Below are 57266 nucleotides of genomic sequence, written 5' to 3' on the forward strand. Positions count from 1 at the left end.
GCGTTGCGGACGCGAAAGCCCATGCCGCACGCCGACGGACCATGCTCGGCGGCGAAATAGGCCGCAGGGCTGGCAGGCTCATAATTGGCGATCAGGTTGATATCGCCCTGGCGCCACAGATGGACGTCCTTGGACCGGTGCTGGGCAATGCGCGTGAAGCCCATCGCGGTAAACACCGGTTCGAGCAGACCCTTTTCGGGCGCGCAGAATTCGATGAATTCAAATCCGTCCAGACCCAAAGGGTTCTCGAATAGATCGGCCATGACATCATTCTCCTGCGCTGTTGCTGTGCGCACAGGAATACCCCGATGGCAAACTGGTGTCAATTGAAACCATATTGGCACGTGAGACCAGCACGAGACTGAAACAGAAAAAGGCGGGCAATCTGCCCGCCTTTTCAGTCCAATTTCCCGCTGGAGGGGAATGGTGCGCCCGGAACGATTCGAACGTCCGACCCTCAGATTCGTAGTCTGATGCTCTATCCAGCTGAGCTACGGGCGCGTTGGAAGTGGCCACATAGTCAGAGGCCTCAGGTATGGCAACACCTTTTTCCGCCAGCCCACGCTTTATTCTGCGTCGCAGCGATAGTGCGGGGATTGCGCGATGCTGGCAAGCAGCGGCAGATCGGCTGGCGGCATCGGCAAGGTGTACAGCTCGGCGACCGTCGTCCATCGAATCGCACTGGCATGCAGAGGCTGTGGCTCGCCCTGCCAGTGCACGCAACGATACAGCAGGAGGATCAGATGACGCTTGCCCAGCGGATCACTTGCAAAGCTCATCGGAAGCAGGTCCGCCGGGTTCACGGCAATCCCCAATTCCTCGCGCAGTTCTCGCGCCAAGGCCGCCTCGGGCGTTTCACCCGGCTCGATCTTGCCCCCGGGAAATTCCCAGAGCCCGGCCATTGATGTTCCAGGTGGCCGCTGCTGGACCAGGATACGACCATCGGCGTCTGCCAGCAGTGCCGCCACAACGGGGAAGAGTGTCGGATAAATTTCCATGTCGAGTGCCGGATTTAACCTTTTGGAAACGCGATTTTGCAAAATTGCAGCCGGGGCAAGGGGGTCCCGGCCAGTTTGGGATCCAGTATGCGCCAGATTTTCCAAGTGTTGGCCAGATCAAAACGGGGCGCAACCGCAATTGAATACGGGTTGATCGCGGCTCTCATCGCGGTCGCCTGCATGACTGCAATCACCTCGGTGGCTGACAATACGATCGGGATGTGGGGCTATGTCAAAACCAACATCGTCCCCAAGGAAGAATGATGTGTCGGGATTTCAGACACCCGGCAAAATTTAGGAATATCGTAAGCATTTAGATTTACTCCCGGTCCTGTCCAATCGGAACTGTGAAGATGGGACGGGGAAGTGAAGACCTCGAACAGGAGACCTGACATGAAGACCATTCGCAACATTCTCGGCAACAAGAAGGGCGCAACTGCCATCGAGTACGGCCTGATCGCCGCTCTGATCGCCGTCGCCGCCATCACCGCCATGAGCTCGCTCGGCACCAACCTGGGCAGCACCTTCAACGCAGTCAGCACCAAGCTGACCACTCAGGCACCGGCACCCTGAGCTAGTCCGCGTTAACAGGCTGAAAAGGGCGGCAGCGATGCCGCCCTTTTTTTGTGCCTCGCACCCTCAATACGTGACGATCTTGACCTTCTGGCCAGGCGCCAGCGCCGCATTGGCCGTCAACCCGTTGAGCGCGACAAACCGCTCCACCTTCAGATCGTCATACGCCATGCGTGCTGCCAGCGATTGAACGCTGTCCCCGCGCGCAACCGTCACAACGCGGACACGCCGGGGCCGGATGCCTGCAGCCTCGGTCCCCGATAGCCGCCGCACGCTCTGGTACATCGGCGTGAACACGCCGCTCTGGCCGGCAGGGGTGACCGCGGTAAAATGATAGGCCCGGTTGTTGGCAAAGCTGTACGCAAAGATCGTGACGTCAACTGTCTGGCGGTTGGATGTGACCCGGGCGGTCGCAAACGCAGCGGGCAGCCCGTTGACGGTCGTCCGCTGGATCTGGCCATAATTCAGCTGCTGGTTGCCGCCCACCGCGCGAAACGCCTGGTCGACATAGCGCGTGAGATCGCCCGAATACGCGGCCATGCTGAACTGGGCCTGCGATGACTGCCCGGTAATCGAAACCGAACTGGTGCCGTTCTGCATCGCATAACCCTGCGGCACCGCGAACTTCAGCCCCAGATCGGGGTGCAGGAACTCCCTGCCCTGCACCATCCCCTGCTTGGGATCGTCACCATACAGCAACCCGTCGAGCCGCGAGAGAAACACGTCGCGATTGCGCTGGGTACCGCTGAACCTGGCTGCCAGCGTGGCCGCGCGCGATACACGTCTGGCCGGATCGGGATGGGTGCTGGCCCATTCAGGCACCGATCGCGCGTCGGAACCTTGGGCCCGGCTATCGATCGCCTGCTGCCCGGCAAGCGAGGCCAGCATCGAGGACAGCGCGCGGGGATCGTACCCTGCGCTGCTGAGATAGCGCACACCCAGATCGTCGGCCTCTTCCTCCTGCCTGCGCGAGTATTTGAGCGTGAGAAGCTGCGTGCCGGTGCCGAACACCTGCTGGCCAAGCGCCCCTGCCGCACCATCACCCAGCAGGACCGCAGCACCGATCTGGCCAAGCAGGCCAATGATGCTGTTGCGCTGTGATGCCCTTTGCCGCTTTTCGGAATGCCGTGCCGCGACATGGCCGACCTCGTGCCCCAGGACGCCTGCCAGCTCGGCCTCGTCATTCATCAGCGCCATGAGCTGGCGGGTGACATAGACATAGCCTCCAGGGATGGCAAAGGCGTTGTTCACTGGCGAATTGAGCAGGGTGACGGTGAAATCGTCGCGCGCATTGCCAAGACCCGATTGAACCGCAATGCCCTTGCCCACCTGGACCACATAGGGTGTCTGCGCGACCTGATATGCGCCGCCGAACTCCTCGAGCAGCTTGGGATGGACTTCAGCGCCTTGGCGCTTTTCCGAAGCGGTGATCGATTGCGCCTGTGCGACAAGTGCCTGGGCTTGCGGAGTGGCCTGCCCACTGACAAGCGCCACCGCGCCGACACCCGACACGATCATCAAGGTCAAAATCTTGATCCGACGCGCCATTCGCATCCTCCATATGGTTTAATCCTACCGGTCTTTTGACCGCATGATGCCTTCAGCAGGCGACACGATCAAATGGCGTTTTCGTCCAAACGATGCAGGCACGCGCAGGTTGCGCAAAATGATAAAGCCGCTCAGAGCGCTCCGATCGCGAGGAACCGCGCCTCGCGCGCCGCACGAAGCTCGGCGGGGCTGAGCACCTTGAGCGTTTCGAGCTCTTCACGGACTGCCTTGGCCAGTTCCTGGATCGCCAGCGCGGAATCGCGATGCGCACCGCCGACGGGTTCCTTGACGATTCGGTCGATGACATTGAGCCGTTTGAGGTCCGCTGCCGTCACCTGCATCGCCTCGGCAGCATCTGCTGCGCGATCCGCCGTACGCCACAGGATCGAGGCGCAGCCTTCGGGTGAGATCACCGAATAGACCGCATGTTCGAACATCAGCACGCGTTCGGCAGACGCCAGCGCAACGGCCCCGCCCGAACCGCCTTCGCCAACGATCGCAGAGACCATCGGCACGCCCAAGGTCAGGCAGCGTTCGGTCGAACGCGCGATCGCTTCAGCCTGGCCACGTTCCTCGGCCTGTACGCCGGGAAAAGCGCCGGAGGTATCGACCAGGGTCACCACGGGCAGCCCGAACCGGTCGGCCAGGTCCATCAGGCGGATCGCCTTGCGATAACCTTCGGGCTTGCCCATGCCAAAATTATGGCGGATGCGGCTTTCGGTGGTGTCGCCCTTTTCATGGCCGATCACGACCATGCGCTGTTCGCCCATCCGTGCAAAACCGCCCATGATCGCCTTATCGTCGCCAAACGCACGATCTCCGGCGAGCGGCAGGAAATCATCGAACATGCCTGCGACATAATGCTTGAAGTGCGGGCGGGCCGGGTGGCGCGCGACCTGAGTCTTCTGCCACGGGGTCAGCCCGGCATAGGTCGAGGCGAGCAGCTTGCGGGACTTGGCAGCGAGCCGTTCGATCTCGCTCTCGATATCGATCTCGCCGGTGTCGGCGGTTTCACGAAGTTCGGCGATGCGCGCATCGAGCGCTGCAATCGGCTTTTCGAATTCCAGATAGCTTGTCATGGTCATAGTTCTGCTTTGCTAGCCATGGCGTTGCCTGTCGGCAAGGTTCATCTGCGCCAGCGGGTGCCGGCGATTGACCAGCTCCACCAGTCGCTTGCTGTCGACATGCGTATAGATCTGCGTGGTGGCGATGTCGGCATGGCCCAGGAACGTCTGCAGCGTGCGCAGATCGGCGCCCCCCTCGAGCAGGTGCGTGGCAAAGGCATGGCGCAGCACATGCGGGCTGACCCGCGCCGGATCGATCCCGGCGCTTGCGGCGAATGCCTTGATCAGCTGATACAACCGGATGCGGCTGATATGCCCCGTGCGTGACGGAAAGAGCCAGCGCGTTTCCTGCGTGCTGACCGCAAGCCAGCGGGCCAGGGCATCGCGTGCACGCCCGGAAATCGGTACCAGCCGCTGCTTGTCGCCCTTGCCGGTGATCGCCAACAGCGGGCGGCCAACGCTGGCCGCAGCACGCGGCAGGCTGACGAGCTCGGTCGCCCGCAGGCCCGATCCGTACAGCAATTCGATCAGCGCGAGCAGCCGCAGGTCGGCAGGCCGCGCTTCAGGCGACGATGCGCGCTCCTCGGCCAGAGTGAACAACCGCGCGATGTCGTCGTGCGAAAGGATCTTGGGCAAGGGCCGCTGCAGCCGGGGCCGTGGCAGCGTTTTGGGGGCATTGCTGGTCGATCCGGCGGCAAGGCCTTCGTCTTCGAGAAATACGAAAAACCCACGCAATGCCGATGATTTGCGCGCCACGGTGCTCGAAGCAAGAGTACGCCAATCATGATCCAGCAAAGCAAGGCCCGCCTCGCCTGCCTGCGTTAATCCCCCAGCCAAAGCTTCGGATGCCTGCTCGAGGTCGCGGCGATAGGCCGCAATCGTATTGGCCGCCGCGCCGCGCTCTGCCGCCATCATTTCCAGAAACCGATCGATCAGACGGGCATCGTCGCCGGCCATCGGTCAGGCGCGGCTGACGGCTTCTGCAGCGATCATCCGCGCTTCGGCCTGCCGCCCGACTGTCCGCAAGGCCGAGACGACATGGAACAGCTGGCGCGGAGTCATCGCAGACCAGTCGTTGCCCTGCATGCCCATCGCCACCAGCAGCGTGACCAGCCCGTCATTGCCTTGCGAAGCGGCGGTGCGGATCGCGCTGATCCAGCGGGATTGCCCACCAAATCTGATGCCGAGTTCGTCGGCCAGCGAATCGCGATCGCCATCACTGATCCGGCCCAGACCGGCGAGGCCCGCAACCAGAAACGCACTCTTGCGCGCATCGGCGCTGTCGTCGTTGTCGAAGAACTGGCTCACCTGAGACGACGATAGCTGCGAGCGTCCGGGGGCCGCAAGCGCGAGCACCGCCCACCCAAGGCTACCTTCGGGCACCAAATTGGACCAGCGCGCGGCGCTGGTATCGAAGCCAGCAGAAACCATCGAGATGATCAGGTCGTCGCTCGATGCAACCAGATCTTTCGACGGAGCGACCCGTGCAGCGGCGTGTGCTGTCAAAATATGTGAAGAATAGCGAACAAACGCGTTGTCCGAGCGCGTCCACAATGCTTCCATCGCGCTCACCCGGTCATCGGCATCGGCCGCGACATATGCGCTGCGCAACTGGCCCATGCGATCGCGCAAGGTTTCGTCGCTACCGATATCGTCAAAGGCGGCACCATACAGGTCGACCATATCGCTGCTGGAAAGGATGCCCATTGCTGCCGCCATATCAGCCGCCTGCACGCGCGAGGCCAGCGAGGCCATCGGAGCACGTGCGCGCCAGGCCTGATAGTTGCGGTCGGCGCTGGCGTAGAGCGTCTCGGGTGGTTCAACACCAGCGGTCAGGGCCAGCCCGAACCGCCAGCGGGTCAATTGACCAACGTCATCCCACTGGACAGTCACCGCACGCCTGCCGTTCAGGCTTGCGCCAACGATCTTTTCCGCCAGCACGACGTCGATCCGGTCCATTCCACCTTGGCGCCGTGCCCGGTCGATCTGTTCCCGCGCCGAACTGCCCTCACCCGAAAAACCCGCACACATCGCGCGGATCAACTGCCATTCCTTGCCCTTGGCGGTATCGCCCGCAAACGGCAGCAGCGGGCACATGCCAAGCGGATCGGCAGCCGAAACATAGCTGGTCAGCGCGACATCGAGCAGCCGCGGCGTCGCTGCGGGCGGGTCGATTGCCTGCACCATCCGCACCGCGCCATCGGCCGAACCGATCCGCAACAGCAAGGCCGCGCGTTCCGCGGCGAAGTTCGCTCCGTTGATCCCCTGCGGCGTGTTCAGCTCGCTCAGCAACAGCCTTTGCAGACCCAGCGAGGCCCAACGCGAAATGAGCCGTCCGCCGGTGCGCCGCACCAGGGTTTGTGCGTAACGTCCGCCGATGTTGCCCAGCGACGATGCGGCATAGCCACCGTTTGCTTCGGTCAGCGGGCCGATCAGGTCGAGCGAGCGCCGTGCGCCGGGGGGCAGCGCCTGCGCGAGCGCCATCTGCGCCTCGAGCTGCTCCTGCAGCGCTGCGAGCTCCTCGCTCAGCGCTGCGTCGCTCTCTTCCTGTCCGGCCAGAGATGGCAGAGGATCAAGCGGTTGAACGGTCGCTGGCGAAGATGGCGGTGGGATTGTGCGGCCCGGTTCGGGCAGCGGAGGCGGTTCTGCTTGCGACGGTGCAGGTGCAGGATCGTTGAAGCCGGGAGGAAGCAGCGATTCGGGAGCGTCATTCTGACCGATCACCGGTGCAGAAACAAACGCCACCGCCAACAGGCTGGCACAGCCAAGGAATAAGCCCCGCCGCATCAAACTCAGCCTTCCGGCAGCGCAGTATCTGGGCCCGCACCCGAGGCGGTAGCGGTTGGAAGCGGAATCTGCTTTTCCACCCGGGCAGTCGACACTTCACCACCACGCGAATAGGCAAACACCAGAAACGCAACGATCAGAACAGCCAGAACGATCAAAATCAACGGGCCCATCGGGCGCCTGCGCTGCCGGTAGTTCTGTCCCAAAATGGCCATGGCCGAGATATGCTCCTTGTAGCCTCTAGAAAACTTGCGCCACCGCCTAGCCTATTTATAGGCTGCGCGGCAATGCTGCAGAACCGAAAATCAGACCCCGCAAAGCTGGCGAGCGACATAGCGCAGTGGCTGGACCGCCCCTTGGTGCTGGTCGGGCTGATGGGTGTCGGCAAGTCGACGGTCGGCAGAAGGCTCGCAACGGATCTGGCGATCGACTTCATCGACGCCGACGAGGAAATCGAAGCCGCCGCGCAGATGAGCATATCCGAGATTTTCGAGCGCTTCGGCGAGTCTTACTTCCGCGATGGTGAGCGCCGGGTGATCTCGCGGCTGATAGATGGCGTACCGCGTGTGATCGCGACAGGCGGCGGAGCGTTCATGAACGACGAGACCCGCGCGCTGATCTTGCAGGGCGCAATCGCGATCTGGCTCGATGCCGACATCGCGACATTGGTCGAGCGCGTCAGCCGTCGCAACACCCGACCCCTTCTGCGCGGCGGAAATCCCGGCGAAGTGCTGACCCAGCTCGCGAAGGTACGCAACCCTGTCTACGCGCAGGCGCAGATCCACGTGCGCAGCAAGGACGGACCGCACAATCGAACCGTATTGACGATATTGGAGGCACTCGCACGATGGCACGGCTGAACATCGCGCTGGGCCAGCGCAGTTACGAGATCGCAGTGGAAGCCGGCGCGCTGGACGCGGTGGTGGAGCATATCGCACCATGGGCCAAGCGCGGGCGCACGTTGTGGGTCAGCGACAGCAACGTCGCCACACGGCACTGGGCCATGATCGCCGCCCAACTCGAAGCGGCAGGCATCGCAGCGATTTTGCATATTGTCCCTGCCGGTGAAGCGAGCAAGAGCTGGGCAGAACTTGCACGCCTGACCGATTGGCTGTTGAGCGAAGGCATCGAGCGAAGCGACACCATTTTCGCGCTGGGCGGCGGCATGATCGGCGATCTGACCGGTTTTGCCGCATCAATCGTCAAGCGCGGGTGCGATTTCGTGCAGGTTCCAACGACCCTGCTGGCGCAAGTCGACAGTTCAGTCGGTGGCAAGACCGCGATCAACACGGCTGCGGGCAAGAACCTGGTCGGCGCGTTTCACCAGCCACGCTTCGTGCTGATCGATCCGCAAGTTCTCTCCACCCTAGCCCCGCGCGAAATGCGGGCGGGCTATGCCGAAGTGGTCAAGTACGGATTGATCGACGACGCGCCCTTCTTCGCCTGGTGCGAGGCGAATGGTGTCGCCGTTTTGGCGGGCGACCCGGAAGCGCTCGATCATGCGATCGTCACCAGCGTCGCAGCCAAGGCGCGGATCGTGGGCGAAGACGAACGCGAAACCAGGGATCGCCGGGCATTGCTCAATCTGGGCCATACCTTTGGCCATGCGCTCGAGGCGGACACCGGGTTTGGTGAGCGGCTGCTGCATGGAGAAGCCGTCGGTGTCGGCATGGTGCTGGCGCTGCAGTATTCGGCGCGGCGCGGGCTGTGCGACACGCAAGATGCCGACCGGGTCGCGGCGCACTTCAGGGCATGCGCGATGCCCGTGACCTTGCAGGATGCAGGCGTCACCGCCGATGGCACCGCGCTGGTCGATCATATGCGCCACGACAAGAAGATGACCGGAGGCACGCTTCCGTTCCTGCTTACGCGAGGGATCGGGCAGACCTTTGTCTGTCACGATGTCGATCTGGCCGATGTTGCCGACTTCCTCAACGAAATGCACGCCCGCGGAGCATAAACATGCGGCTGCGTAAACTTTCTCTTTAGGACGATGCGTTAGCTTGATCGCATGGAAGTGTGCCGGACCGGACATGCCGCCACGAGATTGCGCCGGCAGCGGCGCAGATAAGGGAACCAGCGAATTGTCGTTCATCCAGCCCGGAGCCTTTGATCGCGCCCAGCCGGACGCAGCGCCTCCGCGTTCGCTGAATGCGGCGCTGGCTCAGGGTACGAGCGGTGAGCATGCGTTTGTCAGCAGGTTGCTCGACAAGGACAACGTTGCCCGCGCGATCGACCTCGCCGATGCCGCGCACTATCTGTGCCTGATCCATGGTCGCTATCCGGGCTTGATCGATTACGCCGCGACCCGCAGCGCCGACCCGTATGTCGGAAAATGGTTGTCGCGGGCCTGCGAGGCCTTTGTCGGCGAACGCGCGCTGCTGACACGGTTGACCGTGGCCGCCGGGCCGATCACCAGCACGCCGGGTCAAGACCGCTGTACATCTGCGATCATCAACTTGCGAGGCGCGCTCAATGCGCTGTCGCAGTCGGACCGGCAGGGCTGCGCATTGGGCGCTGCCTTTGCGCTGGTGCTCGACTGGATCGCGATCCGCGATGTCCTGGATCTGATCGGGGAACGCACCGGGCTTGATGGGCGTCGCTCTACGCTTCCTGCGGCAGACGAAACACGCCAGCTCGCCGCAGAACTGAGCATCAACGGTGCGATTGGCCGGGCCATCGGTTTTGGCGCATCCCAGATGTTGCTGCAGCATCGCCAGTTATGGGACATGCTGTGCGAACGCGCCGATTTGCGACGCGCGCAGGACGGGTTCTGACTCCGCCGACACCCTCAGCTCGAAACCGACGCATGACGGAAACGTAAACCCGGTGCTGTGTCGCCGCTTGCCAACTGCGCCCGCGCGCCCTATCGCTTAACCAACCAGTTAACAGCGGCAGGAAGGCCATTTATGCGCTTTGAAGGCACCAGCGAATATGTTGCAACAGATGATCTGAAGGTGGCGGTCAACGCCGCGGTTGCGTTGCGTCGCCCGCTGCTGGTCAAGGGCGAGCCGGGAACTGGCAAGACCGTGCTGGCGCACCAGATCGCCCAGGCTGCCAATGCGCCGCTGATCGAGTGGAACATTAAGTCGACCACCAAGGCGCAGCAGGGGCTCTACGAATATGACGCGGTCGCCCGCCTTCGCGACGGCCAGCTTGGCGACGAACGCGTCCATGACATCGGCAACTACATCAAGAAGGGCAAGCTCTGGGAAGCGTTCACCGCGCCTGAACTGCCGGTGCTGCTGATCGACGAGATCGATAAGGCCGATATCGAGTTTCCCAACGATCTGTTGCAGGAACTCGATCGGATGGAGTTCTATGTCTACGAAACCAAGGAACTGGTGAAGGCCAAGGACCGCCCGATCGTGGTGATCACCTCTAACAACGAAAAGGAACTGCCCGATGCGTTCCTGCGCCGTTGTTTCTTCCATTACATCAAGTTCCCCGATCGCGAGACGATGCAGGCGATCATCGATGTCCACTTCCCCGGAATCCAGAAGATCCTGGTGCAGAAGGCACTTGAGATTTTTTATGATGTCCGCGAAGTCCCGGGTCTCAAGAAGAAGCCCTCAACCAGCGAGCTGCTCGACTGGCTGAAGCTCCTGCTCCACGAAGATATGCCGCTGGAGGTTCTGCAGTCGCGCGACCCCAGCAAGGCGATCCCGCCACTGCACGGTGCACTGCTCAAGAACGAACAGGACGTGATGCTGTTCGAGCGGCTGGCGTTCATGTCGCGCCGCAACAGCTGACGCGGACCCGGGCTGGCAAGACCCTAGCGGATATAGGCCAGCTCGAAATTGCCCCAATACCGCCCCCGGATCCATAACGGCACGAAGATGTTGCGCAAGATGCGCACTTCGCCGGGGTGTGGCTCGAACCTGTAGACTGCGGCGTAGTATGAATCGTTCTTGTGGCTGATCGCCTCGGTCGTCGTTCGGTCAAGCACGATCATCCGGTTGCGGCAGTGCGCGGCATCGTGGATCTTGTCGCCTGTTGGTGCGTGCGATCGCTCAGAGATGTGCGTCGGCAGATAGCCATCGAGGTTGCTGATCACCGATCCGAAGGTCGTCTTGCCCGCGCCCCAGTATCGATCGAGCACAGGCCGAATCCGCGCATCGGCAAAGTCGTTGAAGCCGTTGTCGTACCGTACCAGTCCAGGCTCGTTGCGCGGCTGGTAATGGCGATCGAACACCTGGTGTGCGGTAATTGCCCCTGTCTGCAACCCTTGCTCGATGATGTCGCAGACTTCCGCTGCGGTATTGACCGCGGTCTCGACATAAGGATTGTCGCGATGGGACAGGCCGGTGTGCACCAGCTGGTTGAACATCACATTGGATAGCGCTTCAAGCGCAGTCGTCTGGTGCAATGCGTCTTCGAGCTGGTCGCCGCATCCGGCGACATCACCCATGAACACGAAAAGGTTGTCGCACAGTTCGCCGGTGTTGGAGCGCACGCCGCTGCTCGATTCGGCGATGGCATCGGCCTTGCTGGCCACATCACGGACCATCTCACTGGCCTGCTGGATCGCGACATCGATCGTTTCAAAGTGTCGCTGTGCGCTGCGGCTCTGGGCGACGCCGCGTTCGACCTGCGCCATGAAATGCCCGGCCTCGATCCCCAGCGAATGCATCGTGCCCGAAATCTTGTCGGTGGCCTGACGTGTATCCTGCGCCAGCTTCTTCACCTCGGCGGCTACAACTGCGAAGGTGGCCCCCGCCGTCCCTGCACGCTCTGCTTCGATCGCAGCATTGAGCGCGAGCATGTTGGTCGAGCGGGCGATCGAATCGATTGTCTGGCTTGCGGTCACGACATCGGCCATGGCATTGGCGAAGCGCTTGACGTCATCGCCCAGGCCCTGGATCAGCGCAATCAGATCGTGAAGTTCGAGCGCGGACACCTGCATCGTGTCCGAACTTTCCGACAGGTTGCGATATGCCGCCTGGCTGGTGCGGCGCGCGCTATCGGTGGCGAGGACCACCTGCTCCTGTTCATCCGCCAGGTTGCGGGCGATCTGCTCAAGATACGACCGCTTTTCACCGAGCAACGCCATGCGCTGCCGCACGGTCTCGACGATCCCGCCGACCTGACTCGATCCGATGACAGAATCGCCGCAGCTTTCGGCCATCTGCTGGATGGCATCGCTTTCAGGTTTGATGATGCGATGCTCGTGCATGAAGACCCCGTTGGATGTGGTGACCCCGGTGTCTAGCCCAGCAGGGTTAACGGGCCGTAAAACACGACCTTTTTCCCGCTTGGCACTTGCCAGAAGCAGCGGGCATCGGCATCGTGGTGGCTGACGCAAACGTAAAGCTGCAGATGTAAGGGCTCAGGACCGATGTTCTTCTCATTCATGGACGAACTGCGCAGCGCAGGGATTTCAGTATCGCTCAAGGAGCACCTGATCCTGCTTGAGGCGCTCCACAGCGAGGTGATCGATCGGACGCCCGAGGAGTTCTATTATCTCTCTCGCGCCACTTTGGTGAAGGACGAGGGCCTGCTCGACAGGTTCGACCAGGTGTTCGCCAAGGTGTTCAAAGGCCTCGAGATGACCTTTCAGGGCAACGACACAGCCGAAATTCCCGAGGACTGGCTGAAAGCCGTGGCCGAGAAGTTCCTGTCCGATGAAGAGATGGAAAAGATCAAGGCGCTGGGATCCTGGGACGAGATCATGGAGACGCTCAAGAAGCGGCTCGAAGAACAGGAAAAACGCCACCAGGGCGGCAACAAGTGGATCGGCACCGGCGGAACAAGCCCGTTCGGCAATTCGGGCTACAACCCCGAAGGCGTGCGCATCGGCGGCGAGAGCAAGCACAAGCGCGCGGTCAAAGTGTGGGAAAAGCGCGAGTTCCAGAACCTCGACGACACCCGGCAGCTGGGCACCCGCAACATCAAGGTCGCACTTCGCCGGCTGCGCCGGTTCGCGCGCGAAGGTTCGGCCGACGAGCTCGATATCGACGGCACCATCGATGGCACCGCGCGCCAGGGCTGGCTCGATATCCGCATGAGGCCCGAGCGGCACAATGCAGTCAAGCTGCTGCTGTTTCTCGATGTCGGCGGATCGATGGACCCGTTCATCAAGCTGTGCGAGGAACTGTTTTCGGCAGCGAAGACCGAGTTCAAGAACCTCGAATTCTTCTATTTCCACAACTGCCTATACGAGGGCGTTTGGAAGGACAATCGCCGCCGCTTTACCGAGCGTACCAACACCTGGGATATCCTGCACAAATACGGGCATGACCATAAGGTGATCTTCGTCGGCGATGCCTCGATGAGCCCTTATGAAATCAGCCATCCAGGTGGATCGGTCGAGCATTTCAACGACGAGGCGGGCGCGGTGTGGATGCAACGCGTGGTCAACACCTATCCGGCGGCAGCCTGGCTCAACCCGGTGCCCGAAGCGCAATGGGGCTATTCGCAATCGGTACGGATGATCAAGGACCTGATGAACGACCGGATGTATGCCCTGACACTCGAAGGTCTCGACGATGCGATGCGCGAACTGGTGCGCAAGCACGGGCACTGATCGCCGACGCGAACCCGCTGAACCGTCAGGCCATGCCCGCGTAACGATCGGTCGCCTCGATTAGTCGGTCGAGGATGCCGGGTTCGGAATAGGCGTGCCCTGCCCCTTCCACCAGATGGAAGTCCACGTGCGGCAGTGCCTTGTGCAAGGCCCAGGCATTATGCGCGGGGCATGGCATGTCATAGCGGCCATGGACGATGGTGCCGGGTATGCCTGCCAGCCTAGGGGCATTGCGCAGCAACTGCTCGGGCTCGAGCCAGCAGGCGTTGACGAAATAGTGCGTTTCGATCCGCGCGAAGGCGAGCGCATAGTGCCCGTCATCGTGCTGCTCTGACAAACTTGGATCGGGCAGCAGCGTGATTACTTGACCCTCGTACAGGCTCCATGCGCGCGCCGCGGCGACCTGCAGCTTGGGATCGTCCCCGGTCAGCCGCCGGTGATACGCCGCGAGCATGTCGCCGCGCTCATCCTCGGGGATCAGCGCTGTAAACCGGTCCCATTTGTCGGGAAACATCTGCGAGACGCCGAACTGGTAGAACCAGTCGAGCTCCGGCCTGGTGCACATGTAGATGCCGCGCAGCACCAGGTGCGATACGCGCGCAGGGTGGGTCTGCGCATAAGCGAGCGCCAGCGTCGACCCCCAGGATCCGCCGAAGACCAGCCACTCCTTGACACCCGCGAGTTCGCGCAACCGCTCGATATCGGCGACCAGATGCCAGGTGGTGTTGGCCTTTAGCGCAGCATGCGGCGTCGATCGCCCGCAGCCACGCTGGTCGAACAGCAGTACGTCGTACAGCGCCGGATCGAACAACCGCCGGTGATCGGGCGAACACCCGCCACCTGGGCCGCCGTGCAGGAAAACCGCAGGCTTGGCGCCCGGCGTCCCCACCCGCTCGTAATAGACCTGATGCCCGTCGCCCGTATCGAGCATGCCGGTGGCATAGGGTTCAATCGGTGGGTAAAGTGTCCGCACGGGCCGCCTGCGATCCCCCGCCTCAGCGCTTGCCGTGGCGGCTGTTGCTCGACAGGTAATCGCCATAGCTGCCGACATAGCTGTCGATGATCATCTGCGTCTCTTCGCCGGCATAGCTTTCGGCCTCGGCCTGCTGGCCGCCATATTGCATCTCGGACTTGATCATCGCGTTAACCAGCGCGGTTTTCTCGGGTGCGCAGGCACTGGCGGATTCCTTTGCGAATTCCGACGGCGTCTTCTTGGCATCGAGGCTTTCGTTGGTGAATTTGGTCAGGCACGCGTTGAAACTCGCACGTGCGCCGTCGACCGGATCGCCCTGTGCCATGGTCATTGCCATCGCCACGATCAGTGTAAGACTCATGATATCCTCCCCTAGATTTGTGGGGTGCGGTTACCACAATCGTCAGCCTGACGGGAAGCGGATTTGCAGTCGCCGCGCATCAATTTGCCGCGCAGCATTTCAGCGCACACGGACCCCGCCCTGGACCACCGCATCGATGCCTTCGAGCTCGCGCACATCGGCCAGCGGATCGCCATCGACCGCGATGATATCGGCATAGCGGCCCACCGCGATGCTGCCGACATCCTGCGTCCTGCCCAAAGCCTCGGCGGCGTTGATCGTGGCCGCGCGGATCGCCTCGATCGGGGTCATGCCATAGTCGACCATCACCTTGAACTGCCCGCCAACGGTGTTGTGCGGCATCACGCCTGCATCGCTGCCGAACACCATCCGCACGCCCGCCTTGTGCGCCTTGCGGAAGTTGTCGCGCTGGATCTGCGCGACTTCGCGGTCCTTGCGCAGATTGTCCTCCATCACGCCGTTCTTCGCACCTTCGGACTGGGTGTAATCGGTGTTGAAGATGTCCATCGAGAACCACACCGGCTGCTTGCGCTCGGCCGCCAGACGAATGCCCTCGTCGTCGACCAGGCTGGCATGCTCGATGGTGTCGATCCCGGCGCGGATCGCCGCCTTGATCCCGGCCCCACCATGCGCGTGCGCCGCGACCTTGAGGCCCCATTGATGCGCCTCGTCGGCGATCGCGCGCAGTTCCTCTTCGGAAAGCTGCTGCTGGCCGGGCTCGGTGTTGCGCGAGAAGACGCCGCCGGTGGCACAGACCTTGATGACTTCCGCGCCGTATTTGCGCTGCTCGCGCACCTTCTGGCGCAGTTCGGTCGGGCCATCGCCCACCGCAGGGGATTTCGCCCCGAATGAGGGCGGAAGATAGGTCTGGTCGCAATGGCCGCCGGTCGCGCCGATCGAGTGCGCGGCGGGAACGATCCGCGGGCCGGTCGCCCAGCCTTCGGCGATCGCCTGCTTCAGCGCGACATCGTTATAGCCTTCCGAGCCAACATTGCGCACCGTGGTGAACCCGGCGTCGAGCATCGCACGCGCGTTCGACGCGGCGACGAAGCTCCAGAAGCGGTCGGTGAACTGCAGGCTGTTGTAGCCGCCATAGGTTGGCGAGCTGTCGAGATGGACGTGCATGTCGATCAGCCCCGGAAGCAGCGTCTTGCCCGCCAGGTCGATATGCGTGACGTCATCGCCCCAGCGCACCGTGCGCGCATCGGAGATCGAGGTGATGCGGCCGTTCTCGGTGAAGATCGCGGGGAATTCGGTGACCTTGCCGGTGGCGACGTCGATCATCTTCGCTGCCGTGATCACGGTGCGGGTTGGCGTTTCCTGCGCCGAGGCAGACACCGTGAGGGCAGACGCGGCGAGCGCTGCCGAGATCAAACGTAGAAAGATTTTCATGATGTTCCCCTGTCCGGCGACCCCGGATTATTCGCCGCCAACGATTACAGCGACATGCGCGCCAGGCAAGCGAAACCGGCTGGCATGCTGCGACCCCTAATAATTTGGGGTGGGCGCGGGCCTCGGCTCGGCCTAGCATCGCAGCCATGGCAACATCGATGACCGACGGCCTGCTGGCCCTGACCGAGAAGGAAAAGCAGACGCTGCGGCTGATCGTGTGCGGGCACGACGCCAAGTCGATCGCGCGCACGCTCGACCTTTCGGTGCACACGATCAACGAGCGGCTGCGCGATGCGCGGCGCAAGATGGCGGTCTCGAGCAGCCGCGAGGCGGCGCGGATGCTGCTCGAGGCGGAGGGCGGAAGAGTAACCCCCCAATATGTTGGGGACAGCCCAATCGGGGATGATGTTCTTGGCTCCACCGCCGATCAGGAGACGGCGTCGACCCCCGGCGCGGAGCGAAACCGCTCCCTGATCCTGACAGGAGTTCTTATGACCCTCGCCCTCGGCCTGCTGGCCCTCACCACCCTGCCGTTCACCAATACGGCCCCCACAACCGTGACCCCTGCCCCGACCCAGGTCGCGTTTCAGGATGCCGAGACCGACCCGGTGAACCCCGAAGTCGTCAACGCCGCCCGCGCCTTCCTGACGATGATCGAACAGAAACGCTGGGAAGACAGCTACGCCGCCACCGGCACGTCCTTCCGCAAGCTCAACACGCTGCAGGTCTGGGCGCAAGTATCCGAAGAGGTCCACGCCCGCTACGGCAGCACCGTCTCGCGCACCCTGCTCAGCCAGCAAAACCTCCCAGCCCCGCCCGCAGGCTACGAAGTCGTCAAGTTCCGCACGGTCTATGCGAACAAGCAGCAGGCGGTGGAAACGGTGACGCTCGACCGCGAGGATGGCAAGTGGGTCGTGGTGGGGGTTACGGTGGGGTGAGGTGTTCAATAGGGCCGCGCACAGGGCGTGGTCGCTTCATCTGGTGCTTAAAGAACCTTGGTGAACCGGTCTCTAAACTGAGTATCTTATCCTTGAAACTCCTGCCGAATGGATGTTCGGTCGATGTTCCATTCATTGGTCACATTATATATCTTGCCTCCACTGGAGGGCTTTGGTGACTAACGTGTACAGGCACAGCGATTGGCTCAAGTTTCGTAGCGAGGTGATTTCACTTCACGGCGGACGCTGCGCACGATGTGATCGTTCGACCCTAACTGACGGCGTGGTTTTGCAGGTACACCACAGCCACTACACAATCGGCCGAAAACCTTGGGAATACGGCCACACTGAGTGCGAAGCTTTATGCAAAGGTTGTCATGCCGAAGAACATGGGATCATCATGCCGAAACGAGGTTGGACATTGATCGCCACCGACGATTTAGGCGATTTAAGCGGCCAATGCGAACTATGCAGAACCGACCTGCGATACGTCTTTGCTGTCGAACACCCGAAATGGGGGGCTATGGCGGTCGGCACCGACTGCTGCGATAAACTCACCGTGAGCACTGAAGCCAGCGAATATCAGGAGCGTTACCTGAAGCTTGTCGAAAAGCGAAAACGGTTTGTCATTTCACCACTGTGGAAGAAAACCGAGGCGGGCTTTCATACCATCAAACGCGGCGGGATCGCGGCCTTCATATTCCCCAACAATAAAAATTTTCGTATTGGCTTTGATGGAGTGGCAGGCAAAGTGGATTACCAAACACTATTAGACGCGAAGATTGCGATCTTCGAATTTATCGAAACAGGCGAGGCGGCGGCATATTTGGAAAGGCGTCGAAAGAAGATCAATGAACGCCTGCGACAGCAGCTGGGGTTGTAGTCACGTTCCTTAATTTCTCTTCCCGACCTTTTAGCCGCCAATCGACGTCATCGAAACTCACCCCCTCAAAAATGCACCGCCCGCCCATACGCTGACAACACACCCTCGTGCATCATCTCGCTCAGCGTCGGGTGCGCGAAGACCGTGTGCATCAGCTCTTCCTCGGTGGTCTCTAACTGGCGGGCGATGACATATCCCTGGATGAGTTCGGTCACTTCCGCGCCGATCATGTGCGCGCCCAATAGCTCGCCGGTCTTGGCGTCGAACACGGTCTTGATGAAGCCTTCGGCCTCGCCCAGCGCGATCGCCTTGCCGTTGCCGATGAAGGGGAAGTTGCCGACCTTGACCTCGTGTCCGGCCTCCTTGGCCTTTGCCTCGGTGAGACCGACGCTGGCGACCTGGGGGCGCGAATACGTGCAGCCGGGGATGTTCCAGGTTTCGAACGGGTGCGGGTTCTTGCCCGCGATATGTTCGACCGCGATGATGCCCTCGTGGCTCGCCTTGTGCGCCAGCCAGGGCGGGCCGGTGACATCGCCGATCGCGCGGATGCCGGGCACGTTGGTCTGGCCAAAGCCGTCGACCACGATATGGCCGCGCTCGGTCTTCACGCCCAAAGCCTCGAGCCCGATATCCTCGGTATTGGGTACGATACCGATCGCGACGATAGCGTGGCTGAACTGGTGCTCCTCGCTCTTGCCGTCCCTGGTCTTGATTTTGGCCGTCACGCCCTTCCCCGTGTCGGTCAGCGCCTCTACCCCTGCGCCGGTGAGGATGGTCATCTTCTGCTTCTTGAGCGCCTTTTCCATGAACGCGCTGACATCGGCGTCTTCCACCGGCAGCACGCGGTCGAGCATTTCGACGATGGTGACGTCTGCGCCCATGTCGGAGTAGAAGCTGGCGAACTCGACGCCGATCGCGCCCGATCCGATGACCAGCAATTTGCTCGGCATTTCGGTCGGGGTCATCGCGTGGCGATAGGTCCAGATGTGCTTGCCATCGGCCTTGGCGAACGGCAGGTCGCGCGCGCGCGCTCCGGTGGCGACGATGATCTCCTTGGCCTCGAGCTCGCGGGTCTGGTCGCCCTGGGTGACGCTGAGCTTGCCCTTGCCGGTGAGCTTGCCGGTGCCTTCGACCACGGTGATCTTGTTCTTCTTCATCAGCCCCTTGACGCCGGCGTTGAGCTGGCCCGAGACCTGACGGCTGCGCGCGACGATCTTGTCGAGCTCATAGCCGACCTTGTCGGCGGTGAGGCCGTAATTGCCCGCGTGCGTCATGTAGTGGAAGATTTCCGAGGTGCGCAGCAGCGCCTTGGTGGGGATGCAACCCCAGTTGAGGCAGATGCCGCCCAGCTTCTCGCGCTCGACGATCGCGACCTTGAGGCCCAACTGCGCCGCGCGGATCGCCGAGACATAGCCGCCGGGGCCCGAGCCCAGCACGATGAGGTCAAAGGTTTCAGCCATGAACGGTCTTTCTCTTTCGGCGTTTCAGAAGGTCAAGGTTGCAGAGCATCCACACGGTGCAGCAAGCCACTGCGGGGGCGTAGACAAGCTCAGCATAAGCTACAACTTCGGTGAGATACAGCACCAGCGCAAACCCGCTACCCGCGGCGACCGCGAGCAGGAGCGGCACGCGGATCAGCGGGTGCAGGTTGGTCCGGGCCAATGCGAGCGCCGCCAGCGCGGTCGCCAGCAGGATGACGAACACCATCACCACGGTGTAGAACGCGTCGGCGGTATCGACGAACGTCTCGGAAATGTTGAGCGCCCCGGTCTGCGACAGATTGAACGCGAACCGCCCGACGAGCGTGGCGATCGCGGTTGGGAGCAGCAGCCGACGCAGGATGAAGATGAGGATGGTCATGGGTGCATGCCTTGGGGATGACGTGCATCCGCTAAGCCCCTCTCCCCTTGCGGGAGAGGGGTTGGGGAGAGGGGGAGCGACGAACAGGCCTCAATGGCCTGCTCGTCGCCATGCAACACCCCCAATATCATCTCACCCACCCCATCGTCGTTCGTCAGAATGTCGTAATTCGAAAATCGCAGCACGGTGAACCCTTCTTTGCGCAGGTACGCGTCGCGTGTGGCGTCATAGGCACTCTCAACATGCTGCGACCCATCCGCCTCGATGATCACCCGTTGCGCAAAGCACACGAAGTCCGCGATGTAGCGATCGATCGGCACCTGCCGCTTGAACTTGAACCCGGCGAACCGCTTGCCGCGCAGGATCTGCCAGAGCTTGAGTTCTGCATCGGTCGGCTCGCTGCGCATCGCTTTCGCGCGGGTGCGCAGTGTTGCGGCAGATGGAGCGGTCGGCGAAGTAGCGTCGCTGTCGCGCCGCCCCCCTCTCCCCAACCCCTCTCCCGCAAGGGGAGAGGGGCTTTGAGGATCGCGCGTCATCAGCCAGAACGCCTTACGCCAGCATCCCCAGCGGGTTCTCGCAAAGCTCCTTGAACGCCTGCATCAGCTGCGCGCCGTCGGCGCCGTCGATGGCGCGGTGGTCGAAGCTGCCGGTGGCGCTCATCACGGTGGCGATGCCGAGCGCGTCATCGACGATGTACGGCCGCTTTTCGCCCGCACCGATCGCCATGATCATCGCCTGGGGCGGGTTGATCACCGCTTCGAAGTGTTTGATCCCGAACATGCCCATGTTGGAAAGGCTCGCGGTGCCGCCCTGGTACTCGTGCGGCTGCAATTTGCCTTCCTTGGCACGGCCGGCGAGTTCCTTCATTTCGGTCGAGATCGCGCCGACCGCCTTGGTTTCGGCGCCAACGATGATCGGCGTGATCAGACCCGCAGGCGTGCTCACCGCGACAGAGATATCGGCGCGGGCGTAGCTGATCAGCGTGTTGCCCGCGAAGCTGACGTTGCACTTGGGCACCTGGATCAGCGCCTTGGCAAGCGCCTTGATCAGCAGATCGTTGACCGAGAGCTTGATCCCTTGCGCCTCGAGCGCCTTGTTGAGCTCGCCGCGCAGCTTGAGCAACTTGTCGAGCTGGATGTCGAGGGTCAGGTAGATGTGCGGGATCGTCTGCTTGGCTTCGGTCAGACGGCGCGCGATCGTCTTGCGCATATTGGAGAGCTTGGTCTCCTCGTGCGGAATATCGGTCTCGAACGGCGCGGGTGTCGCCGCAGCAGGCGCAGCCTCGGCCGAAGCGGCGGGTGCCGACGCCGGTGCAGGTGCTGCAGCCTTGGCCTCGCCCGGCTTGGCGTCCTCGACATCGGCCTTGACGATGCGGCCACCCGGGCCGGTGCCCTTGATCGTTGCCAGATCGATGCCCTTGGCCGCAGCGATGCGCTTGGCCAGCGGGCTGGCCTTGACGCGATCGTCATCGGACGAAGCCGCAGGAGCGGGCGCGGGCGTTGGTGCTGGTGCCGGTTCAGCCTTGGCCTCTTCCTTCGCAGCAGGAGCAGGTGTCGGAGCGGACGCCGTCGGAGCGGGCGCCGGCGCAGCGGCGGCAGGCGCATCGCTGACGTCCTCACCCTCGGCGGCGATGATCGCGATGACCTCGCCCACCTTCACATTGTCGGTCCCTTCGGGGATCACGATTTTCGCGATCACGCCTTCGTCGACCGCCTCGAATTCCATCGTGGCCTTGTCGGTCTCGATCTCGGCCAACAGATCGCCCGAGGCAACGGTATCGCCCTCCTTGACCAGCCATTTGGCGAGGGTACCCTCCTCCATCGTGGGCGACAGGGCGGGCATTTTTAGATTGATGGGCATTGGGTGTTTTCCCCCGATTCAGGTGCGCCAATTCGATAACGGGGGTCGTTCTCGGCGCTTAGGTCCGTAGGGTCAAGGGGGCATGCCCTTGCCACACCTATCATTTTGGCGCAGGCTATCGCGTAACAAACGGGGCAGCAGGATTATGCGAGTATATCTGGTCATCATGGATGAAACCAGCGAGGCGCTGAGCGCACTTCGTTTCGCTTCGCGGAGGGCCCAGCATACCGGGGGGCAGGTCCATATTCTGGCGCTGGTGCCCAAGCAGGACTTCGTCGCCTGGGGCGGCGTGCAGGCGACGATCGAGGATGAGGCGCGCAGCCGGGCCGAAACCCTGGTCGCCGATGCAGCGGGTACATTGTTCGACGAGATGGGCCAGCGCCCGGTGATCACCGTGCGGATGGGCGATGCCACCAAGGAGATCCGCAACTACATGCTCGAATGTCCGGATCTGGCGATGCTGGTGCTGGGCGCGGCAGCGACGGGCGCGCCAGGGCCGTTGATCACGCATTTTGCCGGGCCCGATGCAGGCGCACTGCCCTGCCCGCTGACCATCGTTCCGGGTGGCCTGACCGACGCCGAAATCGACAGGATGTCCTGACCGGCACTCCGCGGCGTTAGCGGCTCTGGTGACGGATGTTGCCCGGGCGACCGCGCCGCTTGATCGGTGGCCGTGACGGCTTGTTGCCTGGGCGACCGCGATAGGGCTCGCGCATAAAGTTGCCGCCCTCGGGCAGCTCGAACTTGATCGCGCCTGTCACCGGATCGGCCTCGACCAGTCGCAGTTCGAGCCGCTGACCGACGGCATATTGCTCGCCGGTCGTCTCGCCGGTCAGCGTCTGTGCCTTCTCGTCATACCAGAAGCGCTCCGCCCCCAACGTCGAGACCGGGACCAGGCCGTCGCCACCGAATTCCTCGATGGTCGCAAAGAAGCCAAAATTCTGCACCCCGGTGATCCGCACCTTGTGCACCTCGCCAATGCGGGTGGCGAGGAACGCTGCAACATAGCGGTCCACCGTTTCGCGCTCGGCCTCCATCGCGCGGCGCTCGAAACTGCTGATCAGCTGGCAGATGCGATCGAGCGAGGCTACGTCCTGCTCGCTGAGGCCAGTCATCGGCGGAATGTCGGCGCTGGCAGGCGCTGGCTGTTCGAGCTTGAAGCCGTCGACCAGCGCGCGGTGCAGCAACAGATCGGCGTAGCGGCGGATCGGGCTTGTGAAGTGTCCATAGGAGCCGAGCGACAGCCCGAAATGCCCCAGATTGCGGGGGCCGTAATAGGCCTGGGTCTGGCTGCGCAGCACCTGCTCCATCACCATCGGCCTGATGGTCTCGTCGGTGACCTTGGCGAGGATGGCGTTGAACGTCTTGGGCCGGACGACCTGGCCCAGCGCGAACGATATTTCGAACGTCTCGAGATAGTCCTTGAGCGCAACCAGCTTCTCGCGCGAGGGCGGTTCGTGGACGCGGTAGACCACCGGAGCCTTCTTGCCCTCCAGCGCCTTGGCCGCCGCGACATTGGCCGCGATCATGAAATCCTCGACCAACCGGTGCGCATCGAGCCGTTCGCGGGTGGCGACGCTGACAATGCGTCCGGTCTCGTCAAGCACGATCCGCCGCTCGGGCAGATCGAGATCAAGCGGCTCGCGCGCATGCCGTGCCTTGTAGAGCAGCTTCCAGCACGCCCACAGCGGCTTGAGCGCGGTTTCGGCCAGCGGATGCGGCTTAGTGCCATCGATCGCCGCCTGCGCGTCTTCATACGCGATGTTCGCTGCCAGCCGCACCAATGCGCGGGAGAAGCGCCAGTCCTTGAGCTTGCCATGGGCATCGATCACCAGATGGCAGACCATAGCCGCACGGTCCTGATCCGCCTTGAGCGAGCACATGTCCGCTGAAAGCACTTCGGGCAGCATCGGCACGACACGGTCAGGGAAATAGACGCTGTTGCCGCGCTTGCGCGCCGCGCGGTCGATAGCACCGCCCGGGCGGACGTAATAGGAGACGTCGGCAATCGCGACGATCGCCCGATAGCCGCCCGGGTTGCCGGGGTGATCATCAGGCGCGGCCCAGATCGCGTCATCATGATCGCGCGCATCGACCGGATCGATCGCGACGATCGGCAGGTGACGCAGATCCTCGCGCGCCTCGGTGGTCAGCGGCAGTTTCGATGCCAGCTCGGCCTCGGTGATCGCCTCGGCCGCGAACTCCATCGGAATGCCGAACTTGTGGATCGCGATCATGCTGAACGAGCGCGGCGCAAACGGTTCGCCCAACACTTCGGTGACCTTGGCGGTAACCCGATCGCGCAACCCGCTCTGTTCGGCCATTACCAGCTGCCCGACCTCGGCCTTGCCTTGATCGGAGATCGGCACCAGGCGCCGGATGCGCTTGTCGACCGGCTTGAGCCACAATTTGCCATTGCCCTCGTCGCGCTGGACCACGCCGAGCAGTTGCTCGCCGGCGCGCTGCAGCTTCTTCATCACGAATGCGCGATGACCGCCGCCAGCCTCTTCGGTGCGCGCCAGCACCCGGTCACCCACCGCCAAGGCGCCCGAACGGCCACGTTCGGAAATCCGCACCTTGGGCACCGGAACGCCATCGGCCTGCCAGTTGTCGGGAATGCCGATCAGTTCGCGGCCCTCGACCTCGATGATCTTCAGAACGGTGACCTTGGGCAGCCCACCCATCTTGTGGAACGCCCGCCCCGGCGCGCTGTCGATCAGGCCTTCGTCTGCCATATCCTTGAGCAGAGCCTTGAGCGCGATCTTCTCGGCCCCGCGCAGCTTGAAGTGCTTGGCGATCTCGCGCTTGCCCGCAGGCTCGTACGATTCGGTGATGAACTTCAGGATCTCCGCGCGATCGGGCATGCCCCCGTCATACGCGCGAGGACCCTTCGGCTTGCCGGGACGATCCTGCGCCAACTGCCGCTCAATAAGCCCGGGCGAGCAGAACGCGCTCGACCGCAGGGTTGCCGGTAAAGAAGCAGACCGCGCCCGCAGGACCTGAATTTTCTGGGGTGTTGCGGATGGTGAGCTTGAGCGCCTTCAGTTGCTCGACGACCTTGTCCAGCGCCTCGCCGGTCGGGCGGCACCAGTCCACCGCGACCCAGCCTGGGTACTTGCTGCCAGCGAAATGTGCCTTGAGCTCGTCCATGTTCGTAATGTCGTTACGCACATGGGCATCAAGCCGTTGCTTGGCAGCGCAGAACATCAATGTCTGGATCTGGTCGAGCAGAGCCGGCGCTTGCCCCACAAACGATTCCCAGTGCATCGCCTGATTGTCGAGCTTGCCGTCTTCGGTATACAGCGCATCGCGGCGCAGCATGGTGACCTGTTCACCGGCAGCATCGCGCCCGCCGATCTCGAGGATGATCGGCGCACCCTTCTTGACCCAGCTCCAGCGCTTGGGACCGGGCTTGCCCGCCTTCTTGTCGATCAGCACGCGCAGCGGTTCGCCGAACGCGCTGGAATCGATCAGCGCGGTACGGATCTTGGTGCAATAGGCCAGCAGCGCGTCATCCTCGGGGGTCTCGCGCAGCATCGGCACGATCACGATCTGGTGCGGCGCAACCTGCGGCGGAACCTTGAGACCATCGTCGTCGCCATGCGTCATGATCACGCCGCCGACCAGGCGCGTCGAAACACCCCAACTGGTGGTATGCGCAAACTGGAACTGGCCTTCGCGGTCCTGGAAGCGGATGTTCTGCGCGTGCGCGAAATTCTGCCCGAGATAATGCGAGGTTCCCGCCTGAAGCGCCTTGCCATCCTGCATCATCGCTTCGATCGAATAGGTCGCCACTGCACCAGGGAAACGCTCGTTCTCCGGCTTTTCGCCTGCGATCACCGGCATCGCCAGAGGACCCTGAGCGAAATCGCGATACATCGCCAGGATGGTCAGCGTTTCGGCCATCGCATCAGCTTCGCTTTCGTGCGCGGTGTGGCCTTCCTGCCAGAGAAACTCGGCGGTGCGCAGGAACATGCGGGTGCGCATTTCCCAGCGGACGACGTTGGCCCACTGGTTGACCATGATCGGAAGATCACGCCAGCTTTGCAGCCAGCGCGAGAACGCCGTGCCGATGACGGTTTCGGACGTCGGACGGACCACTAGGGGCTCTTCGAGCTTGGCTTCGGGATCGACAACCAACTGGCCGTCTTCCATCTTGAGCCGGTGATGGGTGACCACCGCCATTTCCTTGGCAAAGCCTTCGACGTGCTCGGCTTCCTTGGCGAAGTAGCTCAACGGGATGAACAGCGGAAAATAGCAGTTCTCGTGACCGGTTTCCTTGATCTGCCGGTCGAGCAGCATCTGCATTCTCTCCCAGATGCCATAGCCCCAGGGGCGCATGATCATGCAGCCGCGCACACCCGATTCTTCGGCCAGATCGGCTTCCTGGATGACCGCCTGATACCATGCGGCGAAGTCTTCCTCCCGGGTGACGGGCAGCGCGTTTTTCTTGGTCACTGTAAGCTCGATCCTGATGCACTCAAACAAGGCCCGCGTGCCTAGGCCAGCGCGAGCATCTGCGCAATCACCCGTTTGATAGCGGACCTTATGGGGTTATTTTTTGTCGACTAGATCGTCGATCTTGCGCTGCATCGCCGACAGCTGCGCCTTCAACGTTGCGATCTCGTCCTCGGACGATGCCGATGTCGTTGCCGGAACCAGCGCGCCACCTGGCTGCGCAGGCTCACCCGCGCCCTTGTCCTTGCGCGGGGTGAACGCGCTCGAGGCGGCCTCGAACATTGCGAGGTTCTGGCGGGCAAGCTGCGCGAAGGGGCTGTTCTTGATGCTGCCTTCCATCGCGGTGTGGAATTTTTCCTGGTTTTTGCGGAAGGCGTCCATCGATGCCTCGAGATATTGCGGGATCATCGACTGCATCGAATTGCCGTACATCGAGATCAGTTCGCGCAGGAAGCCAACCGGGAGCATCTGCTGGCCGCTCGACTCTTCTTCCATGATGATCTGGGTGAGGATGTTGTGGGTGATGTCGTCGCCCGACTTGGCATCGACGACCTGGAAATCCTTGCCTTCGCGTGTCAGCTTGGCCAAAAAGTCGAGCGTGATATAGCTCGATGACCGGGTGTTATACAGACGGCGATTGGCGTATTTTTTGATGATGATGACATCATCCGAATCCGAGGTGCCAGATTTGGCCATGCGCGCATCTCCCGATAAAAGCTTCGCTACTGTAGCACCGCATCATAGTGCACTGCAACATGCGCCCCGTCCGTTACCGCTTTTCCTTGCGCTCGCCCGCCAACAGCTCGCCGACGACCCGGCGCGCCTGCTTTCGCTATTGCAATCACTTGAGCGGTACAGCGCCGCAGACCGCGGCTTCATGCGGCCTCCCGGTGAGGTTTTGCTGCACCACGGCAAGACAATGCTGCGCAGCGTCATTGCCCGCGCACCCCAGCCAGTGTCCCCGCACGGGACGCCGCAGATCGTATTCGTCCCCTCCCCGATCAACGCGCCGCATGTGCTCGACATGGACGCGGATTGCTCGCTGATGGGCTGGCTGGCCGACCAGGGTATCGCATCGGCGCTGGTCGACTGGGGCGCCACCGCACCCAGTGATCGCGCAGATACGCTCGACACTTTGGTCACCGACCGATTGCTGCCGCTTCTGTCGCAACTGCCCGGGCCGGTCCATCTGGTGGGATATTGCCTTGGCGGGCTGATCGCGATGGCGGCGGCCTGCCTTACCGATGTGCGCAGTCTGACGCTGATCGCAACGCCCTGGCATTTTGGTGGCTACGAGCCTGAACGCCGCGCGGAACTCATGCGGATGTGGGCGCACCACCGACCTGCATGCGAGCAGATGGGGCTGGTGCCGATGGAGGTGATGCAACACGGCTTTTGGACCTTGTCGCCCGACAAGCTGGTCGAGAAATATCTGAAGTTCGGTGGCATGGAGCCGGACAGCGCCCCGGCGCGCCGGTTCGTCGCGATCGAAGACTGGGCCAATGGCGGCGAACCGCTGCCGTTCGCCCTGGGCGAGCAACTGTTCGAACAGCTCTATGGCGGGGATATCACCGGCAAGGGGGAATGGATCGTCGGTGGCGTGCCGATCTGCGCGCAAAACCTGCGCGGGCCGGTCCTCGAGTTCGCCTCGGCCAGCGACGCCATCGTGCCATTGGCCTGTTCGCCCGATCTGCCCGGTCGGCAGGTGCTGGCATCGGGGCATGTCGGCATGGTCGTCGGCAGCAACGGGCCAAAACAGCTCTGGCCGATGTTGAAACAATGGATTCTGGCACACGAAACGCCTAACTAGGCACAGAGCATTTTTCCCCAGCCAAACCCTTGTGCAAATGGAGACACCCAATATGTCCAGCATCGTCATCACCGCTGCCAAGCGGACCCCGGTCGGCAGCTTTCTGGGCGCTTATGCAGCTACCCCTGCGCACGAGCTTGGCCGGATCGCAATCGAGGCAGCGCTCGCCCAATCGGGCTTGAGCGGCGAGGATGTTTCAGAAGTGATCCTGGGCCAGGTGCTGACCGCAGGACAGGGCCAGAACCCGGCACGACAGGCATCGATCAATTCCGGCATCCCCAAGGAAGTGCCAGCCTATGGCGTCAACCAGGTCTGCGGATCGGGCCTGCGTGCGGTCGCTTTGGGCTTCCAGTCGATCGCGAATGGCGACGCCGATATCATCGTTGCGGGTGGCCAGGAAAACATGTCGATGTCGCCGCATTGCCAGATGATCCGTGCCGGTCAGAAGATGGGTGACCTGAAGCTCGTCGACACGATGGTCTATGATGGCCTCACCGATGTGTTCAACCAGTACCACATGGGAATCACCGCCGAGAACCTCGCCGAAAAGTACCAGATCAGCCGCGAGGCACAGGATCGCTTTGCGGTGCGGTCTCAGAACCTCGCCGAACAAGCCCGCGCCGACGGCCGTTTCATGGACGAGATCGCGCCAGTCACGATCAAGGGCCGCAAGGGCGACATCACCGTCACCGATGACGAATATATCCGCGCCGGAGCAACCTATGAAAGCGTTGCTGGGCTCAAGCCCGCATTCAAGAAGGACGGATCGGTTACCGCGGCCAATGCGAGCGGGCTCAACGACGGCGCGGCGGCTCTGGTGCTGATGCGCGAGGAAGACGCCGCCAAGCGCGGTCTCACCCCGCTGGGCCGCATCGCAAGCTGGGCCTCGATGGGCGTCGACCCTGCGCTGATGGGCATCGGCCCGGTCTCGGCCAGCCGCCGCGCGCTTTCCAAGGCGGGCTGGAGCATTGCGGATCTCGACCTGATCGAATCGAACGAAGCCTTCGCCGCGCAGGCACTTTCGGTCACCCAGGAAATGGGCTGGGATCCGGAAAAGGTAAACGTCAATGGTGGCGCAATCGCCATCGGCCACCCGATCGGCGCCAGCGGCGCGCGCGTGCTGACGACGTTGCTCTACGAAATGGGTCGCCGCGATGTGAAGAAGGGCCTCGCCACCTTGTGCATCGGTGGCGGCATGGGCATTGCAGTGTGCATCGAGCGGTAAAGGTACCCTTGTTTTCCGGCGAAAGCCGGAATTCAGGGGTCAAATTGCATTGTAATGGCTCTGGATTCCGGCTTTCGCCGGAAAACGGAATTTGATGCGACAGCTTTTCAATCCACCCAGATCCGCTCGAAGCGTCGTCCAATCTGGGTCAGCCATTCATACTGGCTGATCCCGGTCGCGGCCTCTGCTGCGGGCAGATCGAAATCGGCGGTGATCCAGTCGCCTTCGCCCAGATCGGGCGCAGCGCTGATGTCGATGCAGGTGAGATCCATCGACACCCGCCCCAGCAACGGCAGCCGCGCACCGTTGTGGGCGAAGCCTCCGATCCCCGATAGCCCGCGCTTGAAGCCATCGGCATAGCCCAGCGACAAAGTCGCGGTGCGCATAGCCGCCGGTGCGGTGAAAGTCGCGCCATAGCCGATGCTGTCACCCGCCTGCATCTGCCGGACCTGGAGCACCCGCGTCTCGATCCGCATGACGGGGTTGATGATGCCGGCGAGCGCGCCGCAGGGGACCCCGCCATACAGCGCAAGACCTGGCCGCGTACAATCATAGCGATAGCCACTGCCGAGCCCGATCCCCGCGCTGTTGGCGAGGCTGTAGCGGCGGGCACTCACCCCAGTTCGGACCTCGTCGAACCTGAGGCGCTGCGTCTCATTCTGCGCGCTATCCTCATCGGCGGAGGCGAGGTGGCTCATGCAAAGATCGATATCCAGCCCTGTGCAGTGCCCTGCGACATCTTCGCGCCAGTCGAGCCCCAGCCGCCCCATGCCGGTGTCTATCATGACATGACAGGTGCCGCCGCCCATCGAACGCCAGCGCGCGATCTGATCGGTGCTGTTGAGCACCGGCACCGCGCCGATGGCCTTGGCCAGCGCTTCCTCGCCCGGCGCGATCCCGTGCAACACCGATATGCGCGCAGGATCGACCAGCCCGGCCAGCGCTTGCGCCTCTGCCCAATGCGCGACGAAGAAATCGCGGCAACCCGCAGCCGACAACCGCGCCACGACATCGCGCGCGCCCAGGCCATAGCCATCGGCCTTGACCGCAGCCCCCGCGCTCGCCGGTTCGCTCAGCCAGCCCAGCGCCTGCCAGTTCGACACGAGCGCAGCGCCATCGAAAACCAGCCGCATGTTGGCGCAGGCCTGTTCGATCTCAGCGATGTTCCGGCTCCACGCCCGGCCGGTGGGTTTCCTGCAGCATGATCATGCTCACCAGAAACGCCATCAGCACCACGGCCCAGGTGTACCACAGCCCCGAATAGGGGTTGCCGGTCTTGGCGATGATGAAACTGGCGATAAACGGCAGAAACCCACCAAAATAGCCGGTGCCAAAGTGATAGGGGATCGACATCGAGCTGTAGCGGATCCGCGGTGGGAACATCTCGGAAAGCAAGGCGGCGACCGGGCCATAGGTTGCAGCCGACAGCGCGCCCAGCCCTGCCAGCGCAGCCACGATCACCGCGATGCTGGCCATCGGCGGCACGCGCGGCGTGAAATCGTATCCGGCATTTGCAAGCGCGGCATCGACGCCTTCGTTGCTGATGTCGGAGACAATGACATCGCCGATCTTGACCGCAACGCGTGGCCCCTGGGTCAGCGTGTACCCCACGCCTTTGGCGGTGAACTGCGCAAGCAGCTTGCCGCAATCGGTTTCCTGCTCCTTGGCGAACGGCGAATAGTCGCAATTCGGACCCGAGATCACGACGGGCGCGCGCTCCATGGCGGTCTTGAGCGCGGGATTGGCGACGCTTCCGATCAGCCAGAACAACGGAAACACCAGCACCAGGGTCAACGCATAGCCCCACACGATCGGTTTCTTGCGGCCCAACTTGTCCGACAGCGATCCGAAATAGATGTAGAACATCATCGAGATACAGGCTGACCCGCCAACGATGATCTCAGCCGCAGTGTCATCCACCCGCATCGGCCCTTTGAGGAACGACAGCGCAGAGAACATCGCGGTGTACCAGATCACGGTGAGGCCCGCGGCAATCCCGAACAGAGCGACGAACAGCCGCTTCTTGTTGCCGGGATAAGTGAAGCTTTCGACAAACGGATTGCCGGCAAGCTCGCCATCGGCTTTCATGGCCTTGAACACCGGGCTTTCGGACAGCTTGAGCCGCATCCACAAAGACACCGCGAGCAGCAACAGCGACAGCAGGAACGGTACGCGCCAGCCCCAGTCATTCCAGGTTTCATCGCGCATCACCGCCTTGCAACCCAGCACGACGATCAGGCTGAGCACGAAGCCCCCGACGACGCTGGCCTGGATGAAGCTGGTATAGAAACCGCGCTTTTCGGGTGGTGCGTGCTCCGAGACATAGATTGCAGCGCCGCCATACTCCCCGCCCAGCGCAAGCCCCTGAAGGATGCGCAGCAGAATGATGATGATCGGCGCGGCGATGCCGATGCTGTCGGCCGACGGGATCAGACCGACACCGGCGGTGGCGATTCCCATCAGCGTCACCGTCACCAGAAAGGTGTATTTGCGCCCCAGCCGGTCGCCGAGAAAGCCGAACAGGATCGCGCCCAGCGGGCGGAAGCCGAAGCCCACGGCAAACCCTGCCCAAACCAGCAACGTCTCCAGCGTCACGTTGCCGCTGGGAAAGAACGTCCGCCCGATGATCGCGGCGAGCGTGCCGTAGATGAAGAAATCATACCATTCGAAAATGGTGCCCAGCGATGATGCGCCTATGACCAGCCGGATTTCCGACTTGGTCGGCTTGGCCGTAGTCCCATCTGCTGTTGCGTCCGCTGCGACCGTTGCGGCCATCCAGCATCTCCCCGAAAATCGTCCCCGTTATGGCGTCAGTCTATGGCGGCGATTTCGAGCGCAATCAACTGCCGAACCGACTGACGCCGTACCGGTCATTCCAGCTCGAGGATGACCGCATCGACGGCAAGGCTATCGCCTTCGGCGGCGTTGATTGTCTTGACCGTCGCGGTCTTTTCGGCGCGCAGGATGTTTTCCATCTTCATCGCCTCGACGATCGCGAGCGGCTGACCTGCCTGCACCGTATCGCCCTCGGCGACGTGCAATTTCACCAGGAGGCCCGGCATCGGGCATAACAGGAAGCGCGACAGATCGGGCGGTACCTTTTCGATCATGTGGCGCGCATGCTGCGCAACATGCGCGGGCAGCACTTCGAAACGGTGGGTTGCACCGCGCGCGGTCAACGCAAAGCCGGTGCGCGTGCGCTCGACCTTGACCGCGAGCTCGTCGGCTACGTCCTCATCGCCGAAGTCGGCAATCGCCATCCGGTCGCCGGGCGTATAGCCCATGCTCATGTCGACGATCGTGCCATCGACAACGATCGCGTCTTCGCTGACCGAGACTTCCATCGCGACATCGCCCTGGCGCACGCGCCATTCGGATGGTGGGGTCAGCCGGTTGCCAAGCTGACCGCTGACCCGCAAGGATCGGTCGGCCTCGGCGGTGGCAATGAACGCTGCGATCGCCGCGAGCCGCTGAAGCAGTTCGGGGGACGCGGGCGCGCCCATGAAACCTTCGGGATATTCCTCGGCGATGAAACCGGTCGTGATCTCACCCGAGCGGAAGCGCGGGTGCTGCATCAGCGCGGAGAGAAAATCGAGATTGTGCCCCGGGCCCTCGAGCTCGAACCGGTCGATCGCGGCGATCTGCCGGTCGATCGCTTCGATCCGGGTATCGCCATAGGTGATCAGCTTGGCGATCATCGGGGCGTAATGGATCGAGACCTCGCCGCCCTCTTCGACACCGTCGTCGACGCGCACGCCCTTTTTCTGCTTGGGCGGGTTGTAGCGCACCAGACGGCCGATCGAGGGCAGGAAGCCGCGATAGGGATCTTCGGCATACACCCGGTTCTCGACCGCCCAGCCCTCAAGTTTGACTTCATCCTGGGTGAAGCCGAGCGGTTCGCCATTGGCGACACGGATCATCTGTTCGACCAGATCGAGCCCGGTGACCAGTTCGGTCACGGGATGCTCGACCTGAAGCCGGGTGTTCATTTCGAGGAAGTAGAAGCCATCGCCGGTCTTGTCCGCGCCCGAGACGATCAGCTCGACCGTGCCGGCGCTGTAATAGCCGACGGCACGTGCCAGCGCGACAGCCTGCTCGCCCATCTTCTTGCGCATTTCGGGGGTGACGAACGGCGACGGCGCTTCTTCGACCACCTTCTGGTGACGGCGCTGGATCGAACATTCGCGCTCGTTCAGATAGACGATGTTGCCGTGCTGATCGCCCAGCACCTGAATCTCGATATGACGCGGCTGGAGGATGAACTTCTCGATGAACACGCGGTCATCGCCAAAGCTGGCAAGCCCCTCGCGCTTGGTCGCCTCGAAGCCTTCGCGCACGTCCTGCTCATTGTACGCGAGCCGCATGCCCTTGCCGCCACCGCCGGCAGAGGCCTTCATCATCACCGGATAGCCGATCTCTTCGGCGATCCGCACCGCATGCTCGGTATCGTCGATCTCGCCAACGAAACCGGGGACGACATTGACGCCCGCCTGCAGCGCAAGTTTCTTCGATTCGATCTTGTCGCCCATCGCGGCGATCGCGCCCGGAGGGGGGCCGATGAAGGTGATGCCCGCTGCCTTCAGTGCTTCGGCAAAGCTGGTGCGCTCCGACAGAAAGCCATAGCCGGGGTGCACTGCGTCTGCCCCGGTTGCCTTGCACACCTCGATGATCTTGTCCGCGAGCAGATACGACTGAGACGCAGGCGACGGCCCGATATGCACGGCCTCGTCGGCCATCTCGACATGGGGGCTGCGCGCATCGGCGTCCGAATAGACGGCCACCGTCTTGATGCCCATCTTGCGGGCGGTGCGGATAACCCGGCAGGCGATCTCGCCCCGGTTGGCGATCAGGATTTTGGTGATTGGCATGTGATGTCAAATCCACTTTTTGGGTCGTGCGCGACCGAAGTTGGGAAAAGGAACTGGAGCGCCTCGGGCGAGACGCTGTGATAGATGGTGGCGTGGGTCAGGTCGGGGCGCGGGGCGTAGCACCAGGTCTGGTCCGCACGTTTGCTGGCACCCAGCGCGGCGATCAGCCGATCGACCCCGGTCTGCATCTCGCGGCCCTCATCGGCGATCGTCAGATACAACCGGTGCGGCTTGGCAGAAGGCTTGGCGAGAAACGCGCCCGATGCCTTGGCCAGCCGCTCGTCATCCCACCACAGGCTGGGGCTGATCGCGGCATAATGATCGAACAGATCGGGCTCGGTGAGATAGGTCTCGACGATGAACAGCCCGGCGAGCGATTCGCCGATAACGCCGGTTTCGCCCGCGCTGCGGTATGATTTCGCGACCATCGGTATGACCTCGTCGCGGATGAACGCGCGGAATGCCGCCGAACCGCCTGCGGTCGGAAACTCCTTGAGCAGCGCGGCGTCCTGCGTCGGCCCGGTCAGTTCGCGCCTGCGGTCCTGCGTGGCGATTCCGACAACGATCACATCCTGCGACCTCGCCCAGAGTGCGCCAAGTGCGCTGGTGCCGGTTATATGCAGAAAGTCCTGATCCAACCCGCCGTCGATCAGATACAGGACGGGGTAGGTCTTGCCCGATGTGGCGTAATCTGCAGGCAGATAGACGTTGACGGTACGGTCCTGCGCCAATGGCTTCGACGCCAGCGTGTGCGTTTCGCCGATGGTGATCGGCACCGGCTGCGCGGCGGCGGGTGATACGCAGGCGAGTGCGATACCGAGCAGGATAACGAGAGGTCGGATCACTTGGTCTGGCCCGCCCCATAAAATCCGTCATCCTGAACTTGTTTCAGGGCCCATTTCTCCCCACGCGGCTTCGGCTGCTGTGGCACGATGGGTGCTGAAACAAGTTCAGCATGACGGAGGAGAGAAGCGGATTTCACTCCGCCGCCTCCAGATGCCCATGCGGTTGCGCGGCCATCGCTTTCATGCCCAGCTTGGAGAGCAGCGCGCCGTCCTTGTCGTCGCCGGCGTTGGGCGCGGTGAGCAGCTTGTCACCGGTGAAGATGCTGTTTGCGCCCGCCATGAAGCACAAGGCCTGGCAGCTTTCGGACATACTCTCGCGGCCAGCACTCAAGCGCACCATCGAGCGCGGCATCGTGATGCGCGCGACGGCGACCGTGCGGACGAACTCGATCTCGTCGATCTTTGCGAGCGGCGTATCGGCAAGCATGTCGCCCAGCACGGTGCCCTTGACCGGGACAAGCGCGTTGATCGGCACGCTTTCGGGGTGCGGCATGGTGGCGAGCGCGTGGATGAAGCCGATGCGGTCCGACCGCGTCTCGCCCATTCCGACGATGCCGCCGCAGCACACGTTGATGCCCGCCGACCGGACGTTGTCCAGCGTCTCCATCCGGTCCTCGAAGGTGCGGGTGGTGATGACGTTCGCGTAGTTCTCCGGCGCGGTGTCGATATTGTGGTTGTAGTAATCCAGCCCCGCATCGGCGAGCTGCTTCGCCTGGGCCGCGGTCAGCATCCCCAAAGTCATGCAGGTTTCCATGCCCATCTCGCGCACGCCCTTGACCATCGCGGCGAGCTTGGGGATGTCCTTGTCCTTGGGGTTGCGCCAGGCCGCGCCCATGCAGAACCGGCCCGAGCCATGGTCCTTGGCCTGGGCAGCGGCCTGCAACACCGCTTGCACGTCCATCAGCTTGGTCGCCTTGACGCCGCTGTCGGCATCCTTGGACTGGCTGCAATAGCCGCAATCCTCGGGGCAGCCGCCGGTCTTGATCGACAGCAAAGTCGAGAGCTGGACTTCGTTGCGCGGGAAGTTGGTGCGGTGAATGCTCTGCGCCTCGAACATCAGGTCGTTGAACGGCAGGTCGAACAGCGCGGTGATTTCTTCGCGGGTCCAGTCGGTTTTCATTTCGGCGGTCACTCAAAATCTCCGTTTGTGTCGAGCAAAGTCGAGACACGTATGCGGCAGGTCCCTCGACTTCGCGCGGGACAAACGGGTGGGGGTGGTTGGGGCTGTCACTCGGCAGCTTCCTGCAACGGCGGCATATTGTGCCCAAGCAATCGCAGCACATCGGCGGCGCATTCGACGACGTTCGATCCGGGGCCGTAGATGCCTTGCACCCCGGCATCGCGGAGGAAGTCGTAATCCTGCGGCGGGATGACGCCGCCAACGATGACCTTGATATCGTTGCGACCGGCGTCCTTGAGGCCCGCAATCAGCGAGGGGATCAGGGTTTTGTGTCCGGCAGCGAGCGATGATGCACCGACGACATCGACGTTGCTCTCTAGCGCCAGCACTACCGTTTCCTGCGGCGTCTGGAACAGCGGGCCTGAGACGATCTCGAAGCCCAGATCACCAAAGGCCGATGCGATAACGTTTGCCCCGCGATCATGCCCGTCCTGGCCCATCTTGGCGACGAGCAATTTCGGTTTACGTCCCAGACGGCGCTCGACGGCTTTCACGCCCTCGACCACCTGCGCCCAGCGGCCATCATCGACATAGGGCGCGCTGTACACGCCCTTCACCGGCGTCGGCACGGTCGCATAGCGACCGAACACGTCCTCCATCGCCTGGCTGATTTCGCCCAAAGTCGCACGAGCCCGCGCGGCATCGACCGCGAGCGCCAGCAGATTGCCATCGCCCTTGGCACCCTCACGCAACGCATCGAGCGCCGCCTGGCACGCCACCGCATCGCGCGAGGCCTTGACCGAAGCGATCCGGGCAACCTGGCCTTCGCGGACCTTGGCGTTGTCGACGTTCAGCGTTTCGAGATGGTCCTCGCTCGGCAGGCGATACTTGTTCACCCCGACCACGACATCCTCGGCGCGATCGACCCGCGCCTGGCGTCCGGCGGCGGCTTCCTCGATCATCGCCTTGGGCCAGCCCGCAGCGACGGCCTTGGCCATGCCGCCTTCGCTCTCGACCCGCTCGATGATCTCCCACGCCTTGTCGACCAGCTCCTGCGTCAGGCTCTCGATGTAATAGCTGCCGCCCAAAGGATCGACCACGTTGGTCATCCCGGTCTCTTCCTGGATCACCAACTGCGTGTTGCGGGCGATGCGGGCGGAGAAATCGGTGGGCAGCGCGATGGCTTCATCGAGCGCATTGGTGTGCAGCGACTGCGTACCGCCCAGCATCGCGGCCATCGCCTCGATGGTGGTGCGGATGACGTTGTTATAGGGGTCCTGCTCGGTCAGCGACACGCCCGAGGTCTGGCAGTGGGTGCGCAGCATCTTGGAACGTTCGTCCTGCGCGCCCAGATTGGTCATCACCCGGTGCCACAGCACGCGCGCGGCGCGCAGCTTGGCGATTTCCATGAAGAAGTTCATGCCGATGGCGAAGAAGAAGCTCAGGCGGCCAGCAAACTTGTCGATGTCGAGCCCCGAGGCGACGCCGTATTTCACATATTCCATGCCGTCGGCGATGGTGAAGGCGAGCTCCTGTACCTGCGTGGCCCCTGCCTCCTGCATGTGATAGCCGGAGATCGAGATGCTGTTGAACTTGGGCATCTCGCGCGACGTGTAGCCGAAAATGTCCGAGATGATCCGCATCGAAGGCTCGGGCGGATAGATGTACGTGTTGCGGACCATGAACTCCTTGAGGATGTCGTTCTGGATGGTCCCGTCGAGCAGCTTGCGATCAACGCCCTGCTCTTCGCCAGCGACGATGAAGAACGCGAGGATCGGGATCACCGCGCCGTTCATCGTCATGCTGACCGACATCTTGTCGAGCGGAATGCCGTCGAACAGGATCTTCATGTCCTCGACGCTGTCGATGGCGACGCCCGCCTTGCCGACATCACCGGTGACACGCGGGTGGTCGCTGTCATAGCCACGATGGGTGGCCAGATCGAACGCGACCGAAAGCCCTTTTTGCCCAGCGGCAAGGTTACGGCGATAGAAGGCGTTGGATTCCTCGGCGGTGGAGAAACCGGCGTATTGCCGGATCGTCCAGGGGCGGCCCGCATACATGCTCGCGCGCACCCCGCGGGTGAACGGCGCAAAGCCGGGCAGGCCGGGATTGACCGACACATCGTCCGCGGTATACAGCGGCTTGACCGCGATCCCCTCGGGCGTCTGCCAGGTAAGATCGCGTCCCTTGACCTCCTTTTCGGCCAGAGCCTGCCAGTCGGCGATTTTGGGTGTATCGGTCATTCTATCGGTCCCGTGTGTCTGATCAGCTGCCGGTGAAGTTCGGCTTGCGCTTTTGCAGGAAGGAGATTGCGCCTTCGCGCGCATCGTTGGTGTCGCCTGCGATCTTCTGACCCTCGGCTTCGCGAGTCAGCGCAGTGGCGAAATCGCATTCGAGCGCTTCGACCAGGTTCTTGCGCATGATGCCGAGTGCCACGGTGGGCATCGACGCAAGGCGTTTGGCAACCGCCATTGCCTCATCCATCAGGCTGTCGTGCTCGACGACCTTGTAGACCATGCCCCAGTCGTGCGCCTTGGCGGCGGGAATCTTTTCGCCCAGCATCATCATCTCGGTCGCGCGCGCCTTTCCGATCAGCCGGGTCAGCATCCAGCTCGCGCCGCCATCGGGCACCAGGCCGATGTTGACGAACGCCTGCAGGAAATAGGCTTTCTCGCTGGCGACGACGAAATCGGGCGCAAGGCCGATCGAGCAGCCGACGCCTGCGGCAGGTCCGTTGACCGCGCTGATCGTCGGGATGTGCAGCCGGTGCAGCTTGAGCAGCATCGGGTTGTAGTGCTGGGTCAGCGCCTTGTAGCTGCCCTGCCCGCCCGAGATCGAGCTGTCACGCCCGCCGGTCAGGTCCGCGCCGGAGCAGAAACCCTTGCCCTCACCGGTGATCACCAGCGCGCGTGCATCGCCCAGATGATCGAGCGCATCGTTGATCTCGCCCGCCATCGGCAGCGAACAGGCATTGAGCCGCTCGGGTACGTTCAGCGTGATCGTGGCAATCTGGTCGGCGATATCGAGCTTTATGGTTTCGTAGGTCATGGTCGCAACTCTCTCCTGTTATTCTTCCCTCTCCCTTGACGGGAGGGGGTTGCGAAGACTTGGCGCTGCAAGCGCCTAGTCGAAGCTGGGAGAGGGTGAAACGACCGCACGGCGCGCACCGCCCCCCTCTCCAAGGTCCGGTAGCCGACTTGCGTCGGCAACCTCCCCTATCCTCCCCCGCAAGGGGGGAGGAGCATGTATCAGTGCCCCTCGCCCGGCTTCGGCGTCTCCATGATCTCGGTCAGCACCCCGCCCATGTCCTTGGGGTGCACGAAGAAGATCAACGTGCCATGCGCGCCGATCCTCGGCTCACCCAACACGCGCTTGCCCATGCTCTCTAACTCCGCTTTCGCCGCGTGAATATCGGGCACCTCATAGCACATATGATGCTGCCCACCGTTCGGGTTCTTCTCGAGGAATGCCGCGATCGAGGCATTGCCCGGCAGCGGCTCGATCAGCTCGATCTGCGTGCCATTGAGCGCGCCATCGGCGCCAGGCGTATCGACAAAACACACCTTCACCCCCTGTTCCGGCAAATCGAACGGCTCATGAATCTCGGTCGCACCCATGACATCGCGGTAGAAGACGATGCTGTCCGCGATCGAAGGCGTGGCAACGCCGATATGGTTGAGACGGCCTAGTTTCATTATCTTCTTTCAATCATCCGATGGGCAACTGCCATCAGGCTTAGCATTAGTCGTAATCGACAACTCCAGCGTGGAGGCTGAGTCGATATACAAACGCGTTCCATCTTCAAATTCGAGCAGAACCTCAGTCGCCTTGAAACGTCGAACATGACTCAGAGCTCGACCAGACAACATTTGCGTGGCCCGGCTTGCTTCTTCATCAAGAGACAGCATGTCACTCACAGCGGAATATTATCGTGCTTCTTCCACGGATTCTGCAACTGCTTGTTCCGCAGCTTCCTGAGCCCCAGCGCGATCCGACGCCGGGTCGAATGCGGCATGATCACCTCGTCGATAAAGCCCTTGCTCGCCGCCACGAACGGGTTGGCGAAGCGCGCTTCATATTCCTTGGTGCGCTCGGCGATCTCGTCCGCCGTCTTGCCGCGGAAGATGATCTCGACCGCGCCCTTCGCGCCCATTACCGCGATTTCGGCAGTGGGCCAGGCGTAATTGAGGTCGCCGCGCAGATGCTTTGAGGCCATCACGTCATACGCGCCGCCATAGGCCTTGCGGGTGATGATGGTGATCTTGGGGACGGTTGCCTCGGCATAGGCATAGAGCAATTTCGCGCCGTGCTTGATGATGCCGCTGTGTTCCTGCGCCACGCCGGGCAGGAAGCCGGGGACGTCGACGAAGGTGATGATCGGGATCTCGAAGCAATCGCAGAAGCGCACGAAGCGCGCGGCTTTCTTGGACGAGTTGATGTCGAGGCAGCCTGCCAGCACCATCGGCTGATTGGCAACCACGCCCACGGTGCGGCCCTCGATACGGCCGAAGCCGGTGATGATGTTGCCTGCATGGGTCGGCTGGATCTCGAAGAACTCACCCTCGTCGAGCGTCTTCCTGATCAGCTCGTGCATGTCATAGGGCATGTTCGGGTTGGCCGGGATCAGCGTATCGAGACTGTTCTCGATCCGGTCGAACGGGTCGGCGGTCGGGCGCTCGGGCAGGTCCTCGCGGTTCGACAGCGGCAGATAATCGATCAGGTCGCGCGCGGCGAGCAGCGCCTCGATGTCGTTGTCGAACGCGACATCGGCGACGCCCGACTTGGCGGTGTGCGTCACCGCGCCGCCGAGCTCTTCCTGCGTCACCACCTCATTGGTCACGGTCTTGACCACATCGGGCCCGGTGACGAACATGTAGCTCGAATCCTTCACCATGAAGATGAAGTCGGTCATCGCGGGCGAGTAGACTGCGCCGCCAGCACAAGGCCCCATGATCAGGCTAAGCTGCGGCACGACGCCGCTGGCGAGCACGTTGCGCTGGAACACCTCGGCATAGCCGCCGAGCGACGCCACGCCTTCCTGGATGCGCGCGCCGCCCGAGTCATTGAGGCCGATCACCGGCGCACCGACCTTCAGCGCCATGTCCATGATCTTGCAGATCTTCTGCGCGTGCCGCTCCGAGAGCGAACCGCCGAACACGGTGAAATCCTGGCTGAACACAAAGACGAGCCGGCCATTGACCGTGCCCGACCCGGTGACGACGCCATCGCCGGGAATGATCTGGTCCTGCATGCCAAAGTCGGTGCAGTTGTGCTCGACGTACATGTCGAGCTCTTCGAAGCTGCCGGGATCGAGCAGCACGTCGATGCGCTCGCGGGCAGTCAGCTTGCCCTTGGCGTGCTGTGCCGCGATCCGCTTGGTACCGCCACCCAGATGCGCCTTGTCACGGCGCTCGGCGAGTTCTTCCAATATGGCCTGCATCGCGTCCTCTTGTCTGAAATTCGGTACGCATCCTTTTCAGCCTTTGAAGCCTCGCGCAAATGTTAAATTGCAAACTTGCAAAGCGCATGTTTGCAAACTAGCTCTGCCATATGTCGACCCGCAAGCGCCTCTATGCCGGATCGCGCGTCCGTGCCGCCCGCCGCCGTAGCGGGCTCAATCAGGCGGCGATGGCCGAGGCGCTGGGGATTTCGGCGAGCTATCTCAGCCAGATCGAGAATGACGAGCGGCCAGTGACCACCGCCGTGCTCACCGCACTGTCGCGGCGGTTCGCGTTCGAGAGCGACGATGGCGCGGGCGCTGCTCCCGCTGTCCAGTTGCAGGCAGTGCTCGATGATCCGCTGTTCGCAGGAGCGGACATCGACCCTGCCCGGCTCGCGCGCTGGCAGGAGGTGCAGCCCGATTTTGCTGCGATGCTCTCGACGCTGTATCACGGGTACCGTCAGGCGCAGGAGCGCGCTGCGATGCTCGATGACAGCCTTGCGGGCACCGGCCAGCACACCGCGCGGCTGCCGTGGGAAGAGGTGCGCGACTGGTTTCACGAGGCGGGCAACTATATCGATCTGCTCGACCGCGAGGCCGAGCGGATTGCGGGCGAACTTGGGCTGGCGCTGACCGCCGAGGGCCTGATTGCCCGCCTGGAAACCCGCCATGCCATCATGGTGGCCGGTTGGCAGGGAACGGCGGTCGATTCCGCGCTCAGCCGCTTCGACCGGGAAAGCCGCACATTGTCACTCGACCGCAGCATGGCGCCTGCATCGCGATATTTTCAGCTTGCCCACCGGCTGGTTGCCGAGGAAATGCGCGATTCCATCGCCGCGCTCGCCGCCAGTGCGGACCTGCGCAGTGAACAGGCGCGACGGCTGGTCGCGGTGGGGCTTGCGAACTATGCCGCCGGTGCACTCGTCATGCCCTATACCGCGTTCCGCAACGCCGCGATGGACTGCCGTCACGACATCGAGCAGCTGAGCCAGCGGTTCGGGGTGAGCTTCGAGCAAGCCTGCCACCGGCTGTCGACGCTGCAGCGCCCCGGCGCCCGGGGCCTGCCGGTGTTCTTCTGCCGCGTCGATATGGCGGGCAACATCACCAAGCGGCACAGCGCCACCCGGCTGCAGTTCGCGCGCTTCGGCGGGGCGTGTCCGCTCTGGGTGGTGCACGAGGCCGCGGCGATCCCCGATCGCATTCTGGTGCAGCTCGCCGAGACCCCCGACGGGGTGCGTTATGTCTCGATGGCCAAGGGGCTGGTCAAGCCATCGGGAAGCTATGGCCGCAAGCCACGCCGCTATGCCGTGGCCTTGGGGTGCGAGGTCGAGCACGCGCGGCATTTCATCTATGCCGACGGGCTCGATACGACGGCGGTGGGTGCGGTCACTCCGATCGGGATCGGCTGCCGCACCTGCCCGCGCGATAACTGCGACCAGCGCGCGTTCCCGCCCACCGATCGCCCGTTGCTGATCGACCCCGACCGGCGCGGCATGGTGCCGTACCGGATCGGGTAGTCGATAAGCGCTTACTTCATCAGCACAAGCTCTTCGGCCATGCTGGGGTGCAGCGCGACGGTGTCATCGAACGCCTGCTTGGTCAGCCCTGCCTTCACCGCGATCGCGGCGGCCTGCAGGATCTCGGGCGAATCCGGCCCGATCATGTGCAGACCCAGGATCTTGCCCGAAGGTTCTTCGGTGATCATCTTGTACAGCCCGCGCTCGGCGCGGTGCGCGAACACGTTGCGCATCGGGCGGAAGTCCGACGAGTACACGCGGATATTGCCATAGCGGTTGCGCGCCTCGCCCTCGGTGAGACCCACTGAAGCGATCGGCGGCTGTGAGAACACGGCCGTGGGGATGCAGTTGTAATCGACCGTGCTGGGCTTGTCGCCGAACACGGTGTCGGCAAACGCTTGCCCCTCGCGGATCGCCACTGGGGTCAGCTGCACCCGGTTGGTGACATCACCCACCGCATAGATGCTGTCGCACGACGTCTTGCTGTATTCGTCGACCGGAATAGCACCCTGATCGTCGGTTTCGATGCCCGCGTGCTCCAGACCCAGCCCCTCGACATTGGGGACGCGGCCGGTCGCAAACATCACGATATCGGTGTGGATCGGGTCCTGGCCCTTCAGATACACGTCGAACGTGCCGTCCTCGCGCTTTTCGATCTTCTCGAACGGCGCCTTGAACTTGAACTCGATCCCCTTGGTCATAGAAATCTGCAGCAGCCGGTCACGAAGCGATTCATCATAGCCGCGCAGGATGTTGTCACCGCGGTTGACGATGGTCACCTTGGTGCCAAGACCGTTGAGGATACCGGCGAATTCGTTGGCGATATAGCCGCCGCCCGCGATCACCGCGCGCTTGGGCAGCTCTGCCAGATGGAACATCTCGTTCGAGGTCAGGCAGTATTCCGACCCCGGAAACTCGGGAACGAACGGGCGCGCGCCGACCGCGATCAGGATGTACTTCGCGCCGATCTCCTTGCCGCTGGCGAGCTTGACCCGGTGTGGCGCGAGGATCGTCGCGCGTTCCTCGATGATCGTGACGTTGTGATTGTTGAGCGTGGTCGTGTAAGCCGCATTCAGCCGATCGACATCGCCCAGCACGCGGTCGCGCAGGACATTCCAGTCGAACGTCGCGCCTTCGATGGTCCAGCCATAATTCTGCGCGTCTTCCAGATCCTCTGCGAAGTGTGATCCATAGACCAGCAACTTCTTGGGAACGCATCCCCGGATGACGCAGGTGCCGCCGACCCGGTATTCCTCGGCCACCGCGACCTTGGCGCCATAGGATGACGCGATGCGCGAGGCGCGTACCCCGCCCGATCCTGCGCCAATGACGAACAGGTCGAAATCATAGTCACTCATGTACTCAAACTCCTGGGAAACGCAAAAACATCGACCTTAAAGTCCTGCGGCCTCGATCAGGGCGCTGGTAGACGGGTCGAATTCGCCGGATTGGCGGTCGTCCATGGATTTGGCGATTTCCTTGCCGAGTTCAACTCCGAACTGGTCAAAAGGATTGATCCCCAGCAGCATCGCGTTGGCAAAGGTGCGGTGTTCGTAGAACGCCAGCAGCGCGCCCAGACTGGCGGGATCGACACTGTCGAGCAGGATCGTCGCCGACGGGCGATCACCAGGATAGGTGCGCTGCGGGTCCTCGCTGGCCTTGCCCTGCATCAAGGCTGCGCCCTGCGCAAAGCAGTTGGTCAGCAGCGCCTGGTGGTGCGCCTCGTCAAACTCGTGCGCCGCAAGCCGCGCCGCGATGAACTCGACCGGCACCAGATGGGTGCCTTGGTGCAACAGCTGGAACACCGCGTGCTGCGCGTCGGTGCCGACCCCGCCCCAGGTGATCGGCGCGCTGGGACGGTTCAGCGCGGTGCCGTCGCGCATCACCTGCTTGCCGTTGCTCTCCATCTCGAGCTGCTGGAGATAGCTTGGCAGCAGCCGCAGCCGCTCGTCATAGGCGAACACCGCGCGGGTCTGGCAGCCGCGCGCCTGCGCGTAATACAGGTCGGCAAATGCCGCGAGCACCGGCATGTTGCGCTCCCACGGGGCAGTGGCAAAATGCTCGTCCATCGCAAGCGCCCCTGCGCGGAAGGCGGCAAACCCCTCGTTGCCCAGCGCCATAGCAACCGGAAAGCCGATGCTCGACCAGACCGAATAGCGTCCGCCGACGCTCTCGGCAAATGGCAGGATGCGGGTCTCGTCGATTCCCCATTCGGCGGCCTTGTCGGGCGCTGCGGTCAGCGCGACCAGTTGACCGAACGGATCGTCCACCCCGCCTTCGCGCAACCATTCGATCGCGCTGTTGGCGTTCATCAGCGTCTCGGTGGTGGTAAAGGTCTTCGAGGCGATCGCGACCAGTGTCTTGGCCGGATCGAACTTGGCAACCGCCTCGGACAAAGCCTCGCCATCGACATTGGCGACGACGGCGACGTCATAGCGATCGGAATCGCGGCACAGCGCATCGATCACCAACTTGGGACCCAAGGCCGACCCGCCGATGCCGATGTGCAGGATATGCTTGATCTCGCCGAACGTGCCTTCGTCGACCGCTTCGACCAAAGCCGCCATCCGGTGGTGCAGAGCCGCCGCCTGCTCGACCGCATCGGCAGCGCCCATGCCGCGTTCGGCGGGATGCTCGGACGCGCGATCCTCGCTGGTGTTGATCTTCGCGCCGGACAGGAACTGGTCGCGCATTCCGGCAAGATGCATGGTTTGCGCAAGCTCACCGAACAGCTCGACCAAGCCGGCGTCCAGATGCGTCTTCGACAGATCGAACAGCATGTCGGTGCCGCAAATCGCAATCCGGTGCGACAGCATGGCGAGCCGGTCGGGATCGCTGGCGAACAACTGGGTCAGCGTCGGACGCGGCGTTTCTGCAATCGATTGCCAGATGGCATCGGCACTGGTGGGCATGGGGGCTCTCTTTCCTGGAAAAGGGTCTTCGTCGCGGGTTTAGCGGGGCATTTCCAGCTTGGCGAGGGCCTTCGCCGCAAGCCTTGCTGCGTCGAGAGGGGCTTGACGGCGGATAGGGTCATCCGCAAAGGGAGAAAATGACCGAAACCGCCGTAAACGCCCCGAAACCCAAGTCTGAAACGGCGGATTTTCTGCAGTTTCTGGTCAAGCTGGCGATTTTCTTCTTCATCTTGCGCAGCTTCATCATTTCGCCGTTCAACATTCCTTCGGAATCGATGCAGCCCCGGCTGGTCGTCGGCGACTATCTGCTCGTGTCCAAATGGTCCTATGGCTATTCGCGCTACAGCCTGCCATTCAACCTGCCGCTGATCCCGGGACGCATCCTGGCCAGCCAGCCCGAGCGCGGCGACGTCGTGGTGTTCAAGGCGCCGCCGACCGCGAGCGCCGACTATATCAAGCGGGTGATCGGGCTTCCCGGCGACACCATCGAGATGCGCGACGGCACCGTCTGGCTCAACGGTGAGGCGGTCAAGAAGCAGCGGGTTGCCGATTTCGTCATCCCCGTATCGCCCAACACCCGCTGCTATGATCGCAGCTTCGAGGTTCCGGCCACCGACGGCACCGCAGTGTGCAGCTACCCGCGTTTCCGCGAGACATTGCCCAATGGCAAATCCTATTTCGTGCTCGACCTGATCGATGCGCCCCGCGACACCACCGAGGCGATCATCGTGCCTGAAGGCCATATGTTCCTGATGGGCGACAATCGCGACAACAGCCTCGACAGCCGATTCCCCGCGATGGAAGGCCAGGGCATCGGGATCGTTCCGCAGGATCACCTTGTCGGCCGCGCTCTGGTCTCGGTATTCTCGACCGATGGATCGGCGAGCTGGTTCCTGCCCTGGACGTGGATCACCGCTGCACGCTGGGACCGCATCGGGGAAGGGTTTTGACCGCACCGGTCGATTTCACGGCGCTGGGCCCCATCATAGACCATGAACCGCGCGACGCTGCGCTGTTCGTCCAGGCACTGACCCACGGCAGCACCGGCCAGACCCCCGATTACCAGCGGCTCGAATTCCTGGGTGACCGGGTGCTGGGCATGGTGATGGCCGATCTGCTCTATGCGCGCTTCCCCAAGGCGGCCGAGGGCCTGATGTCGGCATTTCTCAACCGGCTGGTGTCGCGGGAAAGCTGCGCGCAGATTGCCCGCAACTGCAACCTTGGCCCGCTGATCCGGCTGGGCAAGCAGGCGCGCGACGATGGCGGCACCGGCAGCACCAACATCCTGGGCGATGTGGTCGAAGCATTGATCGGTGCGCTCTATCTCGATGGCGGGATAAACGCGGCGCGACGCTTCATCGAGCGGCACTGGGCCGACAAGATCGACGCGATCAGCGAGGCGCCGCGGCACCCCAAGTCTGAACTCCAGGAATGGGCCGCCGCGCGCAACCGCAAGACGCCGACCTACACCATGCTCGGCAAGTCCGGGCCGGACCATGACCTGCGCTTTACCGTGCGGGTCGAAATCAAGGGACTGGGCGTGGCAGAAGCGACCGGCAGCAGCAAACAGGAAGCCGAAACGCTTGCCGCACGGCAGTTTCTGGCGGAGCACACCACATGACCGATACCAACACCCCCACCCCCGACGCGACCTCCAGCAAGACCAGATGCGGCCTTGTCGCCGTGCTCGGCGCACCGAACGCGGGCAAATCGACGTTGGTCAATCAGCTGGTCGGCCAGAAGGTCGCGATCACCAGCCCCAAGGCGCAGACCACGCGGGTCCGGCTGCTGGGCATCGCAATCGCCGACAACACCCAGCTGATGCTGGTCGATACGCCGGGTATCTTCGACCCCAACCGCCGCTTCGACCGCGCGATGGTCAGCGCCGCGTGGGAAGGCTCGGACGGCGCCGACGTCATCGCCCTGGTGGTCGATGCCAAGGCCAAGCTCAACGAGCGGCTGACGACTTTGGTCGAGCAGCTCGCCACCCGCAAAGAGCGTAAGATCCTGGTGCTCAACAAGGTCGATATCGCCGCCAAGGACAAATTGCTGATCCAGGCGCAGAAGCTGCACGCTGCGGGCAATTTCGACGAGGTCTTCTTCGTCAGCGCGATGACCGGCGATGGCGTTCCCGAGCTCAAGGCGTGGCTCGCGAATGCGATGCCCGATGGGGTGTGGCACTATCCCGAAGACCAGGTCTCCGACGCCAGCGAACGCATCCTGGCGACCGAAATCACCCGCGAGCAATTGTTCAACCAGTTGCACGCCGAACTGCCCTACGCTAGCGCGGTGGTCCCCGAAAAATACGTCACCCGCAAGGACGGCTCGGTCGAGATCCACCAGCAAATACTCGTCGCACGCGACACCCAGCGCGCGATCGTGCTGGGCAAGGGCGGATCGCGGATCAAGGAAATCGGCGAAAAGGCGCGCACCGAGCTATCGAAGGTGCTCGGCGTCGACGTCCACCTGTACCTGCACGTCAAGGTGCAGGAAGGCTGGGACGAAGACCGCGAGATTTATGAGACGATCGGGCTGGGGTGGGTGAAGTAAGGGTTGGAACAGATTTTTGAATCTGAAAATTATTTCTGCATGTTTTGCTAAACCCGAACCATTCATAGCTTTGCGTGAATTCTCTTTCGCGTTGATTAAAGTCAGTCGACAATTCTATAGGTAATTGCGAGGCTTCGACAATGTCGGACAACAATTCAATAGATTCCAGTCAGGTACTTGTAGAACACTTCAAGGCTGCTCTTGATGCCGTGATTGCGGCTGTGCATACGGAATTAGCAGCAGGAAAAAAGCCAAAGCCGAAAAACCGTGAACCAAGTTTGTCCATGCGTGAAAACGGAATGCCTTCGCTCAGCGACGGAAATTACTGGGATGAGACGGGGCCACGTCAATATGCCGATCTCCTTAATCGCGTGACTGATGTAAGCCGCCCTTTTGCCAATGACAAATTTGAAGTTGGACGATTCCCGGAAGTGGACGCACTAGTCGATTTCGTTGCCCAGAATCAAACCTGTTCACCAGTTTATCAACTCAATCCCGAAATTGCGGATGAAAAGCAGTTCAATTTCAACCGAATTAAAATCGAGCTGCAACTTGAACACGCCACAAATCGATATTTCGCGCGCTTCGGTGAAGTGCCGGTTGATAAGAGGCGCCGGATAGCGCTGCTCAGACCCTTCGTCCGCGGCTTGTTTTCGGAGAGGCTCGACATCACGAACTTGATACCGATCACCTTGGTGAAGTTCGACTTCGATCGCATGAGGATCGCTGACAACGCTTTTGTTTTCCGAATGAGTGACGCGCTGCAGCGTGCGCGATGGTCCGGCAAAGCCTATGGCGCGAGTGGGCACGAAGGCGTCCTATCTGCAGCAACCCATGCTTTCGCCATAACCGGTTGGCATTGGCCGAATACATCATGGTTGCAGATGGCAAATAACTTGTCTGTTCACAATGCTGAGCTTCGCGAGGAAATTGATTTACTGTTTGCTGCGCTTCGCCTAGCGACAGGGGTCTCCACCGGATATGCGCAGGAGCTGCGTGTAAACCGAGGTTGGACGCACTTCCAATGTGACTTGCCTCCAGAACTAGTAGCAGCAGGTGCACGCCGCTATCCTGAAGAATTTGACGATTTTGGATGGATGCAACCTGATCTGCCGACTGTCACTCGCAGCCAGATGCGCGATGTCCAGAAAATTGTAAGCCAGATGCGCAAAGTCAAAGATGAGCGGCTGATATTGGCGCTCCGGCGCTTTAATGGGGCAATGATCCGCAGCGAGATGGCGGATGTGATACTCGACGCAACTATCGCGCTTGAAATTCTTCTAAGCGATGGAGACAACCAATCTATAGGCTACAAACTGAGGTTGCGGGCGGGTGCCCTCGCCAATCTTGACCGGCCGGGTAGTGGACTCGAGATAAGCGAGACAATTAAGCAGGTATATGAAGCCCGCTCCCGCATTGTTCACGGTGGCCGAAGGACCAAGACCCAGAACGCTGCAGCTAAGGACGAAGTGGCCAAGGAATCCGCACTGGGCACGCTGAGAAGAATGTTGCTAATTTTGCTCGACCACCCCCGGTTTCTTGACCCGAAGACGATCGATTCTGAGCTGCTGCTGGGCTGAACAGATTCGGGTACACGATATTTAATTGGCACGAAGCTGTCAGCGCCTCCTGACATTGGCCTTTTTCCGGCGAAAGCCGGAATCCAGAGCGACTACAGAGCGACCCGACTCCTGGACTCCGGCTTTCGCCGGAGAACGGTTGTACGTTTTTCGACCCTCGCGAGCCAACCCTCTCCACTCCCGCTTGCGGGAGGGGCAGGTCCGGCTTGCCGGACCGGGGTGGGCTAGGAGCACAAATGTCTGTTCAGGCCCACCCCGGCCTCGCCTGCGGCTCAGCCACCCCTCCCGCGAGCGGGAGTGGAGAGGGTTGTGTCAGGCTTCTGTCTTTGCTGGCTTTTTCGGAGCGGTCTTTTTTGCCGCCGGGTTCTTGGCTGCGGCCTTCTTTGCCGGAGCCTTGGCCGGGCCATCCTTCGCCGGAGCATCCTTCTTCACCGCCGCCTTCTTAGGCGCCGCCTTCTTAGGCGCCGCCTTCTTAGGCGCGGGCTTCTTGCCCTTTTTCGCCGGCGCCTTGGCCGCGCGTTCGGCGATCAGTTGCAGCGCGACATCGAGCGTCAGTTCGTCCTTGTTCACATCCTTGGGGATGGTCGCGTTGACGCTGCCATCGGTGACGTATGCTCCATAGCGGCCGTCCATGATCTTGACGTCGGTGTCGGTGGCGGGGTTCTTGCCCAGCACCTTGAGCGGTTCGGGTGCCGCGCGGTTGGAGCGGCCGGGGTTGGCGAGCGCTTCGGCGAGCTTGACCACGGCGGCGTTCATGCCGGTTTCGAACACCTCCATCGTGCCGCCCAGCTTGGCGTATTTGCCGTTGTGCGACAGATACGGGCCATAGCGGCCGATGCTCGCGGTGATGACCTCGCCGGTCTCGGGATGCGCGCCGATTTCGCGTGGCAGCGAGAGCAGTTTCAGCGCCCATTCGAGCCCGAAATCCTCACCCGGAACATCCTTGGGGATCGACGAGCGCTTGGCTTCCTTGCCTTCGCCAAGCTGGACATAAGGGCCGAAGCGACCGCTGCGCTTGGTGACGGGTTCGCCGCTGACCGGATCCTTGCCCAGTTCCTCGGGTCCGGAATCCGCGCCATCGCCTTCGCCGCCGCCCTGCGCGAAACGCCGGGTGTATTTGCACTCGGGATAATTCGAGCACGCGACGAACGCGCCGAACTTGCCGCCACGCAGCGCCAGACGACCTTCGTTGCACTTGGGACACAGCCGCGGATCACCGCCATCGGCGAGCTTGGGAAACAGATAGGGCTCGAGGAAGATATCGAGCTCGGCGGTGATCTCCGATGGCTGACGGAGCATGACCTCGGCGGTTTTGGGCTTGAAATCGCGCCAGAACGCCTCGAGCACCGCGCGCCATTCGGCACGCCCGCCGCTGACATCGTCGAGCTCTTCTTCCAGTCCCGCGGTGAAATCATACGCGACATAGCGTTCGAAGAAGCGTTCGAGAAATCCTGTGAGCAAACGCCCCGATTCCTCTGCAAAGAAACGGTTCTTCTCGACCTTCACATAGCTGCGGTCCTTGAGCACCTGGATGATCGAGGCATAGGTCGATGGCCGCCCGATGCCCAGTTCCTCGAGCCGCTTGACCAAAGACGCTTCGGAAAAGCGTGGCGGGGGCTGGGTGAAATGCTGGACCGCATCGACCGACTTCTTCGCCGGGCTGTCACCCTTCGACATGATCGGCAGCAGGCTGCCATCCTCGCTGTCGGTATCATCAAGCCCTTCCTCGTAAAGCGCGAGAAAGCCGGGGAACTTGACCACCTGGCCGTTGGCGCGAAGCGCGGTGCGCCCGGTGCCGTCGACCAGTTCGACCACGGTCCGTTCGAGCAGCGCGGTTGCCATCTGGCTGGCCAGTGCCCGCTTGAAGATCAGGTCATACAAGCGCGCGTGATCCGCCGATCCTGCCCTCTCGCGGCTGAAATCGGTCGGGCGGATCGCCTCGTGCGCTTCCTGTGCGTTCTTGGCCTTGGTCTGGTACTGGCGCGGGGTCTCGGGGAGGTAATGGCCCGAATAGCGATCCGAAATCGCCTTGCGCGCTTCCTGGATCGCGCCGGGGTCCATCTGCACCCCGTCGGTCCGCATATAGGTGATCGCGCCGTCCTCGTAGAGCGACTGGGCGATCCGCATCGTGTGGCTGGCCGAGAAACCGAGCTTGCGCGCGGCCTCCTGCTGCAGCGTCGATGTGGTGAATGGCGGCGGCGGATTGCGCTTCAAGGGCTTGGTCTCGACCGTCTCGACGACGAAGTGCCCGGCCTCGACCTTGGCCTTGGCGGCTTCGGCCGAGCCGGAATCGCCCAAGGACAGCTTGTCGAGCTTCTCGCCCTCGAGCCGGACCAGGCGCGCGGTGAAGGGCTGGCCGCCCTGCTCCATCTGCGCGCTGACCGACCAGTATTCCTGCGCGGTAAACGCCTCGATCTCGCGCTCGCGCTCGACGATCAGCCGCAGCGCCACCGACTGCACCCGGCCTGCGGACTTGGCGCCGGGCAGCTTGCGCCACAGCACCGGCGAAAGCGTGAAGCCCACCAGATAATCGAGCGCGCGCCGGGCGCGATAGGCGTCGATCAGATCGGTATCGAGCTGGCGCGGCGCGGCCATCGCTTCTGTCACCGCCTTTTTGGTGATCGCGTTGAAGGTGACGCGCTCGACCTCCTTGGGCAGCACCTTGCGCTTGGTCAGCACTTCCAGAACATGCCAGCTGATCGCCTCGCCCTCGCGGTCAGGGTCAGTCGCTAGGATCAGTCGGTCGGCCTTCTTGGCCTCGTCGGTGATCGCCTTGAGCTGCCGCGTTTTGTCGCCATAGGCTTCCCAGACCATGTCGAAATCATTGTCGGGATCGACCGAACCATCCTTGGGCGCGAGATCGCGGATATGGCCGTACGAGGCCAGCACCCGGTAATCGGAGCCAAGGTATTTTTCGATGGTCTTGGCCTTGGCCGGCGACTCGACGATAACCAGTTGCATTGATTGGACTTTCTGAAAGCTCTCGCGTGTGCGTATAAGCTGGGGCGGGTTATCCGCATTCGTCAAGGGCGTCCATAGGGCTAAATTGGCGTCAGATCAGTGACACGCTAGATCAGTGACACCCGGCCGGCCGCATGCCGCTCGATCAATCCGCCCAGTTCCAGATCGAGCAGGATCATCTGCACCGCGCCGCTATCGATGCCCGACTGGCGCACCAGCTCGTCGATGCCGACCGGCGATTGACCGAGCAGGCTGATGACTTCGGCGCGGGCCTGGTCGTCGGGTTCGCGCAGCGGCACAGCGGGGCTGTACTGGATTGCAGACGCTGCCACCCGCTGGGTCTGCCCTCCGGCGAACGGCTCGATCAGTTCGAGGATATCACCGACGCTCTGCACCAGCGTCGCCCCGCCGCGGATCAGCTCGTTGCACCCACGCGAGCGCGAATCGAGCGGTGAGCCCGGGATCGCCATGACGTCGCGCCCCGCCTCTGCCGCCAGCCGCGCGGTGATCAGCGACCCCGATTTGGGCGCAGCCTCGACCACGACAGTGCCCAGCGCCATCCCGGCGATGATCCGGTTGCGATAGGGAAAGTGCCGCGCCAGGGGCTCGGTGCCCGGAGGCTGTTCGGCGATGACCAGCGCGCGCACGCCCATCCCGGCCTGAAGCGAGCGGTTCTCGGGCGGATAGCTGATATCGATCCCCGATGCGATCACGCCTGCTGTGGAGGCAATCCCCTCGCCTGCGATCCGCATCGCGCCTTCATGAGCCGCCGTGTCGATGCCGCGCGCGAGCCCTGAGACGACCAGATACCCCGCCTCGCCCAGTTCGCCTGCGATCTGCCGTGCAAAGCGGCAGGCAGCAGCGGAGGCATTGCGCGCGCCGACCATGGCGATCGCGGGGCGCTTGAGCAGCGCCGCCTCGCCCCGGATGGTGAGCACCGGTGGCGCGTTGTCGATATGGCCGAGCAGTGCGGGATAATCGCCATCATCGGCGAACAGATAGCGCGCGCCTGCGGCCTCGACCCTGGCGACTTCGGCGGAGACCTGAGCGTTCGTCGCAATGCGCATCGCGCGGCCGCCTGCGCGCTGGACCAGATCGGGCAGCGCTTCGAGCGCCGCCACCGCTGTGCCGAAGCGCGTCATCAGTTGGGCAAAGCTGATAGGGCCTATGCGATCCGAGCGCAGCAGGCGGATGCGAGCGAGATGCTCGGCATCAAGCACGATTGCTGCTCAGCTTGCGGAGGATTTGCCGATCCTGGGCTCGGTCCCGGCGATCAGACGCTGGATGTTGCCGCGATGCTTCCAGAGCACGAAGCCCAGCATGATCATGAACACCCACAGCGCCTGCTCCCGTCCAAACCCCCACGCCGCCACCGGCATCGCCGCTGCCGCCATGATCCCGCCAAGCGAGGAAAACCGCGTGGCAAACGCCACCGCCAGCCACACCACGGCAAAAACGATACCCAGCGGCCAGTAAAGCGCAATCGCGATGCCAAGCAAGGTCGCAACCCCCTTTCCGCCGTTGAACTTGAGCCAGATCGGATACAAATGCCCGAAAAATGCGCCCAGTCCGGCGATCGGCCCGCTGCCGGGAGCAACGCTTTCGGCAATTGCGATGGCCACCGCTCCCTTGCCCAAATCGAACAGCAATGTCGCTGCTGCCAGCCCCTTGCGGCCGGTGCGCAGCACGTTGGTCGCACCGATATTGCCCGATCCGATACTGCGCAGATCGCCTGCACCCGCCATCCGGGTGAGGATGATGCCGAACGGGATCGAACCCAGCAGATAGCCCATCAGCAGGAGCCCACCGAGCGAAGCCACCGCGATTCCAGCCAGATCTTCCATCGCAGCCATTCCCAATCCAAGCAGCGCAAAACGTCTGTTGCGTGCATAGGCAAAGCGGCGGTTTTGGCAAGCATGGTTGATCGCAGCCGGGTCGATGCTAAGCGTGGCGGATGACGACACCTTCGCCAGCGCCGCCTGCTTCGACACTTCCCGAAATCGCCGCCGATGCGCCGCTGCTTTTTTTCGATTCCGGCGTCGGCGGGCTGACCGTGCTCGACGCCGCGCGCAAATTGCTGCCCGATGCGCCGATCGTCTATGCCGCCGATTTTGCTGGGCTGCCTTATGGCGAAAAGAGCGAGGCAGAGATCGCCGCGCGGGTGCCTGCGTTGCTTGGCCGGCTGGTCGAGCGCTATCGCCCGCGATTGATCACCATTGCGTGCAACACCGCATCGACCATCGCGCTGCCCCAGGTGCGCGCCGCGCTCGATCTGCCGATTGTCGGTACCGTTCCGGCAATCAAACCCGCATCAGAGCAGTCGCACAGCCGGGTCATCGGCGTGCTGGGCACCGAGGCGACCGTGCGCCAGCCGTACGTCACCAACCTTGCGCGCGAATTTGCCGGCGACGCCACCATATTGCGCTTCGGTGCGCCCGAACTGGTGCGGGCAGCAGAAATGAAGCTGCGCGGCGAGGTGCCCGATCCTGCGATCTTCGATCGTGCCGTCGCCGGACTGATCAGCCAGGAACGCGCGGTCGCGATCGATACCGTGGTGCTCGCCTGCACCCACTTCCCGCTGGTGCAGGATGAACTCGCGCGCGCCTTTGGTCGCCCGGTCACCTTCGTGCATGGCGCAGAAGGCATCGCCCGGCGGATCGCCTATCTGACACGCGGCCAGAGCTATGTCGGCAATGGGCTGCGCTTTGTGTCGACCGGCCCTGCGGGCGACGTGGTGCCTTATACGCCGATGCTGAAAACACGCGGTTTTTCTGCGTTCGACACATTGTAGTCGGCCCCGGGTTGGCCTGTCGGTCGCAGGGTTTGCCGATCGGCTGATCGATTGGCCCGATCATGGAAATGTGCAATTTCAGTTGGCCCCTGCGTGTCGCTTCGCATACCTCACGACGAGTTTGGGGCGAGCCTGCGAGCATTTCGCTGGCGCACAGTGGGACAATTTGTCCACCCTGTTTCAGCCCCCAACCGAGCAGTTGCGAGCCGTTATCGCTGGAAATGCGGGATTTAATTGCTATGAATGCGCCAGCCAACGCGTAAGCAATGGGTCGCTTCTCACCAGCGCAACGGCATGAGTTAACACTTGTCAGGACTAAGGTGGCCGCGTGAACTACGATCAGATTTTCGAAGCTGCGATTGACCGGTTGCACGCAGAAGGCCGCTACCGGGTATTCATCGACATTCTGCGTAATAAGGGTTCTTACCCCAACGCCCGCTGCTTTCACGGCCACAACGGTCCCAAGCCGATCACCGTGTGGTGCTCCAACGATTACCTGACGATGGGCCAGCACCCCAAGGTGATCGAGGCGATGGAAGAGGCGTTGCACAATGTCGGCGCAGGCTCGGGTGGCACGCGCAACATCGGCGGTAACACGCATTACCACGTCCAGCTCGAACAGGAGCTGTCCGACCTTCACGACAAGCAGAGCGCACTGTTGTTCACCTCGGGCTATGTCTCGAACGATGCGACTCTCTCGACGCTTGCCCGAATTCTGCCGGGCTGCATCATCTTTTCCGACGAGCTCAACCACGCTTCGATGATCGCAGGTATCCGCAACTCGGGCTGCGAAAAGCGCGTGTTCCGACACAACGATGTCGAGCATCTCGAAGAGTTGCTCGCTGCAGAAGACCCTGAGGTTCCCAAGCTGATCGCGTTCGAAAGCGTCTATTCGATGGATGGCGATGTCGCGCCGATCCACGCGATCTGCGATCTGGCGGACAAGTACAACGCGCTGACCTATCTCGATGAGGTCCACGCGGTGGGCATGTACGGCAAGCGCGGCGGCGGCATCTCAGAGCGCGATGAAGCCGCTGACCGCCTGACGATCATCGAAGGTACCTTGGGCAAGGCTTTCGGCGTGATGGGTGGCTATATCGCGGCCGACCAGCGCATCATCGACGTGATCCGCAGCTATGCCCCCGGGTTCATCTTCACCACTTCGCTGTCGCCGGTTTTGGTGGCCGGCGCGCTGGCCAGCGTGCGGCACCTCAAGCAGTCGAGCGAAGAGCGCGACGGCCAGCATGCCGCCGCTGCAATGCTGAAGCGGTTGTTTTCCGAAGCCGGCCTTCCGGTCATGGACACCACTACGCATATCGTACCATTGATGGTCGGCGATCCGGTCAAGGCCAAGCGGATCAGCGACATGCTGCTCGCAGAATATGGCGTGTATGTGCAGCCGATCAATTTCCCCACCGTACCG

The 57266-nt window shown here is 62.5% G+C and carries 52 protein-coding genes and 1 tRNA gene (2 of these 53 only partly in view); 19 read left to right on the forward strand and 34 right to left on the reverse strand.

The annotated features are described in order from the left end of the window. From hppD to IEW00_RS12905, 3 genes are all read right to left on the reverse strand, one after another. Positions 1–263, reverse strand: the beginning of a protein-coding gene (gene hppD, locus IEW00_RS12895) for a 4-hydroxyphenylpyruvate dioxygenase (RefSeq protein WP_188514813.1). 841 nt of this gene lie to the left of the window's left edge; only the first 263 of its 1104 coding nucleotides appear in the window; its start codon is at positions 261–263; the stop codon falls past the left edge of the window. A 161-nt stretch (positions 264–424) separates the two neighbouring features. Then, positions 425–501, reverse strand: a tRNA-Arg gene (locus IEW00_RS12900). Positions 502–566: 65 nt separating this feature from the next. Beyond that, positions 567–998, reverse strand: a complete 432-nt coding sequence (locus tag IEW00_RS12905) for a (deoxy)nucleoside triphosphate pyrophosphohydrolase (RefSeq protein WP_188514814.1) — start codon at positions 996–998, stop codon at positions 567–569. Positions 999–1085: 87 nt separating this feature from the next. Between IEW00_RS12905 and IEW00_RS12910 the strand changes: the two genes are divergently transcribed. Both IEW00_RS12910 and IEW00_RS12915 read left to right on the forward strand, forming a co-directional pair. Continuing rightward, positions 1086–1262 carry a Flp family type IVb pilin gene (locus tag IEW00_RS12910; protein WP_188514815.1) on the forward strand — a complete coding sequence of 59 codons (177 nt, stop codon included), beginning with the start codon at positions 1086–1088 and terminating at the stop codon, positions 1260–1262. Between the two features lie 129 nt (positions 1263–1391). Further along, positions 1392–1571, forward strand: a complete 180-nt coding sequence (locus IEW00_RS12915) for a Flp family type IVb pilin (RefSeq protein WP_188514816.1) — start codon at positions 1392–1394, stop codon at positions 1569–1571. A 66-nt stretch (positions 1572–1637) separates the two neighbouring features. Here the strand turns inward: IEW00_RS12915 and IEW00_RS12920 are convergent, their stop codons facing one another. From IEW00_RS12920 to IEW00_RS12940, 5 genes are all read right to left on the reverse strand, one after another. Continuing rightward, entirely contained in the window at positions 1638–3125 is a 1488-nt protein-coding gene (locus IEW00_RS12920) for a M48 family metalloprotease (protein WP_188514817.1), read from the reverse strand. A gap of 125 nt (positions 3126–3250) precedes the next feature. Beyond that, entirely contained in the window at positions 3251–4198 is a 948-nt protein-coding gene (locus IEW00_RS12925) for an acetyl-CoA carboxylase carboxyltransferase subunit alpha (protein ID WP_188514941.1), read from the reverse strand. Between the two features lie 18 nt (positions 4199–4216). Next, positions 4217–5140 (reverse strand): tyrosine recombinase, encoded by a 924-nt coding sequence (locus tag IEW00_RS12930; RefSeq protein ID WP_188514818.1) that lies wholly within the window; start codon positions 5138–5140, stop codon positions 4217–4219. A gap of 3 nt (positions 5141–5143) precedes the next feature. Then, on the reverse strand, positions 5144–6970 hold the full coding sequence (locus tag IEW00_RS12935) for a hypothetical protein (RefSeq protein WP_188514819.1): 1827 nt from the start codon (positions 6968–6970) through the stop codon (positions 5144–5146). Positions 6971–6975: 5 nt separating this feature from the next. Next, on the reverse strand, positions 6976–7185 hold the full coding sequence (locus tag IEW00_RS12940) for a hypothetical protein (protein WP_188514820.1): 210 nt from the start codon (positions 7183–7185) through the stop codon (positions 6976–6978). A 72-nt stretch (positions 7186–7257) separates the two neighbouring features. Here IEW00_RS12940 and IEW00_RS12945 point away from each other — a divergent pair, with 72 nt between their 5' ends. The 4 genes from IEW00_RS12945 (at position 7258) to IEW00_RS12960 (ending at position 10722) form a co-directional block, all read left to right on the forward strand. After that, complete coding sequence (locus IEW00_RS12945; RefSeq protein WP_188514821.1) at positions 7258–7830, forward strand: shikimate kinase; 573 nt, start codon at positions 7258–7260, stop codon at positions 7828–7830. Continuing rightward, positions 7818–8930 carry a 3-dehydroquinate synthase gene (aroB, locus tag IEW00_RS12950; protein WP_188514822.1) on the forward strand — a complete coding sequence of 371 codons (1113 nt, stop codon included), beginning with the start codon at positions 7818–7820 and terminating at the stop codon, positions 8928–8930. Before IEW00_RS12945 ends, aroB begins: the two co-directional genes overlap by 13 nt. A gap of 73 nt (positions 8931–9003) precedes the next feature. After that, positions 9004–9747, forward strand: a complete 744-nt coding sequence (locus IEW00_RS12955) for a DUF6975 family protein (protein ID WP_229737026.1) — start codon at positions 9004–9006, stop codon at positions 9745–9747. A 132-nt stretch (positions 9748–9879) separates the two neighbouring features. Then, positions 9880–10722: an AAA family ATPase gene (locus IEW00_RS12960; protein ID WP_188514823.1), complete on the forward strand. Its 843-nt coding sequence runs from the start codon at positions 9880–9882 to the stop codon at positions 10720–10722. A gap of 23 nt (positions 10723–10745) precedes the next feature. Here IEW00_RS12960 and IEW00_RS12965 read toward each other — a convergent pair whose 3' ends face one another. Further along, a complete protein-coding gene (locus IEW00_RS12965) occupies positions 10746–12146 on the reverse strand; it encodes a methyl-accepting chemotaxis protein (protein ID WP_188514824.1) in 1401 nt (466 codons plus the stop codon). 162 nt (positions 12147–12308) lie between these two features. Here IEW00_RS12965 and IEW00_RS12970 point away from each other — a divergent pair, with 162 nt between their 5' ends. Continuing rightward, positions 12309–13496: a vWA domain-containing protein gene (locus IEW00_RS12970; protein WP_188514825.1), complete on the forward strand. Its 1188-nt coding sequence runs from the start codon at positions 12309–12311 to the stop codon at positions 13494–13496. 25 nt (positions 13497–13521) lie between these two features. Here the strand turns inward: IEW00_RS12970 and pip are convergent, their stop codons facing one another. The 3 genes from pip to IEW00_RS12985 form a co-directional block, all read right to left on the reverse strand. After that, the gene (gene pip, locus IEW00_RS12975; protein ID WP_229737027.1) at positions 13522–14469 is read right to left on the reverse strand and encodes a prolyl aminopeptidase; all 948 of its coding nucleotides are present in this window, start codon (positions 14467–14469) and stop codon (positions 13522–13524) included. A gap of 22 nt (positions 14470–14491) precedes the next feature. Next, positions 14492–14830: a hypothetical protein gene (locus IEW00_RS12980; RefSeq protein WP_188514826.1), complete on the reverse strand. Its 339-nt coding sequence runs from the start codon at positions 14828–14830 to the stop codon at positions 14492–14494. 99 nt (positions 14831–14929) lie between these two features. Further along, a complete protein-coding gene (locus IEW00_RS12985) occupies positions 14930–16222 on the reverse strand; it encodes a Xaa-Pro dipeptidase (RefSeq protein WP_188514827.1) in 1293 nt (430 codons plus the stop codon). A 146-nt stretch (positions 16223–16368) separates the two neighbouring features. Between IEW00_RS12985 and IEW00_RS12990 the strand changes: the two genes are divergently transcribed. Further along, positions 16369–17160, forward strand: a complete 792-nt coding sequence (locus tag IEW00_RS12990; RefSeq protein WP_188514828.1) for a helix-turn-helix domain-containing protein — start codon at positions 16369–16371, stop codon at positions 17158–17160. A gap of 175 nt (positions 17161–17335) precedes the next feature. Next, the gene (locus tag IEW00_RS12995) at positions 17336–18043 is read left to right on the forward strand and encodes a hypothetical protein (RefSeq protein WP_188514829.1); all 708 of its coding nucleotides are present in this window, start codon (positions 17336–17338) and stop codon (positions 18041–18043) included. Positions 18044–18108: 65 nt separating this feature from the next. Here IEW00_RS12995 and lpdA read toward each other — a convergent pair whose 3' ends face one another. From lpdA to IEW00_RS13015, 4 genes are read right to left on the reverse strand one after another with little or no spacing between them, the layout of a single operon-like run. Continuing rightward, positions 18109–19503: a dihydrolipoyl dehydrogenase gene (gene lpdA, locus IEW00_RS13000; protein ID WP_188514830.1), complete on the reverse strand. Its 1395-nt coding sequence runs from the start codon at positions 19501–19503 to the stop codon at positions 18109–18111. Beyond that, the gene (locus IEW00_RS13005; protein WP_188514831.1) at positions 19496–19903 is read right to left on the reverse strand and encodes a hypothetical protein; all 408 of its coding nucleotides are present in this window, start codon (positions 19901–19903) and stop codon (positions 19496–19498) included. The genes lpdA and IEW00_RS13005 overlap by 8 nt, the downstream gene beginning before the upstream one ends. Further along, positions 19900–20439, reverse strand: a complete 540-nt coding sequence (locus IEW00_RS13010) for an endonuclease domain-containing protein (RefSeq protein WP_188514832.1) — start codon at positions 20437–20439, stop codon at positions 19900–19902. Before IEW00_RS13010 ends, IEW00_RS13005 begins: the two co-directional genes overlap by 4 nt. 13 nt (positions 20440–20452) lie before the next feature. Further along, positions 20453–21763 (reverse strand): pyruvate dehydrogenase complex dihydrolipoamide acetyltransferase, encoded by a 1311-nt coding sequence (locus IEW00_RS13015; protein ID WP_188514833.1) that lies wholly within the window; start codon positions 21761–21763, stop codon positions 20453–20455. Positions 21764–21908: 145 nt separating this feature from the next. Here IEW00_RS13015 and IEW00_RS13020 point away from each other — a divergent pair, with 145 nt between their 5' ends. Continuing rightward, entirely contained in the window at positions 21909–22364 is a 456-nt protein-coding gene (locus IEW00_RS13020; RefSeq protein WP_188514834.1) for a universal stress protein, read from the forward strand. A gap of 16 nt (positions 22365–22380) precedes the next feature. Here the strand turns inward: IEW00_RS13020 and rnr are convergent, their stop codons facing one another. From rnr to phaR, 3 genes are all read right to left on the reverse strand, one after another. After that, a complete protein-coding gene (gene rnr, locus IEW00_RS13025) occupies positions 22381–24627 on the reverse strand; it encodes a ribonuclease R (protein ID WP_188514835.1) in 2247 nt (748 codons plus the stop codon). 61 nt (positions 24628–24688) lie between these two features. Beyond that, the gene (gene proS, locus IEW00_RS13030) at positions 24689–26221 is read right to left on the reverse strand and encodes a proline--tRNA ligase (protein ID WP_188514836.1); all 1533 of its coding nucleotides are present in this window, start codon (positions 26219–26221) and stop codon (positions 24689–24691) included. A 96-nt stretch (positions 26222–26317) separates the two neighbouring features. Then, positions 26318–26917, reverse strand: a complete 600-nt coding sequence (gene phaR, locus IEW00_RS13035; RefSeq protein ID WP_188514837.1) for a polyhydroxyalkanoate synthesis repressor PhaR — start codon at positions 26915–26917, stop codon at positions 26318–26320. Positions 26918–27140: 223 nt separating this feature from the next. On the opposite strand from phaR, the gene IEW00_RS13040 reads away from it, so the two are divergent. Both IEW00_RS13040 and IEW00_RS13045 read left to right on the forward strand, forming a co-directional pair. After that, positions 27141–28031: an alpha/beta fold hydrolase gene (locus IEW00_RS13040; protein WP_229737028.1), complete on the forward strand. Its 891-nt coding sequence runs from the start codon at positions 27141–27143 to the stop codon at positions 28029–28031. 52 nt (positions 28032–28083) lie between these two features. Beyond that, positions 28084–29256, forward strand: a complete 1173-nt coding sequence (locus tag IEW00_RS13045; RefSeq protein WP_188514839.1) for an acetyl-CoA C-acetyltransferase — start codon at positions 28084–28086, stop codon at positions 29254–29256. Positions 29257–29363: 107 nt separating this feature from the next. Here IEW00_RS13045 and alr read toward each other — a convergent pair whose 3' ends face one another. From alr to IEW00_RS13095, 10 genes are all read right to left on the reverse strand, one after another. Beyond that, positions 29364–30389 carry an alanine racemase gene (gene alr / locus IEW00_RS13050; RefSeq protein ID WP_188514840.1) on the reverse strand — a complete coding sequence of 342 codons (1026 nt, stop codon included), beginning with the start codon at positions 30387–30389 and terminating at the stop codon, positions 29364–29366. 22 nt (positions 30390–30411) lie between these two features. Beyond that, positions 30412–32031 (reverse strand): MFS transporter, encoded by a 1620-nt coding sequence (locus tag IEW00_RS13055; protein WP_188514841.1) that lies wholly within the window; start codon positions 32029–32031, stop codon positions 30412–30414. Positions 32032–32126: 95 nt separating this feature from the next. Next, a complete protein-coding gene (locus tag IEW00_RS13060; protein WP_188514842.1) occupies positions 32127–34124 on the reverse strand; it encodes an acetyl-CoA carboxylase biotin carboxylase subunit in 1998 nt (665 codons plus the stop codon). Beyond that, positions 34103–34969, reverse strand: a complete 867-nt coding sequence (locus IEW00_RS13065) for an alpha/beta hydrolase (protein WP_308419337.1) — start codon at positions 34967–34969, stop codon at positions 34103–34105. The genes IEW00_RS13060 and IEW00_RS13065 overlap by 22 nt, the downstream gene beginning before the upstream one ends. A 133-nt stretch (positions 34970–35102) precedes the next feature. Beyond that, positions 35103–36089: a biotin synthase BioB gene (gene bioB / locus IEW00_RS13070; protein WP_188514945.1), complete on the reverse strand. Its 987-nt coding sequence runs from the start codon at positions 36087–36089 to the stop codon at positions 35103–35105. Between the two features lie 107 nt (positions 36090–36196). Then, positions 36197–38335, reverse strand: coding sequence for a methylmalonyl-CoA mutase (gene scpA, locus IEW00_RS13075; protein ID WP_188514843.1), 2139 nt, complete (start codon positions 38333–38335; stop codon positions 36197–36199). 22 nt (positions 38336–38357) lie between these two features. Further along, entirely contained in the window at positions 38358–39140 is a 783-nt protein-coding gene (locus IEW00_RS13080; protein WP_188514844.1) for an enoyl-CoA hydratase-related protein, read from the reverse strand. Positions 39141–39340: 200 nt separating this feature from the next. Continuing rightward, positions 39341–39787: a methylmalonyl-CoA epimerase gene (gene mce, locus IEW00_RS13085; RefSeq protein WP_188514845.1), complete on the reverse strand. Its 447-nt coding sequence runs from the start codon at positions 39785–39787 to the stop codon at positions 39341–39343. A 9-nt stretch (positions 39788–39796) separates the two neighbouring features. Then, on the reverse strand, positions 39797–40000 hold the full coding sequence (locus IEW00_RS13090; protein ID WP_188514846.1) for a hypothetical protein: 204 nt from the start codon (positions 39998–40000) through the stop codon (positions 39797–39799). Between the two features lie 5 nt (positions 40001–40005). Further along, positions 40006–41532, reverse strand: coding sequence for an acyl-CoA carboxylase subunit beta (locus tag IEW00_RS13095; protein ID WP_188514847.1), 1527 nt, complete (start codon positions 41530–41532; stop codon positions 40006–40008). A 110-nt stretch (positions 41533–41642) separates the two neighbouring features. On the opposite strand from IEW00_RS13095, the gene IEW00_RS13100 reads away from it, so the two are divergent. Continuing rightward, positions 41643–43049, forward strand: coding sequence for a helix-turn-helix domain-containing protein (locus tag IEW00_RS13100; RefSeq protein WP_188514848.1), 1407 nt, complete (start codon positions 41643–41645; stop codon positions 43047–43049). Between the two features lie 11 nt (positions 43050–43060). Here the strand turns inward: IEW00_RS13100 and gor are convergent, their stop codons facing one another. Both gor and pgi read right to left on the reverse strand, forming a co-directional pair. After that, positions 43061–44407 (reverse strand): glutathione-disulfide reductase, encoded by a 1347-nt coding sequence (gene gor / locus IEW00_RS13105; protein WP_188514849.1) that lies wholly within the window; start codon positions 44405–44407, stop codon positions 43061–43063. 36 nt (positions 44408–44443) lie between these two features. Further along, on the reverse strand, positions 44444–45961 hold the full coding sequence (gene pgi, locus IEW00_RS13110) for a glucose-6-phosphate isomerase (protein WP_188514850.1): 1518 nt from the start codon (positions 45959–45961) through the stop codon (positions 44444–44446). Between the two features lie 137 nt (positions 45962–46098). Between pgi and lepB the strand changes: the two genes are divergently transcribed. From lepB to IEW00_RS13130, 4 genes are all read left to right on the forward strand, one after another. Beyond that, positions 46099–46911: a signal peptidase I gene (lepB, locus tag IEW00_RS13115; protein ID WP_188514851.1), complete on the forward strand. Its 813-nt coding sequence runs from the start codon at positions 46099–46101 to the stop codon at positions 46909–46911. Further along, on the forward strand, positions 46908–47582 hold the full coding sequence (rnc, locus tag IEW00_RS13120) for a ribonuclease III (RefSeq protein WP_188514852.1): 675 nt from the start codon (positions 46908–46910) through the stop codon (positions 47580–47582). The genes lepB and rnc overlap by 4 nt, the downstream gene beginning before the upstream one ends. Beyond that, a complete protein-coding gene (gene era / locus IEW00_RS13125; RefSeq protein WP_188514853.1) occupies positions 47579–48511 on the forward strand; it encodes a GTPase Era in 933 nt (310 codons plus the stop codon). The genes rnc and era overlap by 4 nt, the downstream gene beginning before the upstream one ends. Positions 48512–48651: 140 nt before the next feature. Beyond that, complete coding sequence (locus tag IEW00_RS13130) at positions 48652–50091, forward strand: HEPN domain-containing protein (RefSeq protein WP_188514854.1); 1440 nt, start codon at positions 48652–48654, stop codon at positions 50089–50091. Positions 50092–50403: 312 nt separating this feature from the next. On the opposite strand, the gene topA is transcribed toward IEW00_RS13130, so the two are convergent. The 3 genes from topA to plsY all read right to left on the reverse strand — a co-directional run bounded on the left by topA (position 50404) and on the right by plsY (position 54896). After that, positions 50404–53052, reverse strand: a complete 2649-nt coding sequence (gene topA, locus IEW00_RS13135) for a type I DNA topoisomerase (RefSeq protein WP_188514855.1) — start codon at positions 53050–53052, stop codon at positions 50404–50406. Between the two features lie 107 nt (positions 53053–53159). Beyond that, positions 53160–54272, reverse strand: coding sequence for a DNA-processing protein DprA (gene dprA, locus IEW00_RS13140; RefSeq protein ID WP_188514856.1), 1113 nt, complete (start codon positions 54270–54272; stop codon positions 53160–53162). Between the two features lie 9 nt (positions 54273–54281). Further along, positions 54282–54896, reverse strand: coding sequence for a glycerol-3-phosphate 1-O-acyltransferase PlsY (gene plsY, locus IEW00_RS13145; protein ID WP_188514857.1), 615 nt, complete (start codon positions 54894–54896; stop codon positions 54282–54284). Between the two features lie 110 nt (positions 54897–55006). Between plsY and murI the strand changes: the two genes are divergently transcribed. Both murI and hemA read left to right on the forward strand, forming a co-directional pair. Continuing rightward, a complete protein-coding gene (murI, locus tag IEW00_RS13150) occupies positions 55007–55843 on the forward strand; it encodes a glutamate racemase (RefSeq protein WP_188514858.1) in 837 nt (278 codons plus the stop codon). A 328-nt stretch (positions 55844–56171) separates the two neighbouring features. Further along, a protein-coding gene (gene hemA, locus IEW00_RS13155; protein WP_188514859.1) for a 5-aminolevulinate synthase crosses the window boundary here: on the forward strand, positions 56172–57266 show its 5' portion. Its footprint extends 120 nt past the window's final position; 1095 of the gene's 1215 nt are visible here — the first part of the coding sequence; the start codon lies at positions 56172–56174; its stop codon lies beyond the right edge, outside the window.

The sequence above is a fragment of the Blastomonas aquatica genome (genome assembly GCF_014639875.1).
GTDB lineage: Bacteria > Pseudomonadota > Alphaproteobacteria > Sphingomonadales > Sphingomonadaceae > Blastomonas > Blastomonas aquatica.

Bases quoted from the DNA above. Each gene is read 5' to 3' on its own strand.
- IEW00_RS12905 (WP_188514814.1), bottom strand. From the start codon at position 998: ATGGAAATTTATCCGACACTCTTCCCCGTTGTGGCGGCACTGCTGGCA.
- IEW00_RS12910 (WP_188514815.1), top strand. From the start codon at position 1,086: ATGCGCCAGATTTTCCAAGTGTTGGCCAGATCAAAACGGGGCGCAACC.
- IEW00_RS12915 (WP_188514816.1), top strand. From the start codon at position 1,392: ATGAAGACCATTCGCAACATTCTCGGCAACAAGAAGGGCGCAACTGCC.
- IEW00_RS12920 (WP_188514817.1), bottom strand. From the start codon at position 3,125: ATGCGAATGGCGCGTCGGATCAAGATTTTGACCTTGATGATCGTGTCG.
- IEW00_RS12925 (WP_188514941.1), bottom strand. From the start codon at position 4,198: ATGACAAGCTATCTGGAATTCGAAAAGCCGATTGCAGCGCTCGATGCG.
- IEW00_RS12930 (WP_188514818.1), bottom strand. From the start codon at position 5,140: ATGGCCGGCGACGATGCCCGTCTGATCGATCGGTTTCTGGAAATGATG.
- IEW00_RS12935 (WP_188514819.1), bottom strand. From the start codon at position 6,970: ATGCGGCGGGGCTTATTCCTTGGCTGTGCCAGCCTGTTGGCGGTGGCG.
- IEW00_RS12940 (WP_188514820.1), bottom strand. From the start codon at position 7,185: ATGGCCATTTTGGGACAGAACTACCGGCAGCGCAGGCGCCCGATGGGC.
- IEW00_RS12945 (WP_188514821.1), top strand. From the start codon at position 7,258: ATGCTGCAGAACCGAAAATCAGACCCCGCAAAGCTGGCGAGCGACATA.
- aroB (WP_188514822.1), top strand. From the start codon at position 7,818: ATGGCACGGCTGAACATCGCGCTGGGCCAGCGCAGTTACGAGATCGCA.
- IEW00_RS12955 (WP_229737026.1), top strand. From the start codon at position 9,004: ATGCCGCCACGAGATTGCGCCGGCAGCGGCGCAGATAAGGGAACCAGC.
- IEW00_RS12960 (WP_188514823.1), top strand. From the start codon at position 9,880: ATGCGCTTTGAAGGCACCAGCGAATATGTTGCAACAGATGATCTGAAG.
- IEW00_RS12965 (WP_188514824.1), bottom strand. From the start codon at position 12,146: ATGCACGAGCATCGCATCATCAAACCTGAAAGCGATGCCATCCAGCAG.
- IEW00_RS12970 (WP_188514825.1), top strand. From the start codon at position 12,309: ATGTTCTTCTCATTCATGGACGAACTGCGCAGCGCAGGGATTTCAGTA.
- IEW00_RS12980 (WP_188514826.1), bottom strand. From the start codon at position 14,830: ATGAGTCTTACACTGATCGTGGCGATGGCAATGACCATGGCACAGGGC.
- IEW00_RS12985 (WP_188514827.1), bottom strand. From the start codon at position 16,222: ATGAAAATCTTTCTACGTTTGATCTCGGCAGCGCTCGCCGCGTCTGCC.
- IEW00_RS12990 (WP_188514828.1), top strand. From the start codon at position 16,369: ATGGCAACATCGATGACCGACGGCCTGCTGGCCCTGACCGAGAAGGAA.
- lpdA (WP_188514830.1), bottom strand. From the start codon at position 19,503: ATGGCTGAAACCTTTGACCTCATCGTGCTGGGCTCGGGCCCCGGCGGC.
- IEW00_RS13005 (WP_188514831.1), bottom strand. From the start codon at position 19,903: ATGACCATCCTCATCTTCATCCTGCGTCGGCTGCTGCTCCCAACCGCG.
- IEW00_RS13010 (WP_188514832.1), bottom strand. From the start codon at position 20,439: ATGACGCGCGATCCTCAAAGCCCCTCTCCCCTTGCGGGAGAGGGGTTG.
- IEW00_RS13015 (WP_188514833.1), bottom strand. From the start codon at position 21,763: ATGCCCATCAATCTAAAAATGCCCGCCCTGTCGCCCACGATGGAGGAG.
- IEW00_RS13020 (WP_188514834.1), top strand. From the start codon at position 21,909: ATGCGAGTATATCTGGTCATCATGGATGAAACCAGCGAGGCGCTGAGC.
- rnr (WP_188514835.1), bottom strand. From the start codon at position 24,627: ATGCCCGATCGCGCGGAGATCCTGAAGTTCATCACCGAATCGTACGAG.
- phaR (WP_188514837.1), bottom strand. From the start codon at position 26,917: ATGGCCAAATCTGGCACCTCGGATTCGGATGATGTCATCATCATCAAA.
- IEW00_RS13040 (WP_229737028.1), top strand. From the start codon at position 27,141: ATGCTGCGCAGCGTCATTGCCCGCGCACCCCAGCCAGTGTCCCCGCAC.
- IEW00_RS13045 (WP_188514839.1), top strand. From the start codon at position 28,084: ATGTCCAGCATCGTCATCACCGCTGCCAAGCGGACCCCGGTCGGCAGC.
- alr (WP_188514840.1), bottom strand. From the start codon at position 30,389: ATGCGGCTGGTTTTCGATGGCGCTGCGCTCGTGTCGAACTGGCAGGCG.
- IEW00_RS13055 (WP_188514841.1), bottom strand. From the start codon at position 32,031: ATGGCCGCAACGGTCGCAGCGGACGCAACAGCAGATGGGACTACGGCC.
- IEW00_RS13060 (WP_188514842.1), bottom strand. From the start codon at position 34,124: ATGCCAATCACCAAAATCCTGATCGCCAACCGGGGCGAGATCGCCTGC.
- bioB (WP_188514945.1), bottom strand. From the start codon at position 36,089: ATGAAAACCGACTGGACCCGCGAAGAAATCACCGCGCTGTTCGACCTG.
- scpA (WP_188514843.1), bottom strand. From the start codon at position 38,335: ATGACCGATACACCCAAAATCGCCGACTGGCAGGCTCTGGCCGAAAAG.
- IEW00_RS13080 (WP_188514844.1), bottom strand. From the start codon at position 39,140: ATGACCTACGAAACCATAAAGCTCGATATCGCCGACCAGATTGCCACG.
- mce (WP_188514845.1), bottom strand. From the start codon at position 39,787: ATGAAACTAGGCCGTCTCAACCATATCGGCGTTGCCACGCCTTCGATC.
- IEW00_RS13090 (WP_188514846.1), bottom strand. From the start codon at position 40,000: ATGCTGTCTCTTGATGAAGAAGCAAGCCGGGCCACGCAAATGTTGTCT.
- IEW00_RS13095 (WP_188514847.1), bottom strand. From the start codon at position 41,532: ATGCAGGCCATATTGGAAGAACTCGCCGAGCGCCGTGACAAGGCGCAT.
- IEW00_RS13100 (WP_188514848.1), top strand. From the start codon at position 41,643: ATGTCGACCCGCAAGCGCCTCTATGCCGGATCGCGCGTCCGTGCCGCC.
- gor (WP_188514849.1), bottom strand. From the start codon at position 44,407: ATGAGTGACTATGATTTCGACCTGTTCGTCATTGGCGCAGGATCGGGC.
- pgi (WP_188514850.1), bottom strand. From the start codon at position 45,961: ATGCCCACCAGTGCCGATGCCATCTGGCAATCGATTGCAGAAACGCCG.
- lepB (WP_188514851.1), top strand. From the start codon at position 46,099: ATGACCGAAACCGCCGTAAACGCCCCGAAACCCAAGTCTGAAACGGCG.
- era (WP_188514853.1), top strand. From the start codon at position 47,579: ATGACCGATACCAACACCCCCACCCCCGACGCGACCTCCAGCAAGACC.
- IEW00_RS13130 (WP_188514854.1), top strand. From the start codon at position 48,652: ATGTCGGACAACAATTCAATAGATTCCAGTCAGGTACTTGTAGAACAC.
- topA (WP_188514855.1), bottom strand. From the start codon at position 53,052: ATGCAACTGGTTATCGTCGAGTCGCCGGCCAAGGCCAAGACCATCGAA.
- plsY (WP_188514857.1), bottom strand. From the start codon at position 54,896: ATGGAAGATCTGGCTGGAATCGCGGTGGCTTCGCTCGGTGGGCTCCTG.
- murI (WP_188514858.1), top strand. From the start codon at position 55,007: ATGACGACACCTTCGCCAGCGCCGCCTGCTTCGACACTTCCCGAAATC.